General features: G+C 69.8%; 61 protein-coding genes (1 of these 61 cut by a window edge). 47 read left to right on the top strand and 14 right to left on the bottom strand.

What is annotated here, in order from left to right:
- On the top strand, positions 1-2,444 hold the 3' portion of the coding sequence (locus tag ACIP4X_RS09800) for a DNA-directed RNA polymerase subunit beta' (RefSeq protein ID WP_358736333.1). The gene continues 1,456 nt to the left of window position 1, outside the view; 2,444 of the gene's 3,900 nt are visible here — the last part of the coding sequence; its start codon lies beyond the left edge, outside the window; the stop codon is at positions 2,442-2,444.
- 64 nt (positions 2,445-2,508) lie between these two features.
- On the opposite strand, the gene ACIP4X_RS09795 is transcribed toward ACIP4X_RS09800, so the two are convergent.
- The 6 genes from ACIP4X_RS09795 to ACIP4X_RS09770 all read right to left on the bottom strand — a co-directional run bounded on the left by ACIP4X_RS09795 (position 2,509) and on the right by ACIP4X_RS09770 (position 10,833).
- The gene (locus ACIP4X_RS09795) at positions 2,509-3,561 is read right to left on the bottom strand and encodes a M48 family metalloprotease (protein ID WP_401347617.1); all 1,053 of its coding nucleotides are present in this window, start codon (positions 3,559-3,561) and stop codon (positions 2,509-2,511) included.
- Positions 3,562-4,525: 964 nt separating this feature from the next.
- Positions 4,526-5,059 (bottom strand): Pycsar system effector family protein, encoded by a 534-nt coding sequence (locus ACIP4X_RS09790; RefSeq protein ID WP_401347614.1) that lies wholly within the window; start codon positions 5,057-5,059, stop codon positions 4,526-4,528.
- Positions 5,056-6,477: a PE-PGRS family protein gene (locus ACIP4X_RS09785; RefSeq protein WP_401347612.1), complete on the bottom strand. Its 1,422-nt coding sequence runs from the start codon at positions 6,475-6,477 to the stop codon at positions 5,056-5,058. Before ACIP4X_RS09785 ends, ACIP4X_RS09790 begins: the two co-directional genes overlap by 4 nt.
- A gap of 26 nt (positions 6,478-6,503) precedes the next feature.
- Positions 6,504-8,720: a hypothetical protein gene (locus ACIP4X_RS09780; RefSeq protein ID WP_358736326.1), complete on the bottom strand. Its 2,217-nt coding sequence runs from the start codon at positions 8,718-8,720 to the stop codon at positions 6,504-6,506.
- Positions 8,717-9,943 carry a hypothetical protein gene (locus ACIP4X_RS09775; protein WP_358736324.1) on the bottom strand — a complete coding sequence of 409 codons (1,227 nt, stop codon included), beginning with the start codon at positions 9,941-9,943 and terminating at the stop codon, positions 8,717-8,719. Before ACIP4X_RS09775 ends, ACIP4X_RS09780 begins: the two co-directional genes overlap by 4 nt.
- Positions 9,944-10,101: 158 nt before the next feature.
- On the bottom strand, positions 10,102-10,833 hold the full coding sequence (locus ACIP4X_RS09770) for a cyclic nucleotide-binding domain-containing protein (protein ID WP_391456005.1): 732 nt from the start codon (positions 10,831-10,833) through the stop codon (positions 10,102-10,104).
- Positions 10,834-11,088: 255 nt separating this feature from the next.
- Here ACIP4X_RS09770 and ACIP4X_RS09765 point away from each other — a divergent pair, with 255 nt between their 5' ends.
- From ACIP4X_RS09765 to gdhA, 8 genes are all read left to right on the top strand, one after another.
- Complete coding sequence (locus ACIP4X_RS09765; protein WP_391456261.1) at positions 11,089-11,628, top strand: DUF1707 domain-containing protein; 540 nt, start codon at positions 11,089-11,091, stop codon at positions 11,626-11,628.
- Between the two features lie 331 nt (positions 11,629-11,959).
- Positions 11,960-12,331 carry a 30S ribosomal protein S12 gene (gene rpsL, locus ACIP4X_RS09760; RefSeq protein ID WP_003948652.1) on the top strand — a complete coding sequence of 124 codons (372 nt, stop codon included), beginning with the start codon at positions 11,960-11,962 and terminating at the stop codon, positions 12,329-12,331.
- A 2-nt stretch (positions 12,332-12,333) separates the two neighbouring features.
- The gene (gene rpsG, locus ACIP4X_RS09755) at positions 12,334-12,804 is read left to right on the top strand and encodes a 30S ribosomal protein S7 (protein ID WP_003992340.1); all 471 of its coding nucleotides are present in this window, start codon (positions 12,334-12,336) and stop codon (positions 12,802-12,804) included.
- 39 nt (positions 12,805-12,843) lie between these two features.
- Positions 12,844-14,970, top strand: a complete 2,127-nt coding sequence (fusA, locus tag ACIP4X_RS09750) for an elongation factor G (protein ID WP_358736320.1) — start codon at positions 12,844-12,846, stop codon at positions 14,968-14,970.
- A 173-nt stretch (positions 14,971-15,143) separates the two neighbouring features.
- Positions 15,144-16,337 (top strand): elongation factor Tu, encoded by a 1,194-nt coding sequence (gene tuf / locus ACIP4X_RS09745; RefSeq protein ID WP_358736318.1) that lies wholly within the window; start codon positions 15,144-15,146, stop codon positions 16,335-16,337.
- 257 nt (positions 16,338-16,594) lie between these two features.
- Positions 16,595-19,669 carry a glycosyl hydrolase 115 family protein gene (locus tag ACIP4X_RS09740; protein ID WP_391456008.1) on the top strand — a complete coding sequence of 1,025 codons (3,075 nt, stop codon included), beginning with the start codon at positions 16,595-16,597 and terminating at the stop codon, positions 19,667-19,669.
- Between the two features lie 106 nt (positions 19,670-19,775).
- Positions 19,776-20,408: a PH domain-containing protein gene (locus ACIP4X_RS09735; protein WP_358734097.1), complete on the top strand. Its 633-nt coding sequence runs from the start codon at positions 19,776-19,778 to the stop codon at positions 20,406-20,408.
- A 230-nt stretch (positions 20,409-20,638) separates the two neighbouring features.
- Positions 20,639-21,997 (top strand): NADP-specific glutamate dehydrogenase, encoded by a 1,359-nt coding sequence (gdhA, locus tag ACIP4X_RS09730; protein ID WP_391456010.1) that lies wholly within the window; start codon positions 20,639-20,641, stop codon positions 21,995-21,997.
- Between the two features lie 113 nt (positions 21,998-22,110).
- Here the strand turns inward: gdhA and ACIP4X_RS09725 are convergent, their stop codons facing one another.
- Together ACIP4X_RS09725 and ACIP4X_RS09720 are read right to left on the bottom strand one after the other, a co-directional pair.
- Positions 22,111-23,466 (bottom strand): M20 family metallopeptidase, encoded by a 1,356-nt coding sequence (locus tag ACIP4X_RS09725; protein WP_358733861.1) that lies wholly within the window; start codon positions 23,464-23,466, stop codon positions 22,111-22,113.
- Positions 23,466-24,827, bottom strand: a complete 1,362-nt coding sequence (locus tag ACIP4X_RS09720) for an MFS transporter (protein ID WP_358733862.1) — start codon at positions 24,825-24,827, stop codon at positions 23,466-23,468. The genes ACIP4X_RS09725 and ACIP4X_RS09720 overlap by 1 nt, the downstream gene beginning before the upstream one ends.
- A gap of 210 nt (positions 24,828-25,037) precedes the next feature.
- Here ACIP4X_RS09720 and ACIP4X_RS09715 point away from each other — a divergent pair, with 210 nt between their 5' ends.
- From ACIP4X_RS09715 to truA, 33 genes are all read left to right on the top strand, one after another.
- On the top strand, positions 25,038-25,811 hold the full coding sequence (locus ACIP4X_RS09715; RefSeq protein WP_401347603.1) for a FadR/GntR family transcriptional regulator: 774 nt from the start codon (positions 25,038-25,040) through the stop codon (positions 25,809-25,811).
- 89 nt (positions 25,812-25,900) lie between these two features.
- The gene (locus ACIP4X_RS09710) at positions 25,901-27,259 is read left to right on the top strand and encodes an aminotransferase class I/II-fold pyridoxal phosphate-dependent enzyme (protein WP_358733865.1); all 1,359 of its coding nucleotides are present in this window, start codon (positions 25,901-25,903) and stop codon (positions 27,257-27,259) included.
- 448 nt (positions 27,260-27,707) lie between these two features.
- Positions 27,708-28,016 (top strand): 30S ribosomal protein S10, encoded by a 309-nt coding sequence (gene rpsJ, locus ACIP4X_RS09705; protein ID WP_003948644.1) that lies wholly within the window; start codon positions 27,708-27,710, stop codon positions 28,014-28,016.
- 17 nt (positions 28,017-28,033) lie between these two features.
- Positions 28,034-28,678 (top strand): 50S ribosomal protein L3, encoded by a 645-nt coding sequence (rplC, locus tag ACIP4X_RS09700; protein ID WP_358733867.1) that lies wholly within the window; start codon positions 28,034-28,036, stop codon positions 28,676-28,678.
- Between the two features lie 8 nt (positions 28,679-28,686).
- A complete protein-coding gene (gene rplD / locus ACIP4X_RS09695) occupies positions 28,687-29,346 on the top strand; it encodes a 50S ribosomal protein L4 (RefSeq protein ID WP_358733868.1) in 660 nt (219 codons plus the stop codon).
- Entirely contained in the window at positions 29,346-29,765 is a 420-nt protein-coding gene (gene rplW, locus ACIP4X_RS09690) for a 50S ribosomal protein L23 (RefSeq protein WP_100569742.1), read from the top strand. The genes rplD and rplW overlap by 1 nt, the downstream gene beginning before the upstream one ends.
- Before the next feature lie 40 nt (positions 29,766-29,805).
- Positions 29,806-30,642 carry a 50S ribosomal protein L2 gene (rplB, locus tag ACIP4X_RS09685; RefSeq protein ID WP_358733870.1) on the top strand — a complete coding sequence of 279 codons (837 nt, stop codon included), beginning with the start codon at positions 29,806-29,808 and terminating at the stop codon, positions 30,640-30,642.
- 12 nt (positions 30,643-30,654) lie between these two features.
- Entirely contained in the window at positions 30,655-30,936 is a 282-nt protein-coding gene (rpsS, locus tag ACIP4X_RS09680) for a 30S ribosomal protein S19 (RefSeq protein WP_358733872.1), read from the top strand.
- Positions 30,937-30,987: 51 nt separating this feature from the next.
- On the top strand, positions 30,988-31,335 hold the full coding sequence (rplV, locus tag ACIP4X_RS09675) for a 50S ribosomal protein L22 (protein WP_030936396.1): 348 nt from the start codon (positions 30,988-30,990) through the stop codon (positions 31,333-31,335).
- Positions 31,335-32,165 carry a 30S ribosomal protein S3 gene (rpsC, locus tag ACIP4X_RS09670; protein WP_358733874.1) on the top strand — a complete coding sequence of 277 codons (831 nt, stop codon included), beginning with the start codon at positions 31,335-31,337 and terminating at the stop codon, positions 32,163-32,165. The genes rplV and rpsC overlap by 1 nt, the downstream gene beginning before the upstream one ends.
- 5 nt (positions 32,166-32,170) lie before the next feature.
- Positions 32,171-32,590 carry a 50S ribosomal protein L16 gene (gene rplP, locus ACIP4X_RS09665; protein ID WP_009190136.1) on the top strand — a complete coding sequence of 140 codons (420 nt, stop codon included), beginning with the start codon at positions 32,171-32,173 and terminating at the stop codon, positions 32,588-32,590.
- On the top strand, positions 32,590-32,814 hold the full coding sequence (gene rpmC / locus ACIP4X_RS09660) for a 50S ribosomal protein L29 (protein WP_018564811.1): 225 nt from the start codon (positions 32,590-32,592) through the stop codon (positions 32,812-32,814). Before rplP ends, rpmC begins: the two co-directional genes overlap by 1 nt.
- A complete protein-coding gene (rpsQ, locus tag ACIP4X_RS09655) occupies positions 32,814-33,098 on the top strand; it encodes a 30S ribosomal protein S17 (RefSeq protein ID WP_100569747.1) in 285 nt (94 codons plus the stop codon). Before rpmC ends, rpsQ begins: the two co-directional genes overlap by 1 nt.
- Before the next feature lie 214 nt (positions 33,099-33,312).
- Positions 33,313-33,681, top strand: coding sequence for a 50S ribosomal protein L14 (gene rplN / locus ACIP4X_RS09650; RefSeq protein ID WP_003998823.1), 369 nt, complete (start codon positions 33,313-33,315; stop codon positions 33,679-33,681).
- Positions 33,682-33,683: 2 nt separating this feature from the next.
- Positions 33,684-34,007 (top strand): 50S ribosomal protein L24, encoded by a 324-nt coding sequence (gene rplX / locus ACIP4X_RS09645; RefSeq protein ID WP_030967306.1) that lies wholly within the window; start codon positions 33,684-33,686, stop codon positions 34,005-34,007.
- A complete protein-coding gene (gene rplE, locus ACIP4X_RS09640) occupies positions 34,007-34,564 on the top strand; it encodes a 50S ribosomal protein L5 (RefSeq protein WP_358733877.1) in 558 nt (185 codons plus the stop codon). Before rplX ends, rplE begins: the two co-directional genes overlap by 1 nt.
- A gap of 5 nt (positions 34,565-34,569) precedes the next feature.
- Positions 34,570-34,755: a type Z 30S ribosomal protein S14 gene (locus ACIP4X_RS09635; protein WP_003948630.1), complete on the top strand. Its 186-nt coding sequence runs from the start codon at positions 34,570-34,572 to the stop codon at positions 34,753-34,755.
- 212 nt (positions 34,756-34,967) lie between these two features.
- Complete coding sequence (gene rpsH, locus ACIP4X_RS09630) at positions 34,968-35,366, top strand: 30S ribosomal protein S8 (protein WP_100569749.1); 399 nt, start codon at positions 34,968-34,970, stop codon at positions 35,364-35,366.
- Positions 35,367-35,390: 24 nt separating this feature from the next.
- Positions 35,391-35,930, top strand: coding sequence for a 50S ribosomal protein L6 (gene rplF / locus ACIP4X_RS09625; protein ID WP_358733878.1), 540 nt, complete (start codon positions 35,391-35,393; stop codon positions 35,928-35,930).
- A 3-nt stretch (positions 35,931-35,933) separates the two neighbouring features.
- Complete coding sequence (gene rplR, locus ACIP4X_RS09620; protein ID WP_100569751.1) at positions 35,934-36,317, top strand: 50S ribosomal protein L18; 384 nt, start codon at positions 35,934-35,936, stop codon at positions 36,315-36,317.
- A gap of 65 nt (positions 36,318-36,382) precedes the next feature.
- The gene (gene rpsE, locus ACIP4X_RS09615) at positions 36,383-36,988 is read left to right on the top strand and encodes a 30S ribosomal protein S5 (protein WP_073725073.1); all 606 of its coding nucleotides are present in this window, start codon (positions 36,383-36,385) and stop codon (positions 36,986-36,988) included.
- Positions 36,988-37,170 carry a 50S ribosomal protein L30 gene (gene rpmD, locus ACIP4X_RS09610; RefSeq protein WP_100569752.1) on the top strand — a complete coding sequence of 61 codons (183 nt, stop codon included), beginning with the start codon at positions 36,988-36,990 and terminating at the stop codon, positions 37,168-37,170. Before rpsE ends, rpmD begins: the two co-directional genes overlap by 1 nt.
- Before the next feature lie 2 nt (positions 37,171-37,172).
- A complete protein-coding gene (gene rplO / locus ACIP4X_RS09605; RefSeq protein WP_358733881.1) occupies positions 37,173-37,628 on the top strand; it encodes a 50S ribosomal protein L15 in 456 nt (151 codons plus the stop codon).
- A gap of 169 nt (positions 37,629-37,797) precedes the next feature.
- A complete protein-coding gene (gene secY, locus ACIP4X_RS09600; RefSeq protein ID WP_141366356.1) occupies positions 37,798-39,111 on the top strand; it encodes a preprotein translocase subunit SecY in 1,314 nt (437 codons plus the stop codon).
- A complete protein-coding gene (locus ACIP4X_RS09595) occupies positions 39,111-39,761 on the top strand; it encodes an adenylate kinase (protein ID WP_358733883.1) in 651 nt (216 codons plus the stop codon). The genes secY and ACIP4X_RS09595 overlap by 1 nt, the downstream gene beginning before the upstream one ends.
- A gap of 124 nt (positions 39,762-39,885) precedes the next feature.
- Positions 39,886-40,722, top strand: coding sequence for a type I methionyl aminopeptidase (map, locus tag ACIP4X_RS09590; RefSeq protein ID WP_358733885.1), 837 nt, complete (start codon positions 39,886-39,888; stop codon positions 40,720-40,722).
- A gap of 195 nt (positions 40,723-40,917) precedes the next feature.
- A complete protein-coding gene (gene infA, locus ACIP4X_RS09585) occupies positions 40,918-41,139 on the top strand; it encodes a translation initiation factor IF-1 (RefSeq protein WP_004927214.1) in 222 nt (73 codons plus the stop codon).
- Positions 41,140-41,203: 64 nt separating this feature from the next.
- The gene (gene rpmJ / locus ACIP4X_RS09580; RefSeq protein ID WP_003974245.1) at positions 41,204-41,317 is read left to right on the top strand and encodes a 50S ribosomal protein L36; all 114 of its coding nucleotides are present in this window, start codon (positions 41,204-41,206) and stop codon (positions 41,315-41,317) included.
- Positions 41,318-41,513: 196 nt separating this feature from the next.
- Positions 41,514-41,894 carry a 30S ribosomal protein S13 gene (rpsM, locus tag ACIP4X_RS09575; RefSeq protein WP_358733887.1) on the top strand — a complete coding sequence of 127 codons (381 nt, stop codon included), beginning with the start codon at positions 41,514-41,516 and terminating at the stop codon, positions 41,892-41,894.
- Between the two features lie 69 nt (positions 41,895-41,963).
- Positions 41,964-42,368: a 30S ribosomal protein S11 gene (rpsK, locus tag ACIP4X_RS09570; RefSeq protein WP_003956432.1), complete on the top strand. Its 405-nt coding sequence runs from the start codon at positions 41,964-41,966 to the stop codon at positions 42,366-42,368.
- Between the two features lie 145 nt (positions 42,369-42,513).
- Positions 42,514-43,536, top strand: a complete 1,023-nt coding sequence (locus tag ACIP4X_RS09565; protein WP_003966937.1) for a DNA-directed RNA polymerase subunit alpha — start codon at positions 42,514-42,516, stop codon at positions 43,534-43,536.
- A 135-nt stretch (positions 43,537-43,671) separates the two neighbouring features.
- Positions 43,672-44,202 carry a 50S ribosomal protein L17 gene (gene rplQ, locus ACIP4X_RS09560; protein WP_391456025.1) on the top strand — a complete coding sequence of 177 codons (531 nt, stop codon included), beginning with the start codon at positions 43,672-43,674 and terminating at the stop codon, positions 44,200-44,202.
- 92 nt (positions 44,203-44,294) lie between these two features.
- A complete protein-coding gene (gene truA / locus ACIP4X_RS09555; protein WP_358733891.1) occupies positions 44,295-45,149 on the top strand; it encodes a tRNA pseudouridine(38-40) synthase TruA in 855 nt (284 codons plus the stop codon).
- A 41-nt stretch (positions 45,150-45,190) separates the two neighbouring features.
- Here truA and ACIP4X_RS09550 read toward each other — a convergent pair whose 3' ends face one another.
- Positions 45,191-46,072, bottom strand: coding sequence for a hypothetical protein (locus tag ACIP4X_RS09550; protein ID WP_391456026.1), 882 nt, complete (start codon positions 46,070-46,072; stop codon positions 45,191-45,193).
- Positions 46,073-46,463: 391 nt separating this feature from the next.
- Here ACIP4X_RS09550 and rplM point away from each other — a divergent pair, with 391 nt between their 5' ends.
- The 3 genes from rplM to glmM all read left to right on the top strand — a co-directional run bounded on the left by rplM (position 46,464) and on the right by glmM (position 49,025).
- A complete protein-coding gene (rplM, locus tag ACIP4X_RS09545; RefSeq protein ID WP_030173943.1) occupies positions 46,464-46,907 on the top strand; it encodes a 50S ribosomal protein L13 in 444 nt (147 codons plus the stop codon).
- A 42-nt stretch (positions 46,908-46,949) separates the two neighbouring features.
- A complete protein-coding gene (gene rpsI, locus ACIP4X_RS09540) occupies positions 46,950-47,462 on the top strand; it encodes a 30S ribosomal protein S9 (RefSeq protein WP_358733894.1) in 513 nt (170 codons plus the stop codon).
- Between the two features lie 204 nt (positions 47,463-47,666).
- Positions 47,667-49,025 (top strand): phosphoglucosamine mutase, encoded by a 1,359-nt coding sequence (gene glmM, locus ACIP4X_RS09535; RefSeq protein WP_358733896.1) that lies wholly within the window; start codon positions 47,667-47,669, stop codon positions 49,023-49,025.
- A gap of 6 nt (positions 49,026-49,031) precedes the next feature.
- Here glmM and ACIP4X_RS09530 read toward each other — a convergent pair whose 3' ends face one another.
- Together ACIP4X_RS09530 and coaA are read right to left on the bottom strand one after the other, a co-directional pair.
- The gene (locus tag ACIP4X_RS09530; RefSeq protein ID WP_358733898.1) at positions 49,032-49,985 is read right to left on the bottom strand and encodes a DUF389 domain-containing protein; all 954 of its coding nucleotides are present in this window, start codon (positions 49,983-49,985) and stop codon (positions 49,032-49,034) included.
- Positions 49,986-50,001: 16 nt separating this feature from the next.
- Positions 50,002-50,991: a type I pantothenate kinase gene (coaA, locus tag ACIP4X_RS09525; RefSeq protein ID WP_358733900.1), complete on the bottom strand. Its 990-nt coding sequence runs from the start codon at positions 50,989-50,991 to the stop codon at positions 50,002-50,004.
- 194 nt (positions 50,992-51,185) lie between these two features.
- Between coaA and ACIP4X_RS09520 the strand changes: the two genes are divergently transcribed.
- A complete protein-coding gene (locus tag ACIP4X_RS09520; protein ID WP_358733902.1) occupies positions 51,186-51,977 on the top strand; it encodes a hypothetical protein in 792 nt (263 codons plus the stop codon).
- Between the two features lie 100 nt (positions 51,978-52,077).
- Positions 52,078-53,925, top strand: coding sequence for a glutamine--fructose-6-phosphate transaminase (isomerizing) (glmS, locus tag ACIP4X_RS09515; RefSeq protein WP_358733904.1), 1,848 nt, complete (start codon positions 52,078-52,080; stop codon positions 53,923-53,925).
- Here glmS and ACIP4X_RS09510 read toward each other — a convergent pair.
- Genes ACIP4X_RS09510 through ACIP4X_RS09500 form a run of 3 tightly spaced genes read right to left on the bottom strand, consistent with a single transcriptional unit; the run spans position 53,886 to position 55,161 of the window.
- Positions 53,886-54,101, bottom strand: a complete 216-nt coding sequence (locus ACIP4X_RS09510) for a DUF397 domain-containing protein (protein ID WP_358733906.1) — start codon at positions 54,099-54,101, stop codon at positions 53,886-53,888. The genes glmS and ACIP4X_RS09510 overlap by 40 nt on opposite strands.
- An 8-nt stretch (positions 54,102-54,109) precedes the next feature.
- Positions 54,110-54,310, bottom strand: a complete 201-nt coding sequence (locus tag ACIP4X_RS09505) for a DUF397 domain-containing protein (protein WP_358733908.1) — start codon at positions 54,308-54,310, stop codon at positions 54,110-54,112.
- Between the two features lie 8 nt (positions 54,311-54,318).
- Complete coding sequence (locus tag ACIP4X_RS09500; RefSeq protein WP_401347580.1) at positions 54,319-55,161, bottom strand: helix-turn-helix domain-containing protein; 843 nt, start codon at positions 55,159-55,161, stop codon at positions 54,319-54,321.
- Positions 55,162-55,212: the final 51 nt, after the last annotated feature.

Below are 55,212 nucleotides of genomic sequence, written 5' to 3'. Positions count from 1 at the left end.
TGCTGGAAGAGGTCATCGCGGAGCACCCGGTTCTGCTGAACCGTGCGCCCACCCTGCACCGCCTCGGCATCCAGGCCTTCGAGCCGCAGCTGGTCGAGGGCAAGGCCATCCAGATCCACCCGCTCGTGTGCACCGCGTTCAACGCGGACTTCGACGGTGACCAGATGGCCGTGCACCTGCCGCTGTCCGCGGAGGCGCAGGCCGAGGCCCGCATCCTGATGCTGTCCTCGAACAACATCCTCAAGCCGGCCGACGGCCGTCCGGTGACGATGCCGACCCAGGACATGGTCCTCGGTCTGTACTTCCTCACCACCGACGCCGAGGGCCGCGAGGCCAAGGGCGAGGACCGCTCCTTCGCGTCGGTCGCCGAGGCGATCATGGCGTTCGACGCCGGCGAGCTCTCGCTCCAGTCGCGGGTGGACGTCCGCTTCCCGGTGGGCACCATCCCGCCGCGCGGCTGGACCCCGCCGGCCCGCGAGGAGGGCGAGCCGGAGTGGCAGCAGGGTGACTCCTTCCGTCTGAAGACGACCCTGGGTCGCGCGCTCTTCAACGAGCTGCTGCCCGAGGACTACCCGTTCGTCGACTACGAGGTGGGCAAGAAGCAGCTCTCCGAGATCGTCAACGACCTCGCCGAGCGCTACCCCAAGGTCATCGTGGCGGCCACGCTCGACAACCTGAAGTCGTCCGGCTTCTACTGGGCCACCCGCTCCGGTGTCACCGTCGCCATCTCCGACGTCGTCGTTCCCGAGGCGAAGAAGGAGATCGTCAAGGGCTACGAGGCGCAGGACGAGAAGGTCCAGAAGCAGTACGAGCGCGGTCTGATCACCAAGGACGAGCGCACCCAGGAGCTCATCGCGATCTGGACCAAGGCGACCAACGAGGTCGCCGAGGCGATGAACGACAACTTCCCGAAGACCAACCCGATCTTCATGATGGTTTCCTCGGGCGCCCGAGGAAACATGATGCAGATGCGTCAGATCGCCGGTATGCGCGGTCTGGTGTCGAACGCCAAGAACGAGACCATCCCGCGGCCCATCAAGGCGTCGTTCCGTGAGGGTCTGTCCGTGCTGGAGTACTTCATCTCCACGCACGGTGCCCGTAAGGGTCTGGCCGACACCGCCCTGCGTACCGCCGACTCCGGTTACCTCACCCGTCGTCTGGTCGACGTCTCCCAGGACGTCATCATCCGCGAGGAGGACTGCGGCACCGAGCGCGGCCTCAAGCTGCACATCGCGGAGCGGGGCGCGGACGGCGTGCTGCGCAAGGCGGACAACGTCGAGACGTCCGTGTACGCGCGCTGCCTCGCCGAGGACATCGTGGTCGACGGCCAGGTGCTGGCCCCGGCCGGCACCGACCTGGGCGACGTGCTCATCGAGGAGCTCGTCTCCCGCGGTGTCTCCGAGGTCAAGACCCGCTCGGTCCTGACCTGCGAGTCCGCGGTGGGCACCTGCGCCATGTGCTACGGCCGTTCGCTCGCCACCGGCAAGCTGGTCGACATCGGTGAGGCGGTCGGCATCATCGCCGCCCAGTCCATCGGTGAGCCCGGCACCCAGCTGACGATGCGTACCTTCCACACCGGTGGTGTGGCCGGTGACGACATCACCCAGGGTCTGCCGCGTGTCGTCGAGCTCTTCGAGGCCCGTACGCCGAAGGGTGTCGCCCCGATCTCCGAGGCGGCCGGACGCGTCCGGATCGAGGAGACCGAGAAGACCAAGAAGATCGTCATCACCCCGGACGACGGCAGCGACGAGACGGCGTTCCCGATCTCGAAGCGCGCTCGTCTGCTGGTCGGCGAGGGCGACCACGTCGAGGTGGGCCAGAAGCTCACCGTGGGTGCCACCAACCCGCACGACGTGCTGCGCATCCTGGGCCAGCGTGCCGTCCAGGTCCACCTGGTCGGCGAGGTCCAGAAGGTCTACAACTCGCAGGGTGTGTCGATCCACGACAAGCACATCGAGATCATCATCCGGCAGATGCTCCGCCGCGTGACGATCATCGAGTCCGGCGACGCCGAGCTGCTGCCCGGCGAGCTGGTCGAGCGCTCGAAGTTCGAGCACGAGAACCGTCGTGTGGTCCAGGAGGGCGGTCACCCGGCCTCCGGTCGTCCGCAGCTGATGGGTATCACCAAGGCCTCGCTGGCGACCGAGTCCTGGCTGTCGGCGGCGTCCTTCCAGGAGACGACCAGGGTTCTGACGGACGCGGCGATCAACGCCAAGTCCGACTCCCTGATCGGCCTCAAGGAGAACGTCATCATCGGTAAGCTCATCCCGGCCGGTACGGGCCTGTCCCGCTACCGCAACATCCGGGTCGAGCCGACCGAGGAGGCCAAGGCCGCGATGTACTCGGCCGTCGGCTACGACGACATCGACTACTCGCCGTTCGGCTCCGGCTCCGGCCAGGCCGTTCCGCTGGAGGACTACGACTACGGTCCGTACAACCAGTAAGCGAGCAGCTTGAAGGGCGGCCACCCCCACTGCGGGGTGGCCGCCCTTCGGCGTGTCCGGAACGTCAGCGACGCAGGCCCAGATAGGGCTCCAGGGCGCTCAGCCGGGTGTGGTGGTCCGGGTGGCTGGACAGGAGCCGGGCCAGGGCGCCGGGCTCCTTGAGCTGTTGGCCCTGCGCGACGAGAGCCGCCTTCGCCGTCTCCTCCTCCGCCTGGAAGTGGTGGAGGACCTCGGCGAGTTGCCGGGCGAAGCCCAGCTCGGCGGCCTGCTGGTCCGCCCGCAGCTCGCCGCGCCGGCCCGCGTAGGCCAGCAGGTAGGGGGCGACCACCAGGGGGATCGCGATGAACCAGGCGGTGAGGAACGCGGCGGCCACCGCCATCGCCATGAACAGGATCAGGAACCCGGTCGCGGCGACGGAGAAGACGCCGGCGACCGCGAGCGCGAACCGGGCCAGCCCGCGGGTCATCGCCCAGGCGATCCGGCCGGGCAGGGAGTACCAGTAGCCGAGCAGTCCGGCCCAGGCGTGACCGCCGGTGTGGTGACCCAGCTCGTGCGCGAGTACGGCGGCCAGGTTGCTGGTCGGGATCCGGGTGAGGGAGTAGGTCGTGACGCCGACGACATGACCGGCCACCGCCGCCGCGTTCAGCTCGTCGCTGTTCTCCACCATCAGTTCGTACGTGCCCGGCTCGATGCCCGCGCGGGCGGTCACCTCGTTCCAGATCGGCTCCAGGCGGGCCCGCTCCTCCGGCGTGGGCGGGCGGAGCTTGAGCACGTGCTGGGCGAACGCCCGCTCGGTCGGCCGGTGGAAGACGAGCAGGCCGGAGGCGACCCAGGCCAGCACGACCAGCGTTCCGACGACGTCCCCGAACATGCCGAGGGCGAGGGAGCTGACCAGCGCCACGCTCACCAGGGCCCCGGGCAACTGCACCGCGAGCCGCCCGATCGCCGTCGCGTCGGTCCCCCGCTGATGCTCGGCCACGTGCACGCGCGCACCGCGATGCCGGTAGTCGAGGTCGTCGGGGGCGGGCTCGGGGACGTAGGGCTGAGGGTCCGGCCCCGCGGCGGCCCGCGGGGGCAGCGGAGGCTGACCGTGGGCGGGGTACGGCGGGGGCTGCACGGGAAGCTGCCCCGGGTACGCCGGGCCCGGGGCGGGGCCCTGGGCTGGCTGCTGCCCCGGGTACAGGGCCGGCGGCGCCGGCGGACCGGCCGGGTAAGCCGGGGGCGCGCCCGGGTACGGGGGTGCGGCGGCGGTGGGATGTGCCGTGGGTGGGCCGACGGTCGGATGAGCGGTGGGTGGGGTGGCCGGAGATACCCGGGGAGCGGCAGTGAGGTGCACCGGGGGTGCGGCGGTCGGGTAGGCCGGTGGCGCGGCGGCGTGGCTTGGAGGGGCGGCCGGATGGGACGAAGGCGCGGCAGCCGGGTGCACCGGGGGTGCGGCGGTCCGGTAGGCCGGTGGTGCGGTGGGACGGCTTGAAGCGGCGGCCGGATGGGACGAAGGCGCGGGGGCCGGAGAAACCGGGGGAGCGGCAGCCGGATGCGCCGGGGATGCGGCGGCGTGGCTCGGAGGTGTGGCCGGTTGACCTGTGGGGGCGGCCGTTGGGTAGGCCGGGGGCGCGGGGGGTTGGTTTGGAAGAGCAGTCGGTTGGGCCGTGGGTGCAGCGGTCGGGTGGATCGGGGGCGCGGCAGGCCGGCCTGGAGGGGTGGTCGGATCGGCCGTGGAGGCGGCTGTCGGATACGCCGGGGGCGCGGCAGGCCGGCTTGGAGGGGCGGTCGGTTGGCCTGTGGGTGCGGCGGTCGGGTACGCCGGGGGTGCGGTGGGCTGGTTTGGGAGAGCGCTCGGTTGGGCCGTGGGGGCGGGGGTCGGGTACGCCGGGGGTGCGGTGAGTCGGCTTGAAGTGGCGGGCGGGGCTTGCGGTGTGGCTGCGGGGGGTTGGGGCGTTCCCGGATACGGCGGTGGGGCGGGGTAGGCGGGTGGCAGTGGAGCCGTGGCCTCGGGCGAGGACGGTTCGGGGTACGGGGGCGGTACGGCGGGGTCCGGCGGCCGGGACATGAGCGGGGCTCCTTCGAGTGGGGAGGGGACGTCAGCCGACGAGCGCGGCGGCGGGCAGGAGCAGGGTGCCGACGCAGAACGAGACCAGGCCGGTGCGGATCCAGCGGTGCTTGGACACCGCGATCCGGCTCTTCTCGGTGAGCGCGGCCAGCACGGCGGCGCCCGGATCCCGCTCGGTGTCGGCGAGCGCCTCGGCGAGCCGTCCCGCCCGTACCGCCTGCTGGATGTCGCCGAAGTAGCACAGGGGGCGCCCCTCGGCCCACGACCCGGGACCGAAGCGGGGCAGCACCGCGAGCAGCAGCGCGACCAGTGACAGGACCAGCGCCGCCGTCCCGGCCCACCACAGTGCGGTCCCTGGACCGGAGAGCTTGCTCGGCGACCAGTCCTTGCCGGCGACCAGCCCGGTGAACACTCCGGCCGTCATGCCCAGCGCCGCCACCAGGACGGAGGCCTTGGTGTCGGCGCGCGCGATCTCGTCGTGCAGCTCGGCGAGCAGCCCTTGCGCCGTGCGGTCGGCGGAGGCGGTGGGGGCGGCCGGGGGCGCGGTGATGCCGGGGGCGGTCATGCCGACCCCGCCTCGGGGGGCTGCTCCTGGGCGGCGCCGGGCGCGGGCGGTACGGCGGGCGCGGGCCCGTCGGAGACGAGCGTCAGCGGAGGGCCGGCCGGCGGAGGCGGAGGGGGAGGCGTCGCGGAGACGGGAGACGCCGCGCCGTGGGGCGGCTGTCCGTACGTCGCCTCACCGGGCGTCGCCGGTCCCGACGGGGGCGGTCCGCAGGCCGGCGGAGCGGGTGCCGACGGTGGCTGTCCGTACGGCGGCCCACCGGGCGTCGGGCCTTCCGACGGCTGTTGTCCGTACGGCGGTTGCCCCTGCGGCGGCTGGTCGTACGGCGTCGTGCCCGGCGTGCCGTACGGCGACGGGGCGCCGTACGTGCCGTGAGGTGACGGTGGTTGGGTGGGCGGCGGGGGCGGGGCGTAGGGCTGCGTGCCGTAAGGCGGTTGCGGGGGCACGCCCGGCGGCAGGGCCTGGGGCGGCGCGGCCTGCTCGTGGATGAGGTTGTCGACGGAGCGCAGGACGGTGCGGGCCGAATCGGCCTTCTGGTAGTCCTCCAGGGTGTCCCCGGCGATCAGTTCGAGCTCCTTGCGGATGGCGCCGAGCTGGTCGTTCTGCAGGGTGCCGACGACCATCCGGGTGTCCTCGGGGTGGGCCGCCAGGTGCATGGCCCAGGAGCCGACACCGCCGTGCTGGAGCCAGTACTGGTAGAAGGCGATCTTCTTCGCGACCAGTTCCTGGGACTGCTGCTCGCGCAGGACCTCCAGTTGGTGCTGGAGTTGCGCCTGCCGCATCGCGTACTCGTGCTCGGGGTCGAGCATCTCCGACTCGTAGCGCAGCGAGCGCTTGCGCCGGCGGTGGGCGATGGCGTCGTCGTCCAGCCGCAGCCGCACCACGCAGGCCACGTTCAGACCGGTGCCCGCGGCGAAGGAGGCGTCCTCCTCGACCGCCCGCTGCAGGGCCAGTTCGGCGGCGGGGCTCTCCTCGATGGAGAAGCGCCGGGTGACCGGGCGTGCCGTCTGCTGGAGTTCGCGGGTGAGCCGGGTCGGCACGTCCCGTTCGCCGCTCGCCACGAAGGCGACCGGGTCCGCCACCCGCCAGGTCAGGTCGGCGGTCGCTCCGAAGGCGAACGCGTCGTCGTCGCTGGGCAGTTCGAGTTCCAGTTGGACGGGGTGGCTGCCCATGTCGACCTCGTAGACGGAGGTGTAGTGACGGGCCACCGCCTCGGCGCGGCTCGGGCGGCGCGGCGGCAGGAAGACGTCGTACGAGCCGCTCGCGGTGACGAAGACGAGGGCGTGGTCGATCGGGCCGACCTGCCGGCGGACGGTGTAGTCGAACCGCGATATGGGGCGCACGGTGAGCACCGGGTCGACGAGCGCGGTGTGCCGGTCGGCGTTCTGCGTCCACTCCGGCCGTCGGCGGAAGTCCGCCATGGTTCAGCTCCTCTGCTTGCTGTGGTTCAGTGCGGGGCGGGCGCCGGACGCAGCACCGTGAGCAGGTGCCTGGCCAACGGCGGTTGCGGACCGCCGTCCTCGGCGCGCATGGTGCGCAGTTCGTGTTCGAGCCGCTTGCGGTCCTCCGCGGTGACGACCAGCGCGGGCAGCAGCAGCTCCAGGGCCCGTGCCGCGTCGGTGCGGCGGGTGGCGACGTGCACCCAGGTCTGGAGGGCGTACAGCGCGTCGCGGGTCTGGGCGTGGTCGTTGAGGGCGGTGCGCCACAGGGTGGCCAGGTCGCGGGCCGCGTCCGCCTGGTACATGCCGCTCTCGGCGTACCAGCCGACGAGCGCGCCGTCCTCGTCGTTGTCGCAGGCGCGGATGAAGGCGGCCAGGGCGAGGCCGCGGACCGCGGGGGTGTCCCGGTACAGCAGCCGTACGAACTCGGCGAGCACCTCGCCCCGGCGGTGTCCGGCGGACAGCAGCAGGGCGGCGGACTCGGTGAGGTTGTCCCGCTCTGGTTGGCTGCTGGCGTCGACCCGGGCACGGGAGGCCAGCGCGTCGAGGGCCGGTCCGGCGAGGTCGGGGCGGAGCGGGGCGAGCAGGCCGAGGGCGCGGATGGCGGTCCACCGTCGCCCCCACTGGCCGTCGTTGCACCACTGGGTGAGCAGCCGCAGAACGACCGGCGGGCCGAGGAGCTGGGCCAGTGTGAGGGTGTTGGCGGCGGTGACGCGCGGGCCGACGGAGCGTGCGGTGGCCCAGCCGTCGACGAGCAGTGCCGTCGTGGAGGGCAGGTCGGCGGCGGCGAGCAGTGCGGTGGCCGCGGCGGCGCGGGTGCGGACCAGGGGGCGGCCGTCTTGGGCGAGCTGCCGCAGCCAGTCGACCAGGGCCGGGCGGGCCGAGGGGTGGCTGGTCCACACCTCGGTGAGCAGCACCTGGGGGGTGCGCTCGTCGCGGAAGGCGGCCATGAACTGGGGGACCGGGCCCCATTCGGTCTGTTCCTGCCGTACCTCACCGTCGGCCCGTGCGAGGTCGAGGCGGTCCTTGGCGGCCGGTCCGAACACCGGGATGGTCGGCGGTCTGTCGGGGTTCTGCAGGCGTTCGAACTGCACGAACAGCTTGTCGGCGAGTTCGGCGGCGAGGACGTACGGCGCCTGGTCGAAGACGGCCAGCGCGATGAGGAATGCCTTGTCGCGCAGGCCGGTCTCCGGGTCGCCGAGCCAGTCCCGGCACTGCTTCTCCACGGCGGCCCGTCCGAAGTCCGCCAGCCGTGCCAGCGCGTCCTGGCCGCCGTCGTAGGCCGCCAGTGCCTCGCCGAACGCGGCGGCCTCGGCCGGGTGGCGGTCGGCGCCGGTGAGGAAGCCGGCCACCGGCGGGAGCGCGAGCAGGGCGTCGGTGTCGGCGGGTCTGCGGCGGTCGAGCAGGGCCCGTACGACGTCCTCGGCGGGCGGGGGCGCCCACGGGCAGGGGGTGACGCCGGGCAGGTGGGGCGAGTTCTCGACCGTGATGACGAGGTGGCCGCCTGCTTTGACGAGCTGGTCCCGCACCGCGAACAGGTGGGTGTCGCGCAGCGGGCGGTTGCGGCTGAGGGGCAGGTCGCGCAGGACGTAGCCGCCGGGCTGGGTGAGCAGGCCGCTGAGCGCGGCGGGCGTGGTCTCGGGGCTCAGCGCGTGGACGGCCGGGACGCCGAGGTGGTGCAGCAGCATCAGGGCGGCGGCGTGGCGGCCGGTGGCGTGGGCGCCGGAGAGGACCAGCACCCGTTCCTCGCGCAACCGTTTCAGCGCGGTGGCGAAGCCGGGGCCTTCGGCGAAGACGGCCGCGAGCTCCTTGATCCGCTCGTGGGGTATCTCGCCGAAGGCGTCGGGGTCGGCGCCCGGGGTGGTGTGGTGGTGGATCTCGGTCCGGCCGCCCAGGTAGACGTCTCCGGTGACCTGCCCGCCGGACACGCCGTGCTGGGCACCGCCGACCAGGCTGCCGCCGAAGCGGGACTCGTCGCCGAGGAAGAAGCCCGGGGTGTGCGCGAACAGCTCTCGCTGAGCGGCCCGGGCCTCCTGCGTGCCCTCCGCCTCCGGCTCCATGCCGGTGTCGGACACCGGGTCCTCGCCGGACGCCGGCCGTCCGGGCGGGGCCTGGCCGGGCGGGGCCTGTCGCGGTGGGGAGGGGCTGGGCGGGGGCTGTTTGGGCGGAGCGGCACCGGGCGAACCGTCGCCGGAGGCGGGCCCGCCCGCCGACGAGGCCGTCACGACTCCTCACCCGCGGTTCCGCCGAGGCGCACGTCCCCGGTGACCTGCCCGCCGGACACCCCGTGCTGGTCACCACCCACGAGACTCCCCCCGAAACGAGGCGACCCACTACCAAAGTTGAACACGACACCCCCGCCCACAGGCTGCCCGGCCGCCGGTGCGGCGGACGCCGCAGGCGCGGGTGGGTTGGACGCCGGTGCTCCGTGCGCGGCCGGCGCCTCGGCCGGTGTTTCCGGCGGGGTCGCTGCGGCTGCGGGCGAGCCGGGCGTGTGCGCCGCGGGTGCGGACGAGTCGAGAGCCGGTGCCCCGGGCGCGGGCAGCCTCTCGGCCGGTGACGTCGGCGCGGTCGGCACCTCGGCCGGTGTTTCCGGCGCGTGCGCCGCGGGTGCGGACGAGTTGGGCGCCGGTGCCTGGGGCGCGGGTGCCCTCTCGGCCGGTGACGTCGGGGCGGTCGGTGCCTCGGCTGTTGTTTCCGGCGTGGGCGCCGCAGGCGCGGACGAGCCGGGTGTCGGTGGCCCGGGTGTCCGTGTTTCCGGTGTGGGCGTGTCCGGGCGGGGTGGCTCGGGGGGTGGCCCCGGTGCTGGGACGTCCCCCGACGTGCCCGGCACCGGGGTTTCCCCCACCCCCGTGTCACCGTGGTCTGCGGTGCCGCGCGGTACCGGCCCGTGGAGCCAGGCGCGCAGCAGGCCGTTCTTGCTGGTCAGGGTCACCGCGTGGAAGACGGCGGCCGGGACGCCGTGGTGGTCGTGGCGCACGATCCCCGAGTGCACGCCCTCCGACACGCACAGCGCGAAACCGTCGGCCCGCTCCCGCAGGGCGGCGCGCAGCAGCGGCGCGTCGAGCAGCCGGCAGGCGTGGTTCAGGTCGGAGCCGACCCAGCCGCCGTGTTCGTCGACGGCCACGTACCCGGTGGCGACCACGCCCCTGAGCCGGATCTGCGCCGAACTCGACGCCAGCCGGTTGTACCCGTGCAACTGGGCCGGCACCTCGGTGAGCAGGGCCCGCAGCAGTGCCGTCACGGAGGCGCCCGCGTCGATCAGCTCCATGACGGAGTCGCCCCGGTCGGCCCGCAGGCGGCACGTCTCGTCGATGCCCGCGTGCTCGAGGGCCCGGTCGGCGATGTTGTACAGGACGCGTCGCAGATACGCCTGCTCCACGTCGTCCCGGTCGCTGTACCTCTCGATGTCGAGCAGAAGCATCGTCCGGCCCACGGGGTCGTTCATGGTCGCCTCTCTGGATCTGCCGTACCGGCGGGTGCCGTACCGGCTCGGGTCACGCCGACGCCAGAAGAGTGGCGTGAGGGGCCGAAGGGGCGTGAGGACCGATGACCCATTCGGACTGTGACCGTGTGCACAGAAGGCGCCCCGGCCCGCGCGCCCGCCTACCGAGGTGTCTCCGCCCGCGCGATCCTGCGCAGCACGTCCGGCCGTACGATCACGAGCGCCCGTCGCCCGGTGCGGACCACGTCCCGCTCCCGCAGCCCCTTCAGGAGCCGCTGCACCGCCTCGCGGGAGGCGCCCACCGAGCCCGCGAGTTCCTGTTTGCTCAGCGGCACCGACAGCTCGACGCCCTCGTCGGTACGGCGCCCGTGGGTGCGGGCCAGGTCGAGCAGCAGGGTCGTGAACCGCTCCGCGACGGTCATGGACGCGAACTCCAGACGGCGCCGGTCCGCGGTGCGGGTGCGGTCGGAGACGAGGGCGAGCAGCGCGAAGGAGACGGCGGGGGAGCTCGCGAGGAACCTGGTGAAGCGCTCGCGCTGCACGGCCACGGCCCGCACCTGCTCCAGCGCGGTCACGGTGGCCGAGCGGGTCCGGCCGGTCAGCGCCGCCGACTCGCCGATGACGTCGCCCGGCCCGCGCAGCGCGAGCAGCGCCTCGTAGCCGTTGGCGGCCGACGCGGTGACCTTCGTCCAGCCGTGCACGAGGAAGAGCACGTAGGAGGAGGGCTCGTTCTGGCGGAGGAGCACCATCCGCGGACCGAACCCCAGCTCGTGGCCGAGCGACAGCAGCGCCGAGCGGTCCTCCGTCTCCAGCCGGGCCAGGAACGGCACCCGGTCGTCCAGGCCCCCGTCGTCCGGCGAGTGCGCCGCCGTCCATGCCGTCGCCATGCCCATCCCCCGATTCGTCGCCCGCAGCGGACGGATCAACGTACTGAAAGCACACGGCGGTGTGGCCGGGAAGGGCGCGATTCGGCCATGGATGTCCGAAGGACTTCGTTCAGTCCCCGAACGGGCGCGCCGTCCCGTAACGAGATGGCCCCCTTTGGCGCATGATGGAGGGACACGCGCTGTCCGGGGGAGGTCCCAGTGTCGTACCAGCCGTCGTACCCGTCATGGGAGCCGATGCAGCCCACGCAGCCGATGCGGCCCATGTACTTCATGGAGCCCTGGCAGCGGGGACAGGGGCTCCCGCAGCCGTGGCAGGGCGCGGGCAGCCCGTCGATGCTGGCGTCCCACGCCGACCGCGAGCGGGCCGTGGACGTGCTCAGGGCGGGATTCGGCGAGGGCCGCCTGGACGAACGCGAACTCGACCAGCGCATCGCACGCGCGTACCAGGCGCGTACGGTCGGGGAGCTGGCGCTGCTGGTGGCGGACCTGCCGCAGGGGCCGGTGCCGCTCACCTCGGCGGTGGCCCCCGCCGTGCCGTCCACGTTCCTGCCGGTGCCGTCGCGCACCAACGGCAAGGCCGTCGGCTCCCTGGTCTGCGGGGTGCTCACGCTGATGACGGCCGGTGTGACGGGCCTGCCGGCGGTGGTCCTGGGACATGCCGCCCGCGCGGAGATGCGCCGCACGGGGGAGGGCGGTGACGCTCTCGCGCTGACCGGGCTGGTCCTGGGCTGGCTGTCCGTCGCGGTCTGGGCGCTGGTCCTGACCGTGCTCGTCATCGCCGGCATCGCGGGGTCGGGATGACGCGGGGATTCCGCTGTTCGAAGATCACATTCCGTGGATTCGAAGATCGCCCGCGGGGCCCCGGCTTGACAAACCCCGCGAGGCGCGGCGGGCGGGGCCCATTTGTTTTGACCACAGCGAATGAGGTAGGTACGCTCAGACCTTGTGCCTGGGGTGTGCCCTGGCTTTCGTGCGTGCCTTCAAACCGCACCGGGAGCCGTTGACGGCCACCGTGATCTGCGCCTCTTTCTGCCTTGCGGTGGGAGTCTGCGGGATTCGACACGCCCGACCGCGTGGGTCGGCGACGTTCCAGGTTAGCTGTACCCATCGGCACACAGAAACCGGAGAAGTAGTGCCTACGATCCAGCAGCTGGTCCGGAAGGGCCGGCAGGACAAGGTCGAGAAGAACAAGACGCCCGCACTCGAGGGTTCGCCCCAGCGCCGTGGCGTCTGCACGCGTGTGTTCACGACCACCCCGAAGAAGCCGAACTCGGCCCTCCGCAAGGTCGCGCGTGTGCGTCTGACCAGCGGCATCGAGGTCACTGCTTACATTCCGGGTGAGGGACACAACCTGCAGGAGCACTCCATCGTGCTCGTGCGCGGCGGCCGTGTGAAGGACCTGCCGGGTGTTCGCTACAAGATCATCCGCGGTTCGCTCGACACCCAGGGTGTCAAGAACCGCAAGCAGGCCCGCAGCCGTTACGGCGCCAAGAAGGAGAAGTAAGAATGCCTCGTAAGGGCCCCGCCCCGAAGCGTCCGGTCATCATCGACCCGGTCTACGGCTCCCCTCTGGTGACCTCGCTGATCAACAAGGTGCTGCTGAACGGCAAGCGCTCCACCGCCGAGCGCATCGTCTACGGTGCCATGGAGGGTCTGCGTGAGAAGACGGGCAACGACCCGATCATCACGCTGAAGCGCGCGCTGGAGAACATCAAGCCGACCCTCGAGGTCAAGTCCCGCCGTGTCGGTGGCGCCACCTACCAGGTTCCGATCGAGGTCAAGCCCGGTCGTGCCAACACCCTGGCGCTGCGCTGGCTGGTCGGTTACTCCCGCGCCCGTCGCGAGAAGACCATGACCGAGCGTCTCCTCAACGAGCTCCTCGACGCCTCCAACGGCCTCGGTGCCGCGGTGAAGAAGCGCGAGGACACGCACAAGATGGCCGAGTCCAACAAGGCCTTCGCGCACTACCGCTGGTAGTCGCTACCCCATCGAGAACCGAGAGAAGACTGAAGCCTTATGGCTACCACTTCACTTGACCTGGCCCATGTCCGCAACATCGGGATCATGGCCCACATCGACGCGGGCAAGACGACCACCACCGAGCGGATCCTGTTCTACACCGGTGTGTCCTACAAGATCGGTGAGACCCACGAGGGTTCCGCCACGATGGACTGGATGGAGCAGGAGCAGGAGCGTGGCATCACGATCACCTCTGCTGCCACCACCTGTCACTGGCCGCTGGACGACGTCGACCACACCATCAACATCATCGACACGCCGGGTCACGTCGACTTCACCGTCGAGGTGGAGCGCTCCCTGCGTGTGCTCGACGGTGCCGTGACGGTGTTCGACGGCGTCGCCGGTGTCGAGCCCCAGTCCGAGACGGTGTGGCGTCAGGCGGACCGCTACGGCGTTCCCCGCATCTGCTTCGTGAACAAGCTGGACCGCACCGGTGCCGAGTTCCACCGCTGCGTCGACATGATCAAGGACCGCCTGGGTGCGGAGCCGCTGGTCATGCAGCTGCCGATCGGCGCCGAGGCCGACTTCAAGGGCGTTGTGGACCTGGTCCGCATGAAGGCGCTCGTGTGGTCCGCCGAGGCCGCCAAGGGCGAGATGTACGACGTCGTCGACATCCCGGCCACGCACACCGAGGCCGCCGAGGAGTGGCACGGCAAGCTGGTCGAGGCCGTCGCGGAGAACGACGAAGAGATCATGGAGCTGTACCTGGAGGGCAACGAGCCCACCCAGGAGCAGCTGCACGCCGCGATCCGTCGTATCACCATCGCGTCCGGCAAGACCTCCGAGACCACCATCACCCCGGTGTTCTGCGGTACCGCGTTCAAGAACAAGGGCGTTCAGCCCCTGCTCGACGCGGTCGTGCGCTACCTCCCCACGCCGCTCGACGTCGAGGCCATCGAGGGCCACGCCGTGGGCAACGCCGAGGAGATCATCAAGCGCAAGCCGTCCGAGGACGAGCCGCTGGCCGCGCTCGCGTTCAAGATCATGAGCGACCCGCACCTCGGCAAGCTCACCTTCGTCCGGGTCTACTCGGGCCGCCTGGAGTCCGGCACGCAGGTGCTGAACTCCGTCAAGGGCAAGAAGGAGCGCATCGGCAAGATCTACCGCATGCACGCCAACAAGCGTGAGGAGATCCCGTCGGTGGGTGCCGGTGACATCGTCGCCGTCATGGGTCTGAAGCAGACCACCACCGGTGAGACGCTGAGCGACGACAAGGCCCCGGTCATCCTGGAGTCCATGGACTTCCCGGCGCCGGTCATCCAGGTCGCCATCGAGCCCAAGTCGAAGGGCGACCAGGAGAAGCTGGGCGTCGCGATCCAGCGCCTGGCCGAGGAGGACCCGTCCTTCCAGGTCCACTCGGACGAGGAGACCGGCCAGACCATCATCGGCGGCATGGGCGAACTGCACCTCGAGGTGCTGGTCGACCGTATGCGCCGTGAGTTCAAGGTCGAGGCCAACGTCGGCAAGCCGCAGGTCGCGTACCGCGAGACGATCCGCAAGGCCGTCGAGCGGGTCGACTACACGCACAAGAAGCAGACTGGTGGTACCGGCCAGTTCGCCAAGGTGCAGATCGCGATCGAGCCGATCGAGGGCGGCGACGCCTCGTACGAGTTCGTGAACAAGGTCACCGGTGGCCGCGTTCCGAAGGAGTACATCCCCTCGGTCGACGCCGGCGCCCAGGAAGCGATGCAGTTCGGCATCCTGGCCGGCTACGAGATGACGGGCGTTCGCGTCACGCTTCTCGACGGTGGCTACCACGAGGTCGACTCCTCCGAGCTCGCGTTCAAGATCGCCGGTTCGCAGGCCTTCAAGGAGGCCGCGCGCAAGGCCAGCCCCGTGCTGCTCGAGCCGATGATGGCCGTCGAGGTCACCACGCCCGAGGACTACATGGGTGAGGTCATCGGCGACATCAACTCCCGCCGTGGCCAGATCCAGGCCATGGAGGAGCGGGCGGGTGCCCGTGTCGTGAAGGGCCTTGTGCCCCTCTCGGAGATGTTCGGCTACGTCGGCGACCTCCGCAGCAAGACGTCGGGTCGCGCGAGCTACTCGATGCAGTTCGACTCCTACGCCGAGGTTCCGCGGAACGTCGCCGAGGAGATCATCGCGAAGGCCAAGGGCGAGTAACTCAGCCGAGTTCCAGCCTTTAGGCTTGACTCCGGAGCCTCTCGGGGCATTCCACGGATTCGCGGCCATTCGCCGCACATCCGGAGGAATGCCCCGGAGATCCGGGCCATCCAGCAAAGATCACCTGGCGCCGATGAGTAAGGCGTACAGAACCACTCCACAGGAGGAACCCAGTGGCGAAGGCGAAGTTCGAGCGGACTAAGCCGCACGTCAACATCGGCACCATCGGTCACATCGACCACGGTAAGACGACCCTCACGGCCGCCATTACCAAGGTGCTGCACGACGCGTACCCGGAGCTGAACGAGGCCACCCCGTTCGACAACATCGACAAGGCGCCCGAAGAGCGCCAGCGTGGTATCACGATCTCCATCTCGCACGTCGAGTACCAGACCGAGGCGCGTCACTACGCCCACGTCGACTGCCCCGGTCACGCGGACTACATCAAGAACATGATCACCGGTGCCGCCCAGATGGACGGCGCGATCCTGGTGGTCGCCGCGACCGACGGCCCGATGCCGCAGACCAAGGAGCACGTGCTCCTGGCCCGCCAGGTCGGCGTGCCGTACATCGTCGTCGCCCTGAACAAGGCCGACATGGTGGACGACGAGGAGATCCTGGAGCTCGTCGAGCTCGAGGTCCGTGAGCTCCTCACCGAGTACGAGTTCCCGGGCGACGACGTCCCGGTCGTCAAGGTCTCCGCGCTCAAGGCCCTCGAGGGCGAGCAGCAGTGGGTGGACTCCGTCCTCTCCCTGATGAACGCCGTCGACGAGGCGATCCCGGAGCCCGAGCGCGACGTCGACAAGCCGTTCCTGATGCCGATCGAGGACGTCTTCACCATCACCGGTCGCGGTACGGTCGTCACCGGCCGCATCGAGCGTGGTGTCCTCAAGGTCAACGAGACCGTCGACATCATCGGCATCAAGCAGGAGAAGACCACCACCACGGTCACCGGCATCGAGATGTTCCGCAAGCTGCTCGACGAGGGCCAGGCCGGTGAGAACGTCGGTCTGCTGCTCCGCGGCATCAAGCGCGAGGACGTCGAGCGCGGCCAGGTCATCATCAAGCCGGGTTCGGTCACGCCGCACACCGACTTCGAGGCCCAGGCCTACATCCTCTCCAAGGACGAGGGTGGCCGCCACACGCCGTTCTTCAACAACTACCGTCCGCAGTTCTACTTCCGTACGACGGACGTGACCGGCGTGGTGACCCTCCCCGAGGGCACCGAGATGGTCATGCCGGGTGACAACACCGAGATGAAGGTGGAGCTCATCCAGCCCATCGCCATGGAAGAGGGCCTGAAGTTCGCCATCCGCGAGGGTGGCCGCACCGTGGGCGCCGGCCAGGTCACCAAGATCCTGAAGTAAGCTCCCCAGCTTGCCGAAGGGTCCTCCGGACCCGGTAGCTCCCCCGCGAGCACCACAAGAGCCCGTACGACTCCGGTCGTACGGGCTCTTTCGCGTTTCGGGCCCAGTGGGTTCGGTTTCCGGGTGTGTGAAGGGGCAGTTGGAGGCCTGATGTTGTTACGAAACTATTCGGCGTGTGGGACCCCTGGTTCACCGCAGGCACCTCCTCCAACATTTGTCATGCCACTGACCAAATTCAGGTGTGTGAGGGGTGTGCCATGTCTGCGCACGTCAGCCGGAGAGCCGTTCTGGGCGCGAGCCTCGCCGCGGTGCCGGTGCTGTCGTCGGGTGCTGTGGGTGGGGCGGGTTCCGCGTGGGCGGCCGGGAACGAGGGCGGCGGCCCGCGGGTGACGGATCCGGGCGCCTACGTCTCCTTCGCACCCCGGGAGCCGAAGCCGGGCTCGTTCTCCCTGGTGGGCGCCCCGATCGTGGTCAGCGCCGACGACCACACCGGAGTCGTCCGGGCCGCGGGGGACCTGCGCGACGACATCCAGCGGGTCACGGGCGTTCGGCCGGGGCAGACCATCGCCCGCAACGCCGTGCTGGTGGGGACGATCGGCCGCAGCCCGCTGATCGACGGCCTGGTGAAGTCGGGGAAGCTGGACGTCACCGGGGTGCGCGGCCGCTGGGAGACCTCGCTCCAGACGGTGGTCGACCACCCGATGCCCGGCGTCGACCGCGCGCTCGTCATCGCGGGCAGCGACCCGCGCGGCACGATCTTCGGGGCGTACGACGTCTCGTACGGCATCGGCGTCTCGCCCTGGTACTGGTGGGACGACGTGCCGCCGGTGCGCCGCGACCGGGTCTGGATCCTGCCCGGCCGGCACACACAGGGCACCCCGGTGGTGAAGTACCGCGGCGTCTTCATCAACGACGAGAACCCGGCCCTCGGCACCTGGGCCCCCGCCTACTTCGGTCCGGGCAAGGCCCCCGGCCGGCCCGGCGGCTTCAACGCCGACTTCTACGCCAAGGTCTTCGAACTCCTGCTCCGGCTGAAGGGCAACTACCTCTGGCCGGCGGTGTGGGGGCGCGCCTTCGCGGAGGACGACCCGGAGAACCACAAGCGGGCGTCGGAGTACGGGATCGTCATGGGCACCTCCCACGAGGCGCCCATGATGCGCGGCATCGAGGAGTGGAACCGCCACGCGGGCGCGGGCAAGGACCCCTACGGCGGCAACGGCGAGTGGTCGTACGTCCGCAACTCCGAGGCCATCAAGGCGTACTGGCGGGACGGCATCCGGCGCATGGTCGACGAGGGCTTCGAGGGCGTCGTCACCCTGGGCATGCGCGGCAACGGCGACACCGGCCTGCCCGACGGCGACGGCATCGAGCTGATGCAGGAGATCATCGCCGAGCAGCGCCGCATCATCGAGGAGATCACCGGCAGGTCGGCCGCCGAGACCCCGCAGGTGTGGACCCTCTACAAGGAGGTGCAGCGCTACTGGGACCGCGGCCTGCGCGCCCCGGACGACGTGACGGTCGTCCTCACCGACGACAACTGGGGCAACATCCGCAAGCACCCCGACCCCGCGGAGCGCGACCGCGCCGGCGGCCACGGCCTCTACTACCACTTCGACTACGTCGGCGCCGGCCGCAACTACAAGTGGGTCGACACGGCGAACCTCACCAACCTCTGGGACCAGCTCCACCAGGCGCACGCCTACGGCAACCACGGCCTGTGGGTCACCAACGTCGGCGACCTGAAGGGCAACGAACTGCCCACGGAGTTCTTCCTCAACTACGCCTGGAACCCGGACAGCTGGCCCCAGGAGCGGCTGAAGGAGTGGGAACGCCGCTACGCCGCCCAGAACTTCGGCGAGGCGGACTCCGGACCGATCGCGGAGGTCCTGGCCGCGTACGGCCGGCTCCAGGCCCGCCGCAAGCCCGAGTTGCTCAACCGCCGGATCACCCTCAAGGACGGCCAGGTCGTCTACGACGACCAGCAGACCCCGTACCACTTCGCCCACCGCGAGCTGGAACGGGTCACCGAGGAGTGGAAGGCCCTGGCCCGCAAGGCCGACCGCGTCGCCCGCAAGCTGCCCGCGCGGACCCGGGACGCCTGGTTCGAGCTGGTCGGCTACGAGGTGGAGGCGACCGCGAACCTCTACGACCTGCGGCAGGCCGAGTTCACGAACCTCCTCTACGCCCAGCAGGGCCGGGCGGCGACCAACGACCTCGCGGCGCAGGCGGAAGCGGGTCTGCAGCGGGACCTCGCCCTCGCCGACCGCTTCAACCACGAGGTGGCCGGCGGCAAGTGGAAGGGCTTCCAGACCCAGCCGCACATCGACTACGGGGACGTGGAGCGCTACGGCCCGAACGCGGGCTGGCAGCAGCCGGAGATCGACAACGTGGCGATCCCGGACGTCCTCTTCCCCGCGGTCCGGCGCATCGAGGTGCCGCGCGCCGCCGGACTGGGCGTCTCGGTGGACGGCGCGGAGGACACGGGGAGCTGGTGGCCGGGAGGGGCGGCGACCGCGGCGCGGCTGCCCTCCTTCAGCCCGTACCAGACCCGCCCGCAGCAGTACGTGGAACTCTTCAACCGCGGCCGCACGCCCTTCGAGTACCGGATCCAGTCCTCGGCCCCGTGGCTGCTGGTCGACCGCGACCGCGGCCGGGTGGAGCAGCAGGTGAGGGTGGAGGTCCGGGTGGACTGGCGCCGGGTGCCGAGCGGCCGGGCGGAGGCGAAGCTGACGATCTCGGGCGCGGGCACGACGGTGACGGTCGCCTGCACGGCGGAGAACACCTCGGCGCGGCTGGCGCAGGGCTTCGTCGAGGCGGGCGGCTACGTGGCGATCGACGCGGAGCACCACGACCGCGTGGTGGGGGAGTGGCGCCGCCTGGACGGCGTCGGCCGCACCACCTCGGGCATGACCCCCTGGCCGGTGACGGCCCCGCGCCGCACCCCGGGCGGCGCGAGCTCCCCGCGCCTGGAGTACGAGGTGACCCTCCTCTCCGCGGGCGAGGTGACGGTGTGGGCGGAGGTCTCCCCGAGGAACCCGGCCCTGCCGACCGGCGGACTGCGCTACGGGATCTCCTTCGACGACGCCGCGCCGCAGACGGTGGACATCAACGCGGCCACGGGCGCGGACGACGGCACGATGAACATGGCGTGGGCCCGCAACACCTCCGACAACGTGAACCGCACCGCGACCCGGCACACGATCGCCCGCGCCGGGGCGCACCGTCTGAAGTTCTGGACCGTCGACCCGACGATGGTCCTGCAACGCCTGCTGATCGACACGGGCGGCCTGCCGGAGACCTACCTCGGCCCACTGGAGAGCCGGCGGGTGTAGGGCGGCCCGCCGTCCCGCTCCCCCTCGGTCGGTGCCGGGCGACCGCCCGGCACCGACCGGTCGGTAAGCTCGCCGGGGCAACACGACGGTGGGGGCTGGGGTGGGGATGAGAGCGGAGCGGCGGCGGCAGGCGCGCAAGGAGCGCCGGGACCGGGTCGAGGAACTCGCCGGGGTGATGACGGCGCCCCGGGCGCCGCTGGTGTGGCGTGCCGGGTGGGGCGGGAGGGCGGCCGCCGCGGTCGTCTGCGCCGTGTTCGTCACGCTGGCCGAGCATCCGGCCGGTGCGGGCCTGACGCATCCGCAGCCGGGTGACCTGATCTTCGCGGTGTGGTCGTCGCTGTTCATGGGCTGGGTGTGCTGCGTGCTCGCGCTGTGGCGCGTCACCGCCGACCGGGACGGCGTGTACATTCGCCGGCTGTGGTCCACCCGGCTCCTGCCGTGGTCGACGATCACCCGTGTGGAGATGCGGCACGACGGACAGCTGGAGTTCTTCGGCCGTCATACGCCGGAGCCCCTGGCCGGGCTGTTCGCGCCGCCCTGGATGAGCCGTGTCGCTCGCTCCGACCGGGGCAGCCGGGCAGCCGACACGCTGAGTGCCATGGCCCTTCACGACGATCTGCGCCCCACGGCCGGGGTCGAGCGACGGCCGGCCGGTACGGGACTCGCCCCGTGGATCGTCCTGCTGGGCGTCGTCCTGTACCTCGCGGTCGAGTTCCTGCCTCCCGGGCCGCTGGCGTAGGCACCTCATGTGAACGTCGTACCAGCCGATTTTTCGGAATCTTTATCTCACATCGTGGACTGAAGGTGCCGGGTCACTGGCCAGTGCATCGATCCAGGGGTAACACTGAAGGGTCGGCCGTTTTTCCCGGATGCCCACTCCCGGGTCGGCCGAGTTCCTGCGCGCGGCAACGGCGCCGAGCGTTCATCACCGGCTGTGTGCCGGTAGTAGCCGTGCCAGAAGGGGACCCTGTGACGACCCGACCCGACACCAAGACCCAGCTCACCTCCCTGCTCGCCGAGATCGAGCGCCGCAATCCGGCCCAGCCCGAGTTCCACCAGGCGGCTCACGAGGTACTGGAGACACTGGCGCCGGTGCTCGCGACCCGGCCGGAGTACGCGGAGGCAGGGCTCGTGGAGCGGTTGTGCGAGCCGGAGCGGCAGATCATCTTCCGGGTGCCGTGGCAGGACGACCACGGTCACGTGCACGTCAACCGCGGTTTCCGGGTGGAGTTCAACAGCGCGCTCGGCCCGTACAAGGGCGGTCTGCGTTTTCACCCGTCCGTGAACCTCGGCGTCATCAAGTTCCTCGGCTTCGAGCAGATCTTCAAGAACGCGCTGACCGGGCTCGGCATCGGCGGCGGCAAGGGCGGCAGCGACTTCGACCCGCACGGCCGCAGCGACGCGGAGGTCATGCGGTTCTGCCAGTCGTTCATGACGGAGCTGCACCGGCACATCGGCGAGCACACCGACGTGCCGGCCGGTGACATCGGCGTCGGCACCCGCGAGATCGGCTACCTGTTCGGCCAGTACCGGCGGATCACCAACCGCTGGGAGGCCGGGGTGCTCACCGGCAAGGGCTCGAACTGGGGCGGATCCCTGATCCGGCCCGAGGCCACCGGGTACGGCAGCGTGCTCTTCGCGGAGGCGATGCTGCGCGAGCGCGGCGAGGAGCTGGAGGGCCAGTCGGCGGTCGTCTCCGGTTCCGGGAACGTCGCGATCTACACCATCGAGAAGCTGACCGCCCTCGGCGCGAACCCGCTGACCTGCTCGGACTCCAGCGGGTACGTGGTCGACGAGAAGGGCGTCGACGTGGAGCTGCTGAAGCAGGTCAAGGAGGTCGAGCGCGGGCGGATCAGCGAGTACGCCGAGCGCCGGGGTGCCTCCGCGCGGTTCGTGCCCGGCGGGCGCGTCTGGGACGTCCCGGGCGATGTGGCGCTGCCTTCGGCGACGGAGAACGAGCTGGACGAGAAGGACGCGGAGACGCTCGTCCGCAACGGGGTGAAGGCCGTGTCCGAGGGCGCGAACATGCCGACGACGCCCGAGGCCGTGCACCTGTTCCAGCAGGCCGGTGTGGCCTTCGGCCCCGGCAAGGCGGCGAACGCGGGCGGCGTCGCGGTCAGCGCCCTGGAGATGGCGCAGAACCACTCCCGTACGGCGTGGACGGCCACCCAGGTGGAGCGGGAGCTGGCCCTCATCATGAGCGACATCCACACCACCTGCCACGAGACCGCCGAGCGCTACGGCGCCCCCGGCGACTACGTGACCGGCGCCAACATCGCCGGCTTCGAGCGGGTGGCCGACGCGATGCTGGCCCAGGGCGTCATCTGACGGCCTTCCCCCCGCCCGCGATCGTCCGGTGTTCCGACGGCCGATCGCGGGCGGCGGTGTGAAACGCGGAGCCGCCGAGGCTCTGCCGGGGCCGTTTCATCCGGCCCCGCCGGTCAGCGGGCGGTCCCCGGGGTGTCCAGCAGCCGTTCGACGTCGAGTGCGCCGCCGGCCGCGGTGAACTCGCGGGCCACCTCGGCGCGCAGTCCGGGGTCGGCCAGGAAGTCCGCGGCGGTCCGGGCGAGGGCGGCGGCGCCGTCCAGCACCGTACGGTCGGCCTCGGCGCCCGCCGTGCGCGCGGCGAAGTCCGCCGTGTGCAGGGCCGTTCCGGCCGGTGCCACCGACAGCATCGGGTGGATGGCGGGGATCCGCACGCTGACGTTGCCGAGATCGGTGGACCCGGACACGGCGTCCGGCGCGGTGCTGCCGGGCAGGACGGTGCGGCCCCGCCCGGTGAGGTGCAGGGCGAAGTGGGTGGCCAGGGCCTCGTTGCTGCGCACCGGCATGCAGGGCGGGCAGTCGTCCCAGCGGACGGTGACCTCGGTCCCGGTCGTCGAGGCGGCGCCCTCGAAGACCCGCTGGGCCCGCTCGGACAGCTCCGCGAGCGCCTCGACGGTGCGGGCCCGCAGATAGAAGTGCGCGGCAGCCCGGTCGGGCACCACGTTGGGACGGGTCCCGCCGTCCGTGATCACACCGTGGATCCGGTCGGTGGGCGGGATGTGCTGCCGCAGCGCGGCGATCCCCTGGTACGCGGCGACCACCGCGTCCAGCGCGTTGACGCCCATGAACGGGGTGGCGGAGGCGTGCGCGGCGAGGCCGCGGTACTCCACGACGACCTCCCGCAGGCCCAGGTAGGGCGAGTCCGTCAGGTCGCCGCCGGCGTACGGATGGATCATGACCGCGGCGTCCACGCCGTCGAACGCCCCGGCGCGGGCCATGGTCTCCTTTCCGGTGCCGTTCTCCTCGGCGGGGGTGCCCAGCAGCACCGCCGTGCCGCCGAGCGCGGGCATCACCCGGGCCAGCGCCAGGAAGGCGCCGACGGCGGACGCGCAGATGACGTTGTGGCCGCAGGCGTGCCCGATGCCCGGCAGGGCGTCGTACTCCGCCAGCACCGCCACGGTGGGCCCCTGCCCGCTGCTCGCGGTGGCGCGCAGCGCGGTGGGCAGGCCGTACACCCCGGTCTCGGCCTCGATGCCGTGCGACCGCAGCAGTCCGGCGACGCGCGCCACCGCGCGGTGCTCCTCGAAGCCGGGCTCGGGGTCCTGGTGCAGGGCGTGGCTCAGGGCGAGCAGGGCCTCCCGGTCCTCGGCGACGGCGGCGTCGATCCGGGCGTGCAGTGTCTCGTCGGCGCCGGTGTGCGGGGATGTCCAGGCGGTGGCCCGTTCGGCCGCGCGGGCGGCCCTGCGGGCCAGTTCCTCCAGGTGCGCGCGGCCCGCGGTGCTCGCCGAGGGGGTGACGGCTGTCGCTGACATCAGGCCTCCATCAGGGTGGGGGTGGCGGTGGGCTCGGCGCCCTCGGACTCCTCGGGCGCCCGGTGCAGCAGGACGCAGGCCACGCTGACCACCGCCATGCCGAGGAAGAGCAGGGCCACCGGTGTCCAGTCGGTGCCGGAGGGACCGGCCAGCCACTGGGCGAGGGCCGGGGTGGTGCCGCCGCCCACCAGGCCGGCGAGCTGGTAGCCGAGGGACAGGCCGGTGTACCGGATCCGGGGCGCGAACCAGGTGGTGATCATGGTGCCGATCGTGGCGTAGGCGACGGTGCTGGCCAGCATGCCCAGACCCATGCCCGCCCACAGGCCCGGGATGGTGCCGAGGTCGGCGAGCCAGAACATCGGGAACGCCACCAGCAGGTGCGAGAGGAGTCCGATCAGGGTGACCCTGCGGACCCCGAACCGGTCCGCGAGCATCGCCGATATCGGCGTGAAGACGATCACCACGAGGGAGCAGAAGATCCCGGCGGTGGACACCTGCGTCTCGCTGAAGTGCAGGTGATCGAGGGCGTAGACGGACATGAAGGTGACGATGACGTAGTAGCCGCCGACGGTGACCAGGAAGGCGCCGGAGGCCAGGAGCCAGGGGCGCCACGCGGTGCGGATCACGCCGACCAGCGGGATCTGCCGGGCGGTCTCCTTCTCCTCGTCGGCGCGCTTCTGCGCCTCGTTGAACTCCGGGGACTCCTCCAGCTGGCTGCGGATCAGCAGCCCGGTGATCACCAGCAGGCTGGAGAGGAGGAAGGGGATCCGCCAGGTCCAGCTGATCAGCGCGTCATGGCCCGCGAGGGAGGCCAGGGCGAAGACGCCGGTGGCGAGGAAGAAGCCGACGCCGTCACCGATCTGCGGGAACGAGCCGTACAGGGCACGGCGTCTGGGCGGTGCGCTCTCGACCGCGTACAGCACGGCGCCGCCCCACTCGCCGCCGACCGCCAGCGACTGGAGGACGCGGACGACCAGCAGCAGCGCGGGGGCGAGGGCGCCGGCGGTGGCGTAGCCGGGGAGCAGGCCGATGAGGAAGGTGGAGACGCCCATCAGCAGCAGGGAGCCGATCAGTGCCTTCTTGCGGCCGTAGCGGTCGCCGATGTGGCCGAAGAGGACCGCGCCGAGCGGCCGTCCCAGGGAGCCGACGGCCAGGGTGGCGAACGAGCTGAGCACGGCCAGCGCGTGGTTCATCTCGGGGAAGAACAGCTTGGGGAAGACCAGGGCCGCCGCCGTGCTGTAGATGCCGAAGTCGTACCACTCGACGCTGGTGCCGATCAGGGTGGCGGTGGCGATCCGCAGCGGGCTGCGGCGCCTGCGGGGACTGTCGGTTCCGGGTGGTCTGCCAAGGGCTGTGCTCATGGACCGGCTCCTTTGTGAGAGGGGGCGGCCCGTCCGGCGTGTGGGGAGGGGGTACGAGCGACGCCCGGCGGGGTGGGAGGGTGCACCCGCCAATGGGTCCGTCCGAACCCATAGCCCGGGACGCTATTGTCGCCACCAGGGGGTGTCAATAGGGTCTGAGTCGATTCCATTTCTTTGAACGGGCATTTACCCGAGGACGGAGTTGGCGCGATGGCCAAGGAGACCCGGTCGGGGCGGCCGGTGCTCGCCGAGCAGACCCCGCGGCCCCCGTCCTGGGAGGTGGTCACCGACATCCTGCGCAAGCGCATCGCGCTCGGCGGCTTCGAACCCGGCAGCAGGCTGCCCACCGAACGCGACCTCGCCACCGCCCTCGGCGTGGGGCGCAACACCGTGCGCCAGGCCGTGCGGCAGCTGGTCGAAGAGGGTCTGGTGGTCACCACCCATGGACGCTCCGGTGGCACCAGAGTACGGCCCGCCTCGTCGTCCGCCGCGGTCCAGGAGCGGGCGGCCGTCGCCGCGGACTTCCGCGCGACCATCCGCGACTACATGGAGTACCGGCAGACCATCGAGCCGGCCGCGGCCTCGTTCGCCGCGCTGCGCGGTTCCACCGCCGACCGCCGCGCGCTGGTGCGGATGCTCGACGAGGAGGTCGCCGACCTGGGGGCCTACCACCGGGTCGACTCGCGCTTCCACCTGGCCATCGCCGCCGCCGGGGGCAACGAGGTGCTGTGCGAGGCGGTCGAGCGGGCCCGCACGGAGATGTTCGTCCGGGCCAACTCGCTGTGGCTGGACTCGGACTGGTCCGTGGTCTACCGGGGCGGCCAGGACCTGGCCCAGGTCTTCCGGGACGAGCACCGCGCCATCGCGCTGGCCGTCCTGGCCGGCGACGCCGAGGCGGCCGGGGCCCGGATGCGCGAGCACCTGGCCGACTCGTGCAACCAGTTCCTGGCCCTGCTGGACCACTACGAAGAGGGCGGGGACTGAGTCCTTGTTGACCCGGAGCGCGGTGCGGGCTTAGCTTCATTAATGGGTCCGATGGGACCCATTACTGTCGGCGTTCCCTCGGAGGCACCGTGCACAGCCATGACGAAGCGCTCACCAAGGTGGTCATCGACCACGTCCAGCACCGGCTGGCCCTCGACCCGGTGCCCCTGGGCAGGCTCGGCGACGCCTCGGAGCTGGCGACCGCCCTCAAGGAGGCCATCGGCAGCGGCCCCGCGGCCGCCGACGACGTGCTGCGCCTGTACGCGGAGCACATCGAGCCCACCGTGGTCTCCTGCGACAGCCCGCGCTTCCTCTCCTTCATCCCCGGAGCCCCCACCAAGGCCGCCGCCCTCTTCGACATGGTGCTGTCGGCCTCCTCCCTGCACGGCGTGTCCTGGCTGGAGGCCTCGGGCGCCATCGCCGCCGAGAACCAGGTGCTCCGGCTGCTCGCCGACCTGGCCGGCCTGCCCGCCCAGGCGGGCGGCTGCTTCGTGAGCGGCGGCTCGGCGGGCAACCTCTCCGGCCTCGTCGTCGCCCGCGACACCGCCCGCACCGCGACCGGTGAGCCGGTGGCCCGCCCGCGGATCGCGGTCAGCTCCCAGGCCCACTCCTCGATCGGCAACACGCTGCGCATCATCGGCGTGGAGGCCCTGGTCGTCCCGGTCGACGACCACCGCCTCACCGGAGAGGCCGTGCGCGCCGCCCTCGCCGCCGACCCGTCCCCCGAGGACGTCATCGCCGTGGTCGCCACGGCCGGCACCACCAACGCCGGCATCGTCGACGACCTCACCGGCATCGCCGAGGTCGCCCGGGAACACGGCCTCTGGTTCCACGTCGACGCGGCCTACGGCGGCGGCGCGCTCTTCTCCCCGGAGCTGCGCGGGAGGTTCGCCGGCATCGAGCACGCCGACTCCCTGGTCGTCGACCCGCACAAGTGGATGTACGCGCCCTTCGACTGCGGCGCCCTCCTCTACCGCGACCCCGCCCTGGCCCGCGCCGTGCACACCCAGGACGCCTCCTACCTGGACTGCATCCACACCGACGCCCCGCAGGAGTGGAACCCCAGCGACTACGCCTACCACCTCACGCGGCGCCCCAGAGGCCTGCCGCTGTGGTTCTCCCTGGCCGTCCACGGCACCGACGCCTACCGCGACGCCGTCGACGCGACCCGCCGCATCGCCCTGGAGTCGGCCGCCCTGATACGCGCCGCCGACGGCCTCGAACTGATCCGCGACCCCGAGCTCTCCGTCGTCCTGTTCCGCCGCACCGGCTGGACCCGGGACGACTACTACGCCTGGTCGAAGGAGCTGCTGGAACGCCAGATCGCCTTCGTGACGCCCACCGTCTGGGAGGGCGAGACGGTGGCCCGCTTCGCCTTCCTCCACCCCGGCGTCACCCTCGACGCGGTCCGCGAGATCCTCGCGACCATGACCGTCTCCGGCGCCTGACGGGGACAGCCGTCCCGTGCGGGGGAAGCGCCTCTGGTTTGACCTGCGTCACCCTCGGGGTAATATCCCCGGCTCGATTGGCCAGGCCGCCGTCCGCTGTGGCAGACTGTCCGAGTTGCTCGGTCGAGCGTTGATGCTGCGCGCCTCCCGCCGGGAGGACCGGAAGCGAGTCCCACGGTACTCGTCGCCCTAACTGCCTCACGGCAGCGCTGGGGCGGACGTACGGGAATCTTCCGGGAAGTGTGGGCGCGACGCCGGCCAGGCACCCGGTGGGCCTTCGCCCCCGGCTCGCGGAACCGGTGGGGACCGTGCGCAATCCCGATGGGATGTTCGAAACAAGGGGCATCCATGTCAGCGGGAGCGCGACACGCCCGACCGCGTGGGTCGGAGAAGGCCAAGGGAGCGCCGGGTTCCAGAGCGTAAGAAGAGACAGGACTACGAAGTAGCCATGGCGGGACAGAAGATCCGCATCCGGCTCAAGGCCTACGACCACGAGGTCATCGACTCTTCGGCGAAGAAGATCGTCGAGACGGTGACCCGTACTGGTGCGTCGGTCGCGGGCCCGGTGCCGCTGCCCACTGAGAAGAACGTGTACTGCGTCATCAAGTCGCCGCACAAGTACAAGGACTCGCGCGAGCACTTCGAGATGCGCACGCACAAGCGCCTGATCGACATCCTCGACCCGACCCCCAAGACCGTTGACTCTCTGATGCGACTCGACCTCCCGGCCGGTGTCGACATCGAGATCAAGCTCTGAGGCCGGTGATCTGAGAGATGGCAAAGCAGATCAAGGGCATCCTGGGCGAGAAGCTCGGCATGACGCAGGTGTGGGACGAGAACAACCGTGTCGTCCCGGTCACCGTCGTCAAGGCCGGCCCCAACGTCGTCACCCAGGTTCGTACGAACGACGTCGACGGCTACGAGTCGGTCCAGATCGCCTTCGGCGAGATCGACCCGCGCAAGGTGAACAAGCCCCTCAAGGGCCACTTCGCCAAGGCCGACGTCACCCCCCGTCGTCACCTCGTCGAGATCCGCACCGCGGACGCCGCCGAGTACACCCTCGGCCAGCAGATCACCGCTGAGGTGTTCGAGGCCGGCGTGAAGGTCGACGTCACCGGCAAGAGCAAGGGCAAGGGCTTCGCCGGTGTCATGAAGCGCCACAACTTCCGTGGCCTCGGCGCCGGACACGGCACCCAGCGCAAGCACCGCTCGCCCGGTTCCATCGGCGGCTGCGCCACCCCGGGCCGTGTGTTCAAGGGCCTCCGCATGGCGGGTCGCATGGGCAACGAGCGGGTCACCACCCAGAACCTGACCGTCCACGCCGTTGACGCGGAGAAGGGTCTGCTGCTCATCAAGGGCGCGGTTCCCGGTCCGAACGGCGGCCTCGTCCTGGTCCGCACCGCGGCCAAGGGGGCCTGAGGTAACCGATGAGCACTGTTGACATCCTTTCGCCTGCCGGCGAGAAGACCGGAAGCGTCGAGCTCCCCGCGGAGATCTTCGGCGTGGAGAAGATCAGCATCCCGCTGATCCACCAGGTCGTCGTCGCGCAGAACGCCGCTGCCCGCCAGGGCACGCACAAGACCAAGCGTCGCGGTGAAGTCCGTGGTGGCGGCAAGAAGCCGTACCGCCAGAAGGGCACCGGTCGCGCCCGTCAGGGTTCGACCCGCGCGCCGCAGTTCGCCGGTGGTGGCGTCGTCCACGGCCCGCAGCCGCGTGACTACTCCCAGCGGACCCCGAAGAAGATGAAGGCCGCGGCCCTGCGCCACGCCCTCACCGACCGGGCCCGCCACAGCCGCATCCACGTCGTCACCGGCGTGGTCGAGGGCGAGACCCCCTCCACGAAGTCCGCCAGGACGCTGTTCGGCAAGATCTCGGAGCGCAAGAACCTGCTCCTGGTCGTCGACCGCGCCGACGAGGCCGCGTGGCTGTCCGCCCGCAACCTGCCCCAGGTCCACATCCTGGAGCCGGGCCAGCTGAACACGTACGACGTTCTCGTCTCGGACGACGTGGTCTTCACCCAGGCCGCTTTCGAGTCCTTCGTCGCCGGCCCGAACAAGGCCAACGACAACGAAGGGAGCGAGGCCTGATGGCTACGCGTCACCCGAGCATCGCCTCGAAGGCGGCCAAGGCCGCCAAGGCCGCGCGTGTCGCCAAGGCGCGCCGCCACGCCGCCGAGGGCAAGAACACCGTCGAGACCCCGCTGAGCAAGTCGTACACGGACCCCCGTGACGTTCTGCTCAAGCCGGTCGTCTCGGAGAAGAGCTACGCGCTCCTCGACGAGAACAAGTACACGTTCATCGTCGACCCGAACGCCAACAAGACCCAGATCAAGCAGGCCGTGCAGGCGGTCTTCGAGGTCAAGGTCACCGGGGTCAACACGATCAACCGCCAGGGCAAGCGCAAGCGCACCAAGACCGGCTTCGGTCAGCGTTCCGCCACCAAGCGCGCGATCGTGACCCTCGCCGAGGGCGACCGTATCGACATCTTCGGCGGTCCGACCGCCTGACGGCGGTCCGGATCGTCCGATATCGGACGAGGACTGAGAAATGGGAATCCGCAAGTACAAGCCGACTACGCCGGGCCGTCGTGGCGCCAGCGTCGCCGACTTCGTCGAGGTCACGCGGTCCACGCCGGAGAAGTCGCTGGTCCGTCCCCTGCACAGCAAGGGCGGCCGTAACAATTCCGGTCGTGTGACCGTTCGCCACCAGGGTGGCGGACACAAGCGCGCCTACCGCGTGATCGACTTCCGTCGTCACGACAAGGACGGCGTGCCGGCGAAGGTCGCGCACATCGAGTACGACCCCAACCGCACCGCGCGCATCGCGCTGCTGCACTACGCCGACGGCGAGAAGCGCTACATCCTCGCCCCGCGCAACCTGCAGCAGGGCGACCGTGTGGAGAACGGCCCCGGGGCCGACATCAAGCCGGGCAACAACCTGGCCCTCCGCAACATCCCGGTCGGTACCACGATCCACGCGATCGAGCTCCGTCCCGGTGGCGGTGCCAAGTTCGCCCGTTCCGCCGGTGCCTCCGTGCAGCTGCTCGCGAAGGAGGGCTCGATGGCCCACCTCCGCATGCCCTCCGGTGAGATCCGCCTGGTCGACCAGCGCTGCCGCGCCACGGTCGGCGAGGTCGGCAACGCCGAGCAGAGCAACATCAACTGGGGCAAGGCCGGCCGCAAGCGGTGGCTGGGCGTCCGCCCGACCGTCCGTGGTGTGGTCATGAACCCGGTGGACCACCCGCACGGTGGTGGTGAGGGCCGGACCTCCGGTGGCCGCCACCCGGTGTCCCCGTGGGGCAAGAAGGAAGGCCGTACTCGTTCGCCCAAGAAGGCGTCGAACAAGTACATCGTCCGCCGCCGCAAGACGAACAAGAAGCGCTAAGGACGGGTTGAGATGCCGCGTAGCTTGAAGAAGGGGCCCTTCGTCGACGACCACCTGAGCAAGAAGGTGGACTCGCAGAACGAAGCCGGCACCAAGAACGTCATCAAGACCTGGTCCCGCCGCTCGATGATCGTCCCGGCCATGCTGGGCCACACGATCGCAGTGCACAACGGCAAGACCCACATTCCGGTGTTCGTCACCGAGTCGATGGTCGGCCACAAGCTCGGCGAGTTCTCGCCGACGCGCACCTTCCGGGGTCACGTCAAGGACGACCGGAAGTCGAAGCGCCGCTAGTCAGCGGGGTGAAAGACCATGACGAACGTGTCAAACACTGAAGGGACAACCATGGAAGCCAGGGCCCAGGCGCGGTACATCCGCGTCACGCCCATGAAGGCCCGCCGTGTGGTGGACCTCATCCGTGGCATGGACGCCACGGAGGCTCAGGCGGTCCTGCGTTTCGCCCCGCAGGCCGCGAGCGTGCCGGTCGGCAAGGTGCTGGACAGCGCCATCGCCAACGCCGCGCACAACTACGACCACACCGACGTCGACAGCCTCTACATCGCCGAGGCGTACGTCGACGAGGGTCCGACCCTGAAGCGGTTCCGTCCGCGTGCCCAGGGCCGTGCCTACCGGATCCGCAAGCGGACCAGCCACATCACCGTGGTCGTCAGCAGCAAGGAAGGAACCCGGTAATGGGCCAGAAGGTAAACCCGCATGGGTTCCGGCTCGGTGTCACGACCGACTTCAAGTCGCGTTGGTACGCCGACAAGCTGTACAAGGACTACGTCAAGGAAGACGTCGCCATCCGTCGGATGATGACGTCCGGCATGGAGCGCGCCGGCATCTCGAAGGTGGAGATCGAGCGCACCCGTGACCGTGTCCGCGTGGACATCCACACCGCGCGTCCGGGCATCGTCATCGGCCGCCGTGGCGCCGAGGCCGACCGCATCCGCGGCGACCTCGAGAAGCTCACGGGCAAGCAGGTCCAGCTGAACATCCTCGAGGTCAAGAACCCCGAGACGGACGCTCAGCTCGTGGCCCAGGCCGTTGCCGAGCAGCTCTCCTCCCGCGTCTCCTTCCGCCGTGCCATGCGCAAGAGCATGCAGTCGGCGATGAAGGCCGGCGCCAAGGGCATCAAGATCCAGTGCGGTGGCCGCCTCGGTGGCGCCGAGATGTCCCGCTCGGAGTTCTACCGCGAGGGCCGTGTGCCCCTGCACACGCTCCGCGCGAACGTGGACTACGGCTTCTTCGAGGCCAAGACGACCTTCGGCCGCATCGGCGTGAAGGTCTGGATCTACAAGGGCGACGTCAAGAACATCGCCGAGGTCCGCGCCGAGAACGCCGCCGCCCGTGCGGGCAACCGCCCGGCCCGTGGTGGCGCCGACCGCCCGGCCCGTGGTGGCCGTGGTGGCGAGCGGCGCGGTCGCAAGCCGCAGCAGCAGTCGGCTCCGGCCGCCGAGGCCCCCAAGGCCGACGCTCCGGCCGCTGCCGCTCCGGTTGAGAGCACCGGAACGGAGGCCTGACCGAAATGCTGATCCCCCGTAGGGTCAAGCACCGCAAGCAGCACCACCCGAAGCGCAACGGTATGTCCAAGGGTGGAACGCAGGTTGCGTTCGGCGAGTACGGCATCCAGGCGCTGACCCCGGCCTACGTGACGAACCGCCAGATCGAGGCGGCTCGTATCGCGATGACCCGCCACATCAAGCGTGGCGGCAAGGTCTGGATCAACATCTACCCGGACCGTCCGCTGACCAAGAAGCCCGCCGAGACCCGCATGGGTTCCGGTAAGGGTTCGCCGGAGTGGTGGATCGCGAACGTCAAGCCCGGTCGGGTGATGTTCGAGCTGTCCTACCCGAACGAGAAGATCGCCCGTGAGGCGCTGACCCGTGCGGCCCACAAGCTGCCGATGAAGTGCCGGATCGTCAAGCGCGAGGCAGGTGAAGCGTGATGTCGGCCGGTACCAAGGCGTCCGAGCTGCGCGAGCTGGGCAACGAGGAGCTTCTTGGCAAGCTCCGCGAGGCCAAGGAAGAGCTGTTCAACCTCCGCTTCCAGGCGGCGACGGGCCAGCTCGAGAACCACGGCCGTCTGAAGGCGGTCCGCAAGGACATCGCGCGGATCTACACCCTGATGCGCGAGCGTGAGCTGGGCATCGAAACGGTGGAGAACGCCTGATGAGCGAGAAGAACGTGACTGAGAACGCAGAGGCTCGCGGCTTCCGCAAGACCCGTGAGGGTCTCGTCGTCAGCGACAAGATGGACAAGACCGTCGTCGTCGCCGTCGAGGACCGCGTCAAGCACGCGCTGTACGGCAAGGTCATCCGCCGTACCGAGAAGCTCAAGGCGCACGACGAGCAGAACGCCGCGGGTGTCGGCGACCGTGTCCTCCTGATGGAGACCCGGCCGCTGTCCGCGACGAAGCGCTGGCGCGTCGTCGAGATCCTCGAGAAGGCGAAGTAAGAAGCGGGGGCACCGCCCCCGCTGACCCCCGCTGGGGGCTGAGCCCCGGGCCCCGGCCCGGACCCGGCGAAGCCCCCGGCGCGGGTTCCCGCCTTCCGAGACACCAGTAATTTCCTGCGGGAGCAACCCGCAGGACGGTTCCGCCAGGCTCGGCGGAGCTCCGTGAGTCACTTGCGGAGCCCGCCGGGAACCGGCAGACAATCAGGAGATAGACGTGATCCAGCAGGAGTCGCGACTGCGTGTCGCCGACAACACTGGTGCGAAGGAGATCCTTTGCATCCGTGTGCTCGGTGGCTCCGGTCGCCGCTACGCGGGCATCGGTGACGTCATCGTCGCCACCGTCAAGGACGCGATCCCCGGCGGCAACGTGAAGAAGGGTGACGTCGTCAAGGCGGTCATCGTTCGCACCGTCAAGGAGCGCCGCCGTCCGGACGGCTCGTACATCCGCTTCGACGAGAACGCCGCCGTCATTCTGAAGAACGACGGCGACCCTCGCGGCACCCGCATCTTCGGCCCGGTCGGCCGTGAGCTGCGCGAGAAGAAGTTCATGAAGATCATCTCGCTCGCGCCGGAGGTGCTGTAAGCATGAAGATCAAGAAGGGCGACCTGGTCCAGGTCATCACCGGTAAGGACAAGGGCAAGCAGGGCAAGGTCATCGCGGCCTACCCCCGCGAGGACCGCGTCCTGGTCGAGGGTGTCAACCGGGTCAAGAAGCACACCAAGGCCGGCCCGACCGCCCGCGGTTCGCAGGCCGGCGGCATCGTCACGACCGAGGCGCCCGTCCACGTCTCCAACGTCCAGCTGGTCGTTGAGAAGGACGGCAACAAGGTCGTCACGCGTGTCGGTTACCGCTTCGACGACGAAGGCAACAAGATCCGCGTTGCCAAGCGGACGGGTGAGGACATCTGATGGCTACCACCACCACTCCGCGTCTGAAGCAGAAGTACCGCGAGGAGATCGCGGGCAAGCTGCGTGACGAGTTCAAGTACGAGAACGTCATGCAGGTCCCCGGTCTCGTCAAGATCGTGGTCAACATGGGTGTCGGCGACGCCGCCCGTGACTCGAAGCTGATCGATGGCGCGATCCGCGACCTGACCACCATCACCGGTCAGAAGCCGGCCGTCACCAAGGCCCGCAAGTCCATCGCGCAGTTCAAGCTGCGTGAGGGCCAGCCGATCGGTGCCCACGTCACGCTCCGTGGCGACCGCATGTGGGAGTTCCTGGACCGCACCCTGTCGCTCGCGCTGCCGCGCATCCGCGACTTCCGCGGTCTGTCCCCCAAGCAGTTCGACGGCCGTGGCAACTACACCTTCGGTCTCACCGAGCAGGTCATGTTCCACGAGATCGACCAGGACAAGATCGACCGCGTCCGGGGTATGGACATCACCGTGGTCACCACGGCGACCAACGACGCTGAGGGCCGTGCGCTCCTTCGTCACCTCGGCTTCCCGTTCAAGGAGGCGTGAGCGAGATGGCGAAGAAGGCTCTGATCGCTAAGGCTGCTCGCAAGCCCAAGTTCGGTGTGCGTGGCTACACTCGCTGCCAGCGCTGTGGCCGCCCGCACTCCGTGTACCGCAAGTTCGGCCTGTGCCGTGTGTGCCTTCGTGAGATGGCTCACCGCGGCGAGCTGCCGGGCGTGACCAAGAGCTCCTGGTAACAACCCACTTGGGTTGAACCAGGACTCTCGGTAAGCAACTGGGGTCGGCAGGAGGCCCACCTCACATGCCTTAGGCTTGTGGGGTTGGGCGCCTGCCGCGCCCTTACGACTTACTACGCCGTAGGTCCACCGCGCCGCACCCGTCCCGTCTCGGATCGGGGAGAGGGATGGCGCACCAGGAAACCCCGGCGAGAGAGGCCGAAGGCCAATTCATGACCATGACTGATCCGATCGCAGACATGCTCACGCGTCTGCGGAACGCGAACTCGGCATACCACGACAGCGTGTCGATGCCGCACTCGAAGATCAAGTCGCACATCGCGGAGATCCTCCAGCAGGAGGGCTTCATCACGGGCTGGAAGGTCGAGGACGCCGAGGTCGGCAAGAACCTCGTCCTGGAGCTGAAGTTCGGCCCCAACCGTGAGCGCTCCATCGCGGGCATCAAGCGGATCTCCAAGCCCGGTCTCCGGGTGTACGCGAAGTCCACCAACCTGCCGAAGGTGCTCGGCGGCCTCGGCGTGGCGATCATCTCCACGTCCTACGGGCTCCTCACCGACAAGCAGGCCGGCAAGAAGGGCGTGGGTGGGGAAGTCCTCGCCTACGTCTGGTAGCGGAAGGGAACGGAGGAAACAGCTATGTCGCGCATCGGCAAGCTCCCCATCGCGGTTCCCGCCGGCGTGGACGTCACCATCGACGGCCGTACGGTCGCGGTCAAGGGCCCCAAGGGCACGCTGACCCACACCGTCGTGGCGCCGATCGAGATCGCCAAGGGCGAGGACGGCACCCTGCAGGTGACCCGCCCCAACGACGAGCGTCAGAACAAGGCCCTCCACGGCCTGTCCCGCACGCTGGTGGCGAACATGATCACCGGCGTGACCCAGGGTTACGTGAAGAAGCTCGAGATCAGCGGTGTCGGTTACCGCGTGACGGCCAAGGGTTCGAACCTCGAGTTCGCGCTCGGCTACAGCCACCCGATCACCGTCGAGGCGCCCGAGGGCATCACCTTCAAGGTGGAGACCCCGACCCGCTTCCAGGTCGAGGGCATCGACAAGCAGAAGGTCGGCGAGGTTGCGGCCAACATCCGCAAGCTGCGCAAGCCCGACCCGTACAAGGCCAAGGGCGTCAAGTACGAGGGCGAAGTCATCCGCCGCAAGGTCGGAAAGGCGGGTAAGTAAGCCATGGCATACGGGCAGAAGATCCTCAAGGGCGACGCCTACAAGCGCGCCGCGATCAAGCGCCGCCACATCCGGATCCGCAAGCGGATCGCCGGTACGGCGGAGCGTCCCCGTCTGGTCGTGACCCGCTCCAACCGCCACATCGTGGCGCAGGTGATCGACGACCTGAAGGGCCACACCCTGGCATCGGCGTCCACTCTGGACAACTCGATCCGCGGTGGCGAGAGCGACAAGTCGACTCAGGCGAAGCAGGTCGGCGCCCTGGTCGCCGAGCGTGCCAAGGCCGCCGGTGTCGAGGCCGTCGTGTTCGACCGCGGTGGCAACCAGTACGCGGGGCGCATCGCCGCCCTGGCGGACGCCGCCCGCGAGGCCGGACTGAAGTTCTGAGTCGCCCGTCGCGGCAGCGACTTTTCGTTGCTGCGAGCTAGCGGAAACAGAGAGAGGTAATTCCAATGGCTGGACCCCAGCGCCGCGGTGGCGGTGCCGGTGGCGGCGAGCGGCGGGACCGGAAGGGCCGTGACGGCGGCGCAGCTGCCGCCGAGAAGACCGCGTACGTTGAGCGCGTCGTCGCGATCAACCGCGTCGCCAAGGTTGTGAAGGGTGGTCGTCGCTTCAGCTTCACCGCGCTGGTCGTGGTGGGCGACGGTGACGGCACCGTGGGTGTCGGATACGGCAAGGCCAAGGAGGTGCCGGCCGCCATCGCCAAGGGCGTTGAGGAGGCCAAGAAGCACTTCTTCAAGGTCCCCCGGATCCAGGGCACCATCCCGCACCCGATCCAGGGTGAGAAGGCTGCCGGCGTCGTGCTGCTCAAGCCCGCCTCCCCGGGTACCGGCGTTATCGCCGGCGGCCCGGTGCGTGCGGTGCTCGAGTGCGCCGGTATCCACGACATCCTGTCGAAGTCGCTCGGCTCCGACAACCAGATCAACATCGTGCACGCGACTGTGGAGGCCCTGAAGGGCCTGCAGCGTCCCGAGGAGGTCGCGGCCCGCCGCGGTCTGCCTCTGGAGGACGTGGCCCCCGCGGCCCTGCTTCGTGCGCGTGCCGGGGCGGGTGCGTGATGGCGCAGCTCAAGGTCACGCAGGTCAAGTCCTACATCGGCAGCAAGCAGAACCACCGTGACACCCTGCGTTCGCTCGGGCTGAAGAAGCTCGGCGACGTGGTCGTCAAGGAGGACCGCCCCGAGTTCCGCGGAATGGTGCACACCGTCCGCCACCTCGTGACGGTCGAGGAGGTCGACTGATCATGGCGGAGCAGAACCCGCTGAAGATCCACAACCTCCGTCCCGCCCCGGGCGCCAAGACCGCCAAGACCCGTGTGGGTCGTGGTGAGGCGTCCAAGGGTAAGACGGCCGGTCGTGGTACCAAGGGCACCAAGGCCCGCTACCAGGTTCCGGAGCGCTTCGAGGGCGGCCAGATGCCGCTGCACATGCGCCTCCCGAAGCTGAAGGGCTTCAAGAACCCGTTCAAGACCGAGTACCAGGTCGTGAACCTCGACAAGCTGGCCGAGCTCTACCCCGAGGGTGGCGAGGTCACGGTCGAGGGCCTGGTGGCCAAGGGTGCCGTTCGCAAGAACAGCCTCGTCAAGGTCCTCGGCCAGGGCGAGGTCTCCGTGGCACTGCAGGTGACGGTGGACGCCGTCTCCGGCTCCGCCAAGGAGAAGATCACCGCCGCCGGCGGTTCTGTCACCGAGCTCGTCTGAGCCCGATGACGTAAAGCGGTCCCGACCGGGGGTACCTCACATTGAGGTATCCCCGGTTGGTCGTTCTCAGGGAGGCAGTGTCGCCGGTAAGGTGGCCTGCACCGTTCTTTATCGTCGAACCTCAAGACCGTCACCCTGACGCACTGGCGCGGGGGTCGCAGGAGGCACCGTGCTCACCGGCTTCGCCCGGGCGTTCAGGACGCCCGACCTGCGCAAGAAGCTGCTCTTCACGCTCGGCATCATCGTGGTGTACCGCGTCGGTACCCACATTCCGATCCCGGGTGTCAACTACAAGGCCGTTCAGCAGTGCGTCAGCGAGGCCTCGGGCAACCAGGGCCTCTTCGGCCTGGTGAACATGTTCAGCGGCGGTGCGCTGCTGCAGATCACGATCTTCGCTCTGGGCATCATGCCGTACATCACGGCGAGCATCATCCTTCAGCTGTTGACCGTGGTGATCCCGCGGTTGGAGGCGCTCAAGAAGGAGGGCCAGTCCGGCACCGCGAAGATCACCCAGTACACCCGTTACCTGACGGTGGCGCTCGCCATCCTCCAGGGCACGGGCCTGGTGGCCACCGCACGCAGCGGCGCCCTGTTCTCCGGATGCTCGGCGGCCGGGAACATCGTCCCGAACCAGGCGATCTTCAACACGATCGTCATGGTGATCGTCATGACCGCCGGTACGGCCACGGTCATGTGGCTCGGTGAGCTCATCACCGACCGCGGTATCGGCAACGGCATGTCGATCCTGATGTTCATCTCGATCGCCGCCACGTTCCCGTCGGCGCTGTGGGCCATCAAGAAGCAGGGCAAGCTCGCCGAGGGCTGGATCGAATTCGGCACCGTCATCCTCGTCGGCCTGGTCATGGTCGGCCTGGTGGTCTTCGTCGAACAGGCCCAGCGCCGTATTCCGGTGCAGTACGCCAAGCGCATGATCGGCCGTCGTTCCTACGGTGGTACGTCGACGTACATCCCGCTGAAGGTCAACCAGGCGGGTGTGATCCCCGTCATCTTCGCTTCTTCGCTGCTCTACATTCCGGCACTCATCGCTCAGTTCTCCGGGGGCAACTCCGGATGGAAGACCTGGGTTCAGCAGAACCTGACCAAGGGCGATCACCCGATCTACATCACGATGTACTTCCTTTTGATCGTGTTCTTCGCGTTCTTCTATGTGGCGATCTCCTTCAACCCCGAAGAAGTCGCCGACAACATGAAGAAGTATGGTGGCTTCATCCCGGGCATCCGGGCTGGCCGACCGACCGCTGAGTACCTTTCGTACGTGCTCAACCGGATCACCTGGCCGGGTTCGCTGTATCTGGGCCTGATCGCTCTCGTACCGACAATGGCGTTGGTCGGCTTCGGGGCGAACCAGAACTTCCCCTTCGGCGGGACCAGCATCCTCATCATCGTGGGTGTCGGACTCGAGACGGTGAAGCAGATCGAGAGCCAGCTCCAGCAGCGCAATTACGAAGGGTTCCTCCGCTGATGCGAATCGTCCTCGTCGGACCGCCGGGTGCAGGCAAGGGAACACAGGCCGCGCGCCTGGCCAAGGAGCTGCGTATTCCGCACATCTCCACGGGCGACCTGTTCCGCGCCAACATCAGCCGGCAGACGGAGCTCGGCAAGCTCGCGAAGTCCTACATGGACGCAGGAAACCTGGTGCCCGACGAGGTCACCATCGCGATGGCCAAGGACCGCATGGAGCAGCCCGACGCCGAGGGCGGTTTCCTGCTGGACGGTTTCCCGCGCAATGTGTCGCAGGCCGAGGCGCTGGACAAGCTGCTCCAGGGCGAGGGCATGAAGCTGGACGCGGTCCTCGACCTCGAGGTCCCCGAGGAAGAGGTCGTGAAGCGCATCGCGGGTCGCCGCACCTGCCGCAACGACTCGGCGCACGTGTTCCACGAGACGTACAGCCCGCCGAAGAAGGAAGGCGTCTGCGACGTCTGCGGCGGCGAGCTGTACCAGCGGGACGACGACTCCGAGGAGACCGTGCGCAAGCGGCTGGAGGTCTACCACACGCAGACCGAGCCGATCATCGACTACTACCGGGCGCAGGGCCTGGTCGTGACGATCTCCTCGCTCGGTCCGGTGGACGAGATCACGCAGCGCGCGCTGGAGGCGCTCAAGCGCGACTGACCGCACCGCTCGGCCGCGGCTCCCCCCGGGAGCCGCGGCCGACGTGTGCACGGGCAGGTTTTCGCTGCCCCGTATTGTTGAGGGTGTCCGTCTTCCTTCCGGTCCGAGAAAGGCCGTAGTCCCCATGGTGCAGATCAAGTCCCCCGAGCAGATCGCCAAGATGCGCGAGGCGGGGCTGGTCGTCGCCGCCATCCACGCGGCCACCCGGGAGGCGGCCGTGCCCGGGGCGACCACCAAGGATCTGGACCAGGTGGCCCGCAAGGTGCTCGCCGAGCACAACGCCAAGCCGAACTTCCTCGGCTACGGCGGTTTCCCGGCGACGATCTGCACCTCCGTCAACGAGGTCGTGGTGCACGGCATCCCCTCCGACGGCGTCGTCCTCAAGGACGGGGACGTCATCTCCATCGACTGCGGCGCGATCATCGACGGCTGGCACGGCGACGCGGCCTTCACCGCGTTCGTCGGCTCCGGTCACTCCCCGGAGCTGGTCGAGCTGTCCCGGGTGACCGAGGAGTCGATGTGGGCCGGCATCGCCGCCATGAAGCTGGGCAACCGCCTCGTGGACATCTCCCGGGCCGTCGAGACGTACATCCGCCGCCAGCCGAAGCCCGGCGGCGGCCGTTACGGGATCATCGAGGACTACGGCGGCCACGGCATCGGCACCGAGATGCACATGGACCCGCACCTGCTGAACTACGTCGACCGCCGGCGCGGCAAGGGTCCGAAGCTGGTCCCCGGCTTCTGTCTGGCCATCGAGCCCATGGTCTCCCTGGGCACCGCGAAGACCCGCGTCCTCGAGGACGACTGGACGGTCATCACCACGGACGGCACCTGGTCCTCCCACTGGGAGCACTCGGTCGCGCTGACCGAGCAGGGCCCGCTGGTCCTGACCTCCCCGGACGGCGGCCGCGCCAAGCTGGCCGAGCACGGCGTCACGGCGGCACCGGACCCGCTGGCCTGAAAAGTGCCTGCCCCGCCCCCACGCCCGCCGGACCGGTCCGGACCCGGTCGCATGATGATCTCGTAGCTGGGGCAGACTCTCTCGATTCGTCTTTCGCGGAGGGCTGACGTAGACTGACTCGTCGGCTCTCATGTATTCGCATGTCCGCATGCGGGACATGGAGTCGATCAAGGTAGTCGATTCGAAGGGCGAAGCGTGGCCAAGAAGCAAGGTGCCATCGAGATCGAGGGCACTGTCGTCGAGTCTCTGCCGAACGCCATGTTCAGGGTCGAGCTCCAGAACGGCCACCAGGTCCTGGCACACATCAGCGGCAAGATGCGCATGCACTACATCCGCATCCTCCCTGACGACCGGGTCGTGGTGGAGCTGTCTCCTTACGACCTCACGCGTGGCCGGATCGTCTACCGGTACAAGTAGATCTTGCCCAGGCCCCACGTTCCACCGAGGGGCCGCCGGCAACTGACCCGGAGAACCTCACCCCATGAAGGTCAAGCCGAGCGTCAAGAAGATCTGCGACAAGTGCAGGGTGATCCGCCGTCACGGCCGGGTCATGGTCATCTGCGACAACCCGCGCCACAAGCAGCGCCAGGGCTGACGCACAACCGACCGAACCCTCTGCACCTTCTTCGCAGAGATTCGCGCGACGCGAGCTGAATTGTTCATACGCAGGACCCGAGCCGCAGTGCGGCTCGACACCCCCGGTTCGGAGGCCGGGGACCCGGTTCGTACCTGGTACGGCGGCCGGGAGTCGGTCCTGCGGAAGACCTCCGAAGATCAACTGGAGCCATTGAATGGCACGCGTTTCCGGTGTTGACATCCCGCGCGACAAGCGCGTGGAGGTCGCCCTCACCTACGTGTTCGGCATCGGCCGGACCCTGGCCCAGCAGACGCTGGCCGCCACCGACATCGACCCGAACACCCGCGTCCGCGACCTCTCCGAGGAGCAGCTCGTCGCGATCCGCGAGTTCGTGGACAACAACATCAAGACCGAGGGTGACCTCCGTCGCGAGATCCAGGCCGACATCCGCCGCAAGGTCGAGATCGGCTGCTACCAGGGTCTGCGTCACCGCCGCGGTCTGCCCGTCCGCGGTCAGCGCACCAGCACCAACGCCCGCACCCGCAAGGGCCCGCGTCGCGCCATCGCCGGCAAGAAGAAGCCGGGCAAGAAGTAGTCCGCAGCGACACTCGCCGTTCAGCGGTCTTCGCTGTAGGACCGACCACCTCCCGTAGGAGTTTTCGACATGCCCCCCAAGGGACGTCAGGGCGCTGCCAAGAAGGTGCGCCGCAAGGAAAAGAAGAACGTCGCTCACGGCCACGCGCACATCAAGAGCACGTTCAACAACACCATCGTTTCGATCACCGACCCGTCGGGCAACGTGATCTCCTGGGCCTCCGCCGGCCACGTCGGCTTCAAGGGCTCCCGGAAGTCCACGCCGTTCGCCGCGCAGATGGCCGCCGAGTCGGCCGCCCGCCGCGCCCAGGAGCACGGCATGCGCAAGGTCGACGTGTTCGTCAAGGGTCCGGGCTCCGGCCGTGAGACCGCGATCCGCTCCCTGCAGGCCACCGGTCTCGAGGTCGGCTCCATCCAGGACGTCACCCCGACCCCGCACAACGGCTGCCGCCCGCCGAAGCGTCGTCGCGTCTGACGCACGGCTGCTTCGCGCAGGTCTCCGGGCGGTACGGCCCTTTCGGGTCGTGCCGCCCGTACCCTTGCAGTACCCGCGCCTTTCCGGTGCGGCCTGGTCGGGCGTCATATAGCGGGCGCCCACGACTGAAGGATCTGATCCACCCATGCTGATCGCTCAGCGTCCCTCGTTGACCGAAGAGGTCGTCGACGAGTTCCGCTCCCGGTTCGTGATCGAGCCGCTGGAGCCGGGCTTCGGTTACACCCTCGGCAACTCCCTTCGCCGTACCCTACTGTCGTCGATTCCCGGTGCCGCTGTCACCAGCATCCGGATCGACGGCGTCCTGCACGAGTTCACCACCGTGCCGGGTGTCAAGGAGGACGTCACCGACCTCATCCTCAACATCAAGCAGCTGGTCGTCTCCTCGGAGCACGACGAGCCGGTCGTGATGTACCTGCGCAAGCAGGGTCCGGGTCTGGTCACCGCCGCCGACATCGCGCCCCCGGCCGGTGTCGAGGTGCACAACCCCGACCTCGTCCTCGCCACGCTCAACGGCAAGGGCAAGCTGGAGATGGAGCTGACCGTCGAGCGCGGTCGCGGTTACGTCTCCGCCGTGCAGAACAAGCAGGTGGGCCAGGAGATCGGCCGTATCCCGGTCGACTCGATCTACTCGCCGGTGCTCAAGGTCACGTACAAGGTCGAGGCCACGCGTGTCGAGCAGCGCACCGACTTCGACAAGCTGATCGTCGACGTCGAGACCAAGCAGGCCATGCGTCCGCGTGACGCCATGGCGTCGGCGGGCAAGACGCTGGTGGAGCTGTTCGGTCTGGCCCGCGAGCTGAACATCGACGCCGAGGGCATCGACATGGGTCCGTCCCCGACGGACGCCGCGCTCGCCGCCGACCTGGCGCTGCCGATCGAGGAGCTGGAGCTCACGGTCCGCTCCTACAACTGCCTCAAGCGCGAGGGCATCCACTCCGTGGGTGAGCTGGTCGCGCGCTCCGAGGCCGACCTGCTGGACATCCGCAACTTCGGTGCGAAGTCCATCGACGAGGTCAAGGCGAAGCTGGCCGGCATGGGCCTGGCCCTGAAGGACAGCCCGCCCGGATTCGACCCGACCGCCGCCGCGGACGCGTTCGGCGCGGACGACGACGCGGACGCGGGCTTCGTCGAGACCGAGCAGTACTGAGCTCGTCGACACTGCCCCGCGCCCCTTCCGGGAGCCCCCTTCGGGGCGGCTCCCGGATCTCTGACAGACAACCGTCTGCTCAGATACTGACCCCGGTACCTGATACGGCCGGGGCAGACACCTAGGAGAAGAACCATGCCGAAGCCCGCCAAGGGTGCCCGTCTGGGCGGCAGCGCCGCGCACGAGAAGCTGCTCCTCGCGAACCTCGCGAAGGCGCTGTTCGAGCACGGCCGCATCACCACCACCGAGGCGAAGGCCCGCCGCCTGCGCCCGTACGCCGAGCGTCTGGTCACCAAGGCGAAGAAGGGCGACCTTCACAACCGCCGTCAGGTGCTCCAGGTCATCACGGACAAGAGCGTCGTGCACACGCTCTTCACCGAGATCGGCCCGCGTTACGAGAACCGCCCGGGTGGCTACACCCGTATCACCAAGATCGGCAACCGCCGTGGCGACAACGCGCCCATGGCCGTGATCGAGCTGGTCGAGGCGCTGACGGTGCAGCAGAACGCCGTGGGTGAGGCCGAGGCCGCCACCAAGCGCGCGGTCAAGGAGGCCGAGCAGGCCAAGGCCGAGGAGACCAAGGCGGACGAGGCTCCGGCCGAGGCCACCGAGGCTCCGGCCGAGCCCGCCGCGGAAGCGGCTGGTGAAAGCGCGAAGGACGCCTGAGGCACTGCCTGACGTCGGAAGCGGGTCCGCCCCTCGGGGCGGGCCCGCTTCCGCGTTTCTTCCCGAGGGATCCGCCCTGAGAGGATCTGCACGTGAGTGACGAAGTACAGCCCGGTCATGTCCGCGTCCGTCTCGACCTGTCCTACGACGGCACCGCCTTCCACGGCTGGGCCAAGCAGGCCGGCGGCAGGCGCACCGTGCAGGGAGAGATCGAGGACGCGCTGCGCACGGTCACGCGGTCCGCGGAGACGTACGAGCTGACCGTGGCCGGACGGACCGACGCCGGGGTGCACGCACGGGGCCAGGTGGCGCACGTGGACCTGCCCGAGCGCGTCTGGCGCGAGCACCACGAGAAGCTGCTCAAGCGGCTCGCGGGGCGGCTGCCCAGGGATGTGCGGGTGTGGGCGCTGCGGCCCGCGCCCAGCGGCTTCAACGCCCGGTTCTCGGCCGTCTGGCGCCGCTACGCCTACCGTGTCACCGACAACCCCGGCGGTGTCGACCCGCTGCTGCGGGGCCACGTCCTGTGGCACGACTGGCCGCTGGACGTCGACGCCATGAACGAGGCCGCGCGGCGGCTGCTCGGCGAGCACGACTTCGCCGCCTACTGCAAGAGGCGCGAGGGCGCGACCACCATCCGCACCCTCCAGGAGCTGAGCCTGGAACGCGGCGGGGACGGCGTCATCACGGCGACCGTCCGGGCCGACGCGTTCTGCCACAACATGGTGCGCTCGCTCATCGGGGCGCTGCTGTTCGTCGGCGACGGCCACCGTTTGCCGGACTGGCCCGGGAAGGTGCTGGCCGCGGGGGTGCGGGACTCCGCCGTGCACGTCGTGCGGCCGCACGGGCTGACCCTGGAGGAGGTCGGCTACCCGGCCGACGAGCTGCTGGCCGCGCGCAGCCGGGAGGCGCGCAACAAGCGGTCCCTGCCGGCGGCCGGCTGCTGCTGAGCGTCCGCCGCCGGCTCCCCCGTGCGGCCGGCGGCCGGCTGTTACTGGCCGGCCGCCGCCGACGCCTGGGTCTCGCCGCGCCGGCGGATCTGCTGGAAGGAGAACTCGGCGAGGTCGTCGCCGGCCCGGAAGGCCGCGGTGTCCTTGTTCGTCACGCTCGTGCCGTTGGCGAAGCCGGTGAGGGTGAAGTAGGCGTAGCGGCCGTAGGAGTTGGTCGTGGAGCGGCAGACGGCGCCGTTGCAGAAGGCCTTGATGCCGCCGCCGGACAGCGGCTTGATGATGCTCTTGTTGTCCGTCGCGCCCTTCGCCTTGAGCGCCTGCGCCTCGGTGTCGAAGACGGCGATGCCGACCGTGACCGCGACGCCGCCCCGGCTGTAGGTCACCCTCAGCAGGCGGGTGCAGTCGTTGTCCGTGAGGGCCTTGGCCAGCGTGCCCTGGGCGACGGCGGCGCAGTTCTTGCTGTCGTCCGTGGGCCCCTTCTTGTACACGGACTCGCCCATGGTGAGCTGGGCGCCCGGGAAGAGGGTGTCCACGCTGAGCGGGGCCGTGTCCTTCTTCGCGCTGGATATGAAGTCCTTCGGATCCAGCGGCGGCGGGGCGGTGGTCGGGGCGAAGGACGGCGCCGTGGCGGAGTCGCTCGGCAGGGCCGCGGAGCCGGCCGGCCGGCCGGCCGGGCCGCCCGACGCGTCGGTGTCCCCGTTCGCCGACACCACGGCCATGGCGACGGCGGCGCCGATCCCGACGGTGGCCAGCACGCCCCCGCCGATGAACAGCAGCCGGCGCCGTCTGCTCCGTGCCTCCGAGGCGTCGGCGAGCGCGGCCCAGTCGGGGTTCTGACCGCCGCCCCCGCTGTTCGGCGACTGCTCAGAATTCGGTTTCCAGGGATCCCACTGGGACTGCGAGCCCCCCTGCCCATAACTCATGGGGCGCATCTTAGACGGGGTCCGAGGGCGTTCCGCGCCGCCCGCGGCCGCCCTCCTGGGGCCTTAGGTGCACGCCGGTACAAAGCGGCGCGCCGACAGCCGATACCAGCCGTGGAGCGGCCGGGATCGCGGGCCTGGACGGAGGGGCGGGAACCGCCGGGACCCGCGGTCGTACACCCGTTTTGACCCGGCCAGGCCGCCACGGGTATCCTGCATCTTCGTTGTGTATTGGCTTGCTCATTCTCACGGGACGGGCCCTTACACCGGTCCACCGGGCCGATGACCAGCGACCAGCACGCGGTTTGCGTCACCGCTGTGCGGTCAGGGCTGTCGTGATCGTCTTTGGTGACCTTGTCAGGACCACTCACTGAAGAAGCGAAGGCTACGAACCGTGCGTACGTACAGCCCCAAGCCCGGCGACATCACGCGCCAGTGGCACGTCATTGACGCCCAGGACGTCGTCCTGGGCCGCCTGGCGTCCACTGCCGCCACCCTTCTGCGGGGCAAGCACAAGCCGATCTACGCGCCGCACGTCGACGCTGGTGACTTCGTCATCATCATCAACGCGGACAAGGTGCACCTCTCCGGCAACAAGCGGACCCAGAAGATGGCGTACCGCCACTCCGGCTACCCGGGTGGTCTGCGCTCCGTCCGCTACGACGAGCTGCTCGACAAGAACCCGGAGAAGGCCATCGAGAAGGCCGTCAAGGGCATGCTCCCCAAGAACTCCCTGGGCCGTCAGATGCTCTCGAAGCTGAAGGTCTACAAGGGTGACCAGCACCCGCACGGCGCCCAGCAGCCGGTGCCGTTCGAGATCACCCAGGTCGCGCAGTAAGTCCGGCCACCCCCTAAGACCGAAGAGAATCTGAGGAGAATCGTGGCCGAGACCACTGCCGAGCAGCCGCTCGAAGAGCTTGACATCGACAGCTACACCACCGAGTCCGAGGTCCCCGTCGAGGGCGAGTACACCTCGGAGTCGATGGCCTCCCACTTCGGCGAGCCGCAGCCGGCCGCCGGCCTGGGCCGTCGCAAGAACGCCATCGCCCGCGTCCGGATCGTCCCGGGCACCGGCAAGTGGAAGATCAACGGTCGCACCCTCGAGGACTACTTCCCGAACAAGGTGCACCAGCAGGAAGTCAACGAGCCCTTCAAGGTGCTCGAGCTCGAGGGCCGTTACGACGTCATCGCCCGCATCGCCGGTGGCGGCGTCTCCGGTCAGGCCGGTGCCCTCCGTCTCGGTGTCGCCCGCGCCCTGAACGAGGCCGACGTCGACAACAACCGCGGCGCGCTCAAGAAGGCGGGCTTCCTGCGTCGTGACGACCGTGCGGTCGAGCGCAAGAAGGCCGGTCTGAAGAAGGCCCGCAAGGCTCCGCAGTACAGCAAGCGCTAATCTCAACGGCGCCCCTGCACGTACTCCGAACGCCCCGGCGGCACGCCTATGTGCCTCCGGGGCGTTCGTTTATCGCAAAGCTTGGGCGTATAACGGCACAAGGTGCTCAACGGCTGGTGTGATCGGATGCCCGGAGCGTCGAATGCCATGGACCGGCCCACGGACCGGCCGCCTTCTCGAACTGACGCTTTTTCAGGAGGACAAGTGGGACGACTCTTCGGCACGGACGGCGTCCGTGGTGTCGCCAACGCGGACCTGACCGCCGAGCTCGCGCTCGGCCTCTCGGTCGCCGCGGCGCACGTACTGGCCGAGGCGGGCACCTTCGAGGGCCACCGGCCGACGGCGGTGGTCGGGCGGGATCCGCGCGCGTCCGGGGAGTTCCTGGAGGCGGCCGTGGTCGCGGGTCTGGCGAGCGCGGGCGTGGACGTCCTGCGGGTCGGCGTGCTGCCGACGCCGGCGGTGGCGTACCTGACCGGGGTCCTCGGCGCCGACCTCGGCGTGATGCTGTCGGCCAGCCACAACGCCATGCCGGACAACGGCGTCAAGTTCTTCGCCCGGGGCGGTCACAAGCTCGCCGACGAGCTGGAGGACCGGATCGAGTCCGTCTACGAGGAGCACCGCACCGGCGCGCCCTGGCACCGCCCGACGGGTGCGGGCGTGGGCCGGGTCCGCGACTACGACGAGGGCTTCGACCGGTACGTCGCCCACCTCGTCGGCGCCCTGCCGAACCGGCTCGACGGCCTGAGGATCGTGCTCGACGAGGCGCACGGCGCCGCGGCCGGCGTCTCCCCGGAGGCCTTCCGGCGCGCCGGGGCCGAGGTCGTCACCATCGGCGCCGACCCGGACGGCCTGAACATCAACGACGGCTGCGGCTCGACCCACCTCGGTCCGCTGAAGGCCGCCGTCACCGAGCACGGCGCCGACCTCGGCATCGCGCACGACGGCGACGCCGACCGCTGCCTGGCCGTGGACCACACCGGCGAGGAGGTCGACGGCGACCAGATCCTGTCCGTGCTCGCGCTGGCGATGCGGGAGCGTTCCGCACTGCCCTCCGACACCGTCGTCGCGACCGTGATGTCGAACCTGGGCTTCAAGCTGGCCATGGAGCGCGAGGGCATCCAGCTCGTGCAGACCGCCGTCGGCGACCGCTACGTCCTGGAGGAGATGAAGGACAAGGGCTACGCCCTCGGCGGCGAGCAGTCCGGCCACGTCATCATCCTGGACCACGCCACCACCGGCGACGGCACGCTGACCGGCCTGATGCTGGCCGCCCGGATCGCCGGGAGCGGCCGTACGCTGCGGGACCTGGCCTCCGTGATGGAGCGCCTGCCGCAGGTCCTCGTCAACGTGCCGGACGTGGACAAGACCCGGGTGAAGACCTCCGCCGACCTCGCCGCCGCGGTCGCCGAGGCGGAGCGGGAGCTGGGCGGGACGGGCCGTGTGCTGCTGCGTCCGTCGGGCACCGAGCCGCTGGTCCGTGTGATGGTCGAGGCCGCGGACATCGAGCAGGCCCGCTCGGTGGCGGGCCGCCTCGCCGATTCGGTGAAGTCGGCGCTCGGCTGACAGGTTCTACGGCAGAACCCGGCCGGCCCTGGACGCGCGCTCGCGCTGCCTCGCCCAGAACCACTTCTGGGCGAGCAGGGTGAGCGTGCCGGCCAGGACGATGCCGAACATGTTCAGCAGGAGCTGGACCGTCGAGCCCGCGGTCTGGGCGGTGTCGCCGTAGGCGAGCGCGACCGCCGCGTTGGCGGCGGCCGGGACGGTGGTCACGGAGATGGCCACGCCGATCAGGGCGCCGGACTTGGCGGACGTCAGCGAGAGCGTGCCGGCGGCTCCGGCGAGGACCGCCACGACGAAGGAGAACGCGTCGGGGGCGTAGACGAAGGCGGTGTTGGGCCGGGCGCCCTCCAGCTTCGCCTTGCTGAACAGTCCGACGGCGTCCATGAAGAGCGCGAAGCCCGCGGTGACCGCCATCGCCAGCGCGAAGCCGGCCAGCAGGGCGATGAGTGAGCGCAGGGCCAGTCGCGGCGCCCGTTGCACCAGGGCCGTGCCGATGCCCGCCAGCGGCCCGAACTCCGGTCCCACGGCCATCGCGCCCACGATCAGGACGGCGTTGTCGAGCACCACACCACAGGCGGCGATCATGGTGGCCAGCGTGATGAACGCGAGGTAGGTGACCGACAGGGTCGACTCCTCGTGCGTGGCCTCCGTCAGCTCCTGCCACAGCACGGCGTCCGCGCCCTCGCCCGGTGCCGCCTTCTCCGCCCGCTCGGCCTGCGCGGAGAGCGTCAGTTCGGGACTGTCGACGGAGACGGAGCCGTTCCGGTCGATACCCAGTTCCCGCAGTCCGTCGAGGAGTTCGTCGCCGGCCTCGCGCACGACGTCGCACAGGACCACGTCACCGGCCGGGTCGCGGGCGGCGGAGGGCAGCACGACGAGGTGTGCGGTGCCGACGGTCGTCTGGATCAGACGCACCACGGCGTCGGTCTGTCCGGGCGGTGTGATCAGGCGCAGATGCAGCATGGCGGCAGCGTAGACGTCAGAGTTTGCGCAGGCTCAGCCGCTGCACCTTGTGGTCGGGGCCCTTGCGCAGCACGAGCGTGGCACGGCCCCGGGTGGGCGCGATGTTCTCCACCAGGTTCGGCTTGTTGATCGTCCGCCACATCGTGCGGGCGTAGTCGAGGGCCTCCGACTCGGACACCTGGGTGTACTTGCGGAAGTACGAGGACGGGTCCTGGAAGGCCGTCATGCGCAGCTTGCCGAACCGGTCCAGGTACCACCGCTCGATGTCCTCGGTACGCGCGTCGACGTACACGCTGAAGTCGAAGTAGTCGGCGAGTCCGACCCTGGTGCGGCCGTCCGTGCCGGGCAGCGCGGGCTGGAGCACGTTCAGGCCCTCGACGATGAGGATGTCGGGGCGCCGCACGGTCAGCTTCCCGCCGGGGACGATGTCGTAGATGAGGTGGGAGTAGACGGGCGCGGTCACCTCGTCCTTGCCGGCCTTGATGTCGGCGACGAACCGGGTCAGGGCCCGCCGGTCGTACGACTCCGGGAAGCCCTTGCGGGACATCAGCCCCCGCGCCTCCAACTCCCGTGTGGGCAGCAGGAATCCGTCGGTGGTGACCAGCTCGACCCGCGGGTGCTCGGGCCAGCGGGACAGCAGGGCCTGGAGCAGCCGGGCGACGGTCGACTTGCCCACGGCGACCGAGCCGGCCACCCCGATCACGAAGGGAGTGCCGGACTGGGAACCCTGCTCGCCGAGGAACGTGTTCAGCGCGCCGCGCAGCCCGTCCGTGGCGCCGACGTAGAGGTTGAGCAGCCGGGACAGCGGCAGGTAGATGTCCCGCACCTCGTCGAGGTCGATCACGTCGCCGAGACCGCGCAGTCGCTCGACCTCCGCGGCGGAGAGCGGCAACGGCGTCTTGTCACGCAACGCGCTCCACTCGGCGCGGGTGAGGTCGACGTAGGGAGTCGCCTCCGGCCGGGACCGGTGGGCGCTCCGGGGAATCGAGGAGACCGGAGAGATCACATTCCATTGTTAACGGAGTTTGAACGGCGCGCAGGGTGGGCTGTGTCACGTCGGCGGGGGAGCGGAGGTCACGCGGGCGTCACGTTCGGGTACCGGGCCGTTTATTCAAGATCATCTCTGGGTCGCGGCACATAGAGTGCGGTGACCGGCCGGCGGAGACCGTCCGCCGGTCCGAAGAGAAAGGGTGACCTTCCGTGAGTTCCCCCGTGGTCCGCCGTACCGCGCTCGCCGCGTCCACCGCCGCCCTGGTCCTGCTCGCCACCGCCTGCGGCGGTTCCTCCGACAGCAAGGACGCGAAGGCCGGCGACGGCGGGACCACGCAGGCCGACAAGACCGCCTCCGCCGCCGCCCCGGCCAAGGCGCTCGGCGCCGCCGAGCTGGAGAAGGCCGCGCTCACCCAGGCGGACGTCAAGAGCGGCAAGGTCACCACCAAGGTGCCGGCGAGGGACGACGTCGCCCACGACAAGGTGAAGACCGCCGACGCCGCTTGCACGCCGCTGGCGCTCCTCCAGGCGGGCAGCTGGGTGGGCACGCCCGCCGCCACCGTGAAGCGGTCGTGGCTGGCCGACGCGAAGAAGCCCGCGGCGGGCGCCGACCCCAAGGTCGCCCTGCTGGCCGGACTCGACCGCGAGAAGGTCATCGTGACGCTCGCCTCCTACGACGACGGCGGCGCCGAGCAGGCGCTGAAGGACCTTCGGACGGCCGCCGACAAGTGCGCCGGCGGGTACTCCTACACCGCTGACGGCACGAAGACCGGGATCGCCTCGGTGGCCGTGACCCAGGCGCCCGAGGGCGCCGACGAGGCCTTCGCGGTGACGCAGACGATGAACGCCGACGACGTCAAGGCGCCGGTGAAGGCCGTCGTCGTCCGCAAGGGCGCCACCGTGGCCTACCTCCCCGCCATCAATCTCGCGGCGGCCGTCTCGGGCAAGGACTTCGACTTCCCCACGGCGCTCGTCGACGCGCAGCTCGCCAAGCTGAAGTGATCCCAGGACCCACCGGGGCTCCGCCCGCCCCGGTGGGAATTTCCGATTTCGGGCACGAAGTAGCCACTTTCGGCGGGTGCGGGCCCGTAGGCTGCCGCCCATGTGCGGAATCGTGGGATACGTGGGGTCGCAGTCGGCACTCGAAGTGGTGATGGCCGGTCTGAAGCGGCTGGAGTACCGGGGTTACGACTCGGCCGGTGTCGCGGTGCTCGCGGACGGCGGGCTGGCGGCGGCGAAGCGGGCCGGGAAGCTGGTCAACCTGGAGAAGGAACTCGCGGACCGGCCGCTGCCGACCGGTTCCACGGGCATCGGGCACACCCGGTGGGCCACCCACGGCGGTCCCACCGACGGCAACGCCCATCCGCACCTGGACAATTCGGGGCGGGTCGCCGTCGTCCACAACGGCATCATCGAGAACTTCGCCGCGCTGCGGGCCGAGTTGACCGAGCGCGGGCACGAGCTGTACTCCGAGACCGACACCGAGGTCGTGGCGCACCTGCTCGCCGAGGAGTTCTCGGTGAGCGCCGATCTCGCGGAGGCCATGCGGCTGGTGTGCCGCCGCCTTGAGGGCGCGTTCACGCTGGTCGCCGTGCACTCCGACGAGCCGGACGTGGTCGTGGGCGCCCGCCGCAACTCCCCCCTGGTCGTGGGCGTCGGGGAGGGCGAGGCCTTCCTCGCCTCCGACGTCGCCGCGTTCATCGCCCACACCCGCTCCGCGATCGAGCTGGGCCAGGACCAGGTGGTGGAGCTGCGCCGGGACGGGGTGACGGTCACCGGGTTCGACGGCCGGCCCGCCGACGTCCGCTCCTACGAGGTCGACTGGGACGCGGCGGCCGCGGAGAAGGGCGGCTACGACTACTTCATGCTCAAGGAGATCGCCGAGCAGCCCAAGGCGGTCGCCGACACGCTGCTCGGCCGTATCGACGCGGGCGGATCCCTGACGCTGGACGAGGTCCGCATCTCCGCCGCCGAGCTGCGCGAGATGGACAAGGTCGTCATCATCGCCTGCGGTACGGCCTTCCACGCGGGCATGATCGCCAAGTACGCCATCGAGCACTGGACGCGGATCCCCTGCGAGGTGGAACTCGCCAGCGAGTTCCGCTACCGGGACCCGATCCTGGACGCCCAGACCCTCGTCATCGCCATCTCCCAGTCCGGCGAGACCATGGACACGCTGATGGCCCTTCGGCACGCCCGGGAGCAGGGCGCCAAGGTGCTGGCCATCTGCAACACCAACGGCTCCACCATCCCGCGCGAGTCGGACGCGGTCCTGTACACCCACGCGGGCCCGGAGGTCGCGGTCGCCTCGACGAAGGCGTTCCTGACCCAGCTCGTGGCCTGCTACCTGGTGGCGCTGTACCTGGGTCAGGTCCGCGGCACCAAGTGGGGCGACGAGATCCAGGTGGTGATCCGCGACCTGTCGCAGATCGGCGGCGCGGTCGAGCGGGTCCTGGAGACGATGGAGCCGGTACGGGCGCTGGCGCGCTCGCTGGCCGACAAGAACACGGTGCTGTTCCTCGGCCGGCACGTGGGCTATCCGGTTGCCCTCGAAGGCGCCCTGAAGCTCAAGGAGCTGGCGTACATGCACGCCGAGGGCTTCGCGGCGGGCGAGCTGAAGCACGGGCCGATCGCGCTGATCGACGAGGACCTGCCGGTGGTCGTGGTGGTGCCGTCCCCGCGGGGCCGGTCCCTCCTCCACGACAAGATCGTCTCCAACATCCAGGAGATCCGCGCGAGGGGTGCCCGCACGATCGTGATCGCGGAGGAGGGCGACGAGGCGGTCGCCCCGTACGCCGACCACCTGATCCGCATCCCGGCCACCCCGACCCTGCTCCAGCCGCTGGTCGCCACGGTCCCGCTCCAGGTCTTCGCCTGCGAACTCGCCACGGCGCGGGGCAACGAGGTGGATCAGCCGCGGAACCTGGCGAAGTCCGTCACGGTGGAGTGACGCTTCACGGCATCAAGGAACCCGACGAAGACCTCGACCGGAAGCGTCACGATGCCTCCGGCCGGGGTTTTCGAGTCTCGGACGGCTATGTGGGTGGGGGAGGTGGCGATCTCGACGCAGTCGTTTCCGTCTCCGGGGCCGGAGTAGGACGACTTCCGCCAGGCGGGGGTGAACATGAGATGCGTCAGCTTTCCGGGGCGCCGGTGCTCTTCAGCGCCGTGACGAAGGCGGTGAAGGCTCCGGGCAGGAAGGTGAGGGTGGCCCGCGTGGGGATCTTGGAGTCTCGTATGGCTATGCGGGTGAGGGAGTTGGCGATCTCCACACAGGAGTTGCCGTCGCCAGGACCGGAGTAGGAAGACTTCCGCCAGTTGTCGGGGATGTCCATGGGGCGCCTCACAACTCTTTCGTCAACCTGTGGATGAAGTCGCGCGACTGTTCGCAGGTGAGCGCTACGTCCTCCACTTTACGGAAGAGCGTTCGAAACGCGCCGAGTTGGGCCTCGGAGTCGATGAAGACCGTGCCGTGCGGCGCGTCGCGTACGACGGTGTCCAGCTTGGGTACGACACCTCCCGCGTGCAGCATGGCGCTCGCGGCACCGGCGAAGCCCTCCAGCGCGAAAGGGATGACGCGCACGCTGATGTGCTCAGCGTCCGAGAGTTCCAGCAGGTGGGCCAGTTGGGCCCGTGAGGCGCTGCGGTCGCTGACCATGATGCGCAGTGCCGCCTCATGGATGATCGCCTCGTAGGGGGTGCTTTCGAGGGCCGCTGCGCGTCGCATTCGATGGCGGACGCGCAACTCAAGCTCACAGTCGGGGAGTTCCGGTACCCGGTAGGAGAAGACGGCGCGGGCGTAGTCCTCTGTCTGGAGGGGGCCCGGGATGTACAGGAACTGGACCTCGCGAAGGAATGTGGCGTGGTGCTCCAGCTCGGCGAGATCGAGGAACGGGGTGGGAAGCTGCCCGCGGTACTCCTCCCACCAGCCGCGCGTTCGGTCGGTGGCCATCGCCACCAGGGCGAGGACCAATTCCTCGTCGGTGCAGGTGTAGTGGGCCGCCAGGCGGCGAAGCCGCTTCTCGCTCACGCCTGCGATGGCCGACTCGATCTGGCTGATCTGAGGAGCGCTCACCCCGAGCAGCGCAGCTGCCTGGCGTGACGTCAGGCCCGCGTTGTCGCGGAGCCTGCGCAGCTCTGCCGCCAGACGCACCTGACGTGCCGTCGGGTTGTGCCTCAGCGCCACCGTACGCTCCTCTCAGCACGCATGCCCCATGCGACTCGTTCGGGGTCAGAC

Source organism: Streptomyces sp. NPDC088817 (assembly GCF_044750345.1).
Taxonomy (GTDB): Bacteria; Actinomycetota; Actinomycetes; order Streptomycetales; family Streptomycetaceae; genus Streptomyces.
This window is presented reverse-complemented; position numbering and strand designations above follow the sequence as displayed.

Bases quoted from the DNA above. Each gene is read 5' to 3' on its own strand.
- rpsS (WP_358733872.1), top strand. From the start codon at position 30,655: ATGCCGCGTAGCTTGAAGAAGGGGCCCTTCGTCGACGACCACCTGAGC.
- rpsH (WP_100569749.1), top strand. From the start codon at position 34,968: ATGACCATGACTGATCCGATCGCAGACATGCTCACGCGTCTGCGGAAC.
- ACIP4X_RS09505 (WP_358733908.1), bottom strand. From the start codon at position 54,310: ATGGACATCCCCGACAACTGGCGGAAGTCTTCCTACTCCGGTCCTGGC.
- ACIP4X_RS09510 (WP_358733906.1), bottom strand. From the start codon at position 54,101: ATGTTCACCCCCGCCTGGCGGAAGTCGTCCTACTCCGGCCCCGGAGAC.
- rpmC (WP_018564811.1), top strand. From the start codon at position 32,590: ATGTCGGCCGGTACCAAGGCGTCCGAGCTGCGCGAGCTGGGCAACGAG.
- rplB (WP_358733870.1), top strand. From the start codon at position 29,806: ATGGGAATCCGCAAGTACAAGCCGACTACGCCGGGCCGTCGTGGCGCC.
- ACIP4X_RS09550 (WP_391456026.1), bottom strand. From the start codon at position 46,072: ATGAGTTATGGGCAGGGGGGCTCGCAGTCCCAGTGGGATCCCTGGAAA.
- ACIP4X_RS09635 (WP_003948630.1), top strand. From the start codon at position 34,570: ATGGCGAAGAAGGCTCTGATCGCTAAGGCTGCTCGCAAGCCCAAGTTC.
- ACIP4X_RS09530 (WP_358733898.1), bottom strand. From the start codon at position 49,985: ATGCTGCATCTGCGCCTGATCACACCGCCCGGACAGACCGACGCCGTG.
- rplQ (WP_391456025.1), top strand. From the start codon at position 43,672: ATGCCGAAGCCCGCCAAGGGTGCCCGTCTGGGCGGCAGCGCCGCGCAC.
- glmS (WP_358733904.1), top strand. From the start codon at position 52,078: ATGTGCGGAATCGTGGGATACGTGGGGTCGCAGTCGGCACTCGAAGTG.
- rplP (WP_009190136.1), top strand. From the start codon at position 32,171: ATGCTGATCCCCCGTAGGGTCAAGCACCGCAAGCAGCACCACCCGAAG.
- ACIP4X_RS09595 (WP_358733883.1), top strand. From the start codon at position 39,111: ATGCGAATCGTCCTCGTCGGACCGCCGGGTGCAGGCAAGGGAACACAG.
- rpsQ (WP_100569747.1), top strand. From the start codon at position 32,814: ATGAGCGAGAAGAACGTGACTGAGAACGCAGAGGCTCGCGGCTTCCGC.
- rpsG (WP_003992340.1), top strand. From the start codon at position 12,334: ATGCCTCGTAAGGGCCCCGCCCCGAAGCGTCCGGTCATCATCGACCCG.
- rpsC (WP_358733874.1), top strand. From the start codon at position 31,335: ATGGGCCAGAAGGTAAACCCGCATGGGTTCCGGCTCGGTGTCACGACC.
- ACIP4X_RS09725 (WP_358733861.1), bottom strand. From the start codon at position 23,466: ATGTCAGCGACAGCCGTCACCCCCTCGGCGAGCACCGCGGGCCGCGCG.
- rplC (WP_358733867.1), top strand. From the start codon at position 28,034: ATGGCAAAGCAGATCAAGGGCATCCTGGGCGAGAAGCTCGGCATGACG.
- rplD (WP_358733868.1), top strand. From the start codon at position 28,687: ATGAGCACTGTTGACATCCTTTCGCCTGCCGGCGAGAAGACCGGAAGC.
- ACIP4X_RS09790 (WP_401347614.1), bottom strand. From the start codon at position 5,059: ATGACCGCCCCCGGCATCACCGCGCCCCCGGCCGCCCCCACCGCCTCC.
- rplX (WP_030967306.1), top strand. From the start codon at position 33,684: ATGAAGATCAAGAAGGGCGACCTGGTCCAGGTCATCACCGGTAAGGAC.
- map (WP_358733885.1), top strand. From the start codon at position 39,886: ATGGTGCAGATCAAGTCCCCCGAGCAGATCGCCAAGATGCGCGAGGCG.
- ACIP4X_RS09775 (WP_358736324.1), bottom strand. From the start codon at position 9,943: ATGAACGACCCCGTGGGCCGGACGATGCTTCTGCTCGACATCGAGAGG.
- rpsM (WP_358733887.1), top strand. From the start codon at position 41,514: ATGGCACGCGTTTCCGGTGTTGACATCCCGCGCGACAAGCGCGTGGAG.
- rplE (WP_358733877.1), top strand. From the start codon at position 34,007: ATGGCTACCACCACCACTCCGCGTCTGAAGCAGAAGTACCGCGAGGAG.
- ACIP4X_RS09715 (WP_401347603.1), top strand. From the start codon at position 25,038: ATGGCCAAGGAGACCCGGTCGGGGCGGCCGGTGCTCGCCGAGCAGACC.
- rplV (WP_030936396.1), top strand. From the start codon at position 30,988: ATGGAAGCCAGGGCCCAGGCGCGGTACATCCGCGTCACGCCCATGAAG.
- rplR (WP_100569751.1), top strand. From the start codon at position 35,934: ATGGCATACGGGCAGAAGATCCTCAAGGGCGACGCCTACAAGCGCGCC.
- rpmJ (WP_003974245.1), top strand. From the start codon at position 41,204: ATGAAGGTCAAGCCGAGCGTCAAGAAGATCTGCGACAAGTGCAGGGTG.
- rpsK (WP_003956432.1), top strand. From the start codon at position 41,964: ATGCCCCCCAAGGGACGTCAGGGCGCTGCCAAGAAGGTGCGCCGCAAG.
- rpsJ (WP_003948644.1), top strand. From the start codon at position 27,708: ATGGCGGGACAGAAGATCCGCATCCGGCTCAAGGCCTACGACCACGAG.
- ACIP4X_RS09720 (WP_358733862.1), bottom strand. From the start codon at position 24,827: ATGAGCACAGCCCTTGGCAGACCACCCGGAACCGACAGTCCCCGCAGG.
- ACIP4X_RS09565 (WP_003966937.1), top strand. From the start codon at position 42,514: ATGCTGATCGCTCAGCGTCCCTCGTTGACCGAAGAGGTCGTCGACGAG.
- rpsE (WP_073725073.1), top strand. From the start codon at position 36,383: ATGGCTGGACCCCAGCGCCGCGGTGGCGGTGCCGGTGGCGGCGAGCGG.
- ACIP4X_RS09735 (WP_358734097.1), top strand. From the start codon at position 19,776: ATGAGAGCGGAGCGGCGGCGGCAGGCGCGCAAGGAGCGCCGGGACCGG.
- ACIP4X_RS09740 (WP_391456008.1), top strand. From the start codon at position 16,595: ATGTCTGCGCACGTCAGCCGGAGAGCCGTTCTGGGCGCGAGCCTCGCC.
- rplO (WP_358733881.1), top strand. From the start codon at position 37,173: ATGGCGGAGCAGAACCCGCTGAAGATCCACAACCTCCGTCCCGCCCCG.
- rplF (WP_358733878.1), top strand. From the start codon at position 35,391: ATGTCGCGCATCGGCAAGCTCCCCATCGCGGTTCCCGCCGGCGTGGAC.
- ACIP4X_RS09765 (WP_391456261.1), top strand. From the start codon at position 11,089: ATGTACTTCATGGAGCCCTGGCAGCGGGGACAGGGGCTCCCGCAGCCG.
- ACIP4X_RS09770 (WP_391456005.1), bottom strand. From the start codon at position 10,833: ATGGGCATGGCGACGGCATGGACGGCGGCGCACTCGCCGGACGACGGG.
- ACIP4X_RS09785 (WP_401347612.1), bottom strand. From the start codon at position 6,477: ATGGCGGACTTCCGCCGACGGCCGGAGTGGACGCAGAACGCCGACCGG.
- fusA (WP_358736320.1), top strand. From the start codon at position 12,844: ATGGCTACCACTTCACTTGACCTGGCCCATGTCCGCAACATCGGGATC.
- rplW (WP_100569742.1), top strand. From the start codon at position 29,346: ATGGCTACGCGTCACCCGAGCATCGCCTCGAAGGCGGCCAAGGCCGCC.
- rpmD (WP_100569752.1), top strand. From the start codon at position 36,988: ATGGCGCAGCTCAAGGTCACGCAGGTCAAGTCCTACATCGGCAGCAAG.